Origin of the sequence: Methylococcus sp. S1M, from assembly GCF_051295855.1 — a bacterium.
In the GTDB taxonomy this organism is placed as follows: Bacteria; Pseudomonadota; Gammaproteobacteria; order Methylococcales; family Methylococcaceae; genus Methylococcus; species Methylococcus capsulatus.
Genome location: NZ_JBPDXO010000005.1, coordinates 226,940 through 269,140, shown reverse-complemented (window position 1 = coordinate 269,140; position 42,201 = coordinate 226,940). Strand labels below are relative to the sequence as shown.

The 42,201-nt window shown below is 64.6% G+C and carries 36 protein-coding genes and 1 tRNA gene (1 of these 37 running past the window's edge); 12 read left to right on the top strand and 25 right to left on the bottom strand.

Annotation, left to right across the window (positions count from 1 at the left end; all coding sequences use genetic code 11):
* The 5 genes from ACSHWJ_RS11210 to ACSHWJ_RS11190 form a co-directional block, all read left to right on the top strand.
* The coding region (locus tag ACSHWJ_RS11210; RefSeq protein ID WP_432539810.1) for a hypothetical protein at nt 1–336 on the top strand (336 nt) is incomplete at its 5' end.
* Nucleotides 333–1,034: an HK97 family phage prohead protease gene (locus ACSHWJ_RS11205; RefSeq protein WP_432539809.1), complete on the top strand. Its 702-nt coding sequence runs from the start codon at nt 333–335 to the stop codon at nt 1,032–1,034. The genes ACSHWJ_RS11210 and ACSHWJ_RS11205, both read left to right, overlap by 4 nt.
* Nucleotides 1,035–1,155: 121 nt before the next feature.
* The gene (locus ACSHWJ_RS11200) at nt 1,156–1,416 is read left to right on the top strand and encodes a hypothetical protein (RefSeq protein WP_432539808.1); all 261 of its coding nucleotides are present in this window, start codon (nt 1,156–1,158) and stop codon (nt 1,414–1,416) included.
* A gap of 160 nt (nt 1,417–1,576) precedes the next feature.
* Nucleotides 1,577–1,846, top strand: a complete 270-nt coding sequence (locus ACSHWJ_RS11195) for a hypothetical protein (RefSeq protein WP_432539807.1) — start codon at nt 1,577–1,579, stop codon at nt 1,844–1,846.
* 189 nt (nt 1,847–2,035) lie between these two features.
* Entirely contained in the window at nt 2,036–2,503 is a 468-nt protein-coding gene (locus tag ACSHWJ_RS11190; protein ID WP_432539806.1) for a hypothetical protein, read from the top strand.
* Nucleotides 2,504–3,454: 951 nt separating this feature from the next.
* On the opposite strand, the gene ACSHWJ_RS11185 is transcribed toward ACSHWJ_RS11190, so the two are convergent.
* Both ACSHWJ_RS11185 and ACSHWJ_RS11180 read right to left on the bottom strand, forming a co-directional pair.
* Nucleotides 3,455–3,530: transfer RNA gene (locus tag ACSHWJ_RS11185), tRNA-Thr, on the bottom strand.
* Nucleotides 3,531–3,618: 88 nt separating this feature from the next.
* Nucleotides 3,619–3,996 carry a cupin domain-containing protein gene (locus ACSHWJ_RS11180; RefSeq protein ID WP_010959925.1) on the bottom strand — a complete coding sequence of 126 codons (378 nt, stop codon included), beginning with the start codon at nt 3,994–3,996 and terminating at the stop codon, nt 3,619–3,621.
* A gap of 150 nt (nt 3,997–4,146) precedes the next feature.
* Between ACSHWJ_RS11180 and mutS the strand changes: the two genes are divergently transcribed.
* Nucleotides 4,147–6,711 carry a DNA mismatch repair protein MutS gene (mutS, locus tag ACSHWJ_RS11175; RefSeq protein ID WP_432539805.1) on the top strand — a complete coding sequence of 855 codons (2,565 nt, stop codon included), beginning with the start codon at nt 4,147–4,149 and terminating at the stop codon, nt 6,709–6,711.
* Nucleotides 6,712–6,757: 46 nt separating this feature from the next.
* On the opposite strand, the gene ACSHWJ_RS11170 is transcribed toward mutS, so the two are convergent.
* From ACSHWJ_RS11170 to rpsB, 9 genes are all read right to left on the bottom strand, one after another.
* Nucleotides 6,758–7,507 carry a DsbC family protein gene (locus ACSHWJ_RS11170; protein WP_432539804.1) on the bottom strand — a complete coding sequence of 250 codons (750 nt, stop codon included), beginning with the start codon at nt 7,505–7,507 and terminating at the stop codon, nt 6,758–6,760.
* A gap of 34 nt (nt 7,508–7,541) precedes the next feature.
* Nucleotides 7,542–8,900, bottom strand: coding sequence for an RIP metalloprotease RseP (rseP, locus tag ACSHWJ_RS11165; protein ID WP_432539803.1), 1,359 nt, complete (start codon nt 8,898–8,900; stop codon nt 7,542–7,544).
* Nucleotides 8,900–10,084 (bottom strand): 1-deoxy-D-xylulose-5-phosphate reductoisomerase, encoded by a 1,185-nt coding sequence (ispC, locus tag ACSHWJ_RS11160; RefSeq protein WP_017364512.1) that lies wholly within the window; start codon nt 10,082–10,084, stop codon nt 8,900–8,902. Before ispC ends, rseP begins: the two co-directional genes overlap by 1 nt.
* Before the next feature lie 32 nt (nt 10,085–10,116).
* Complete coding sequence (locus tag ACSHWJ_RS11155; RefSeq protein WP_010959920.1) at nt 10,117–11,103, bottom strand: phosphatidate cytidylyltransferase; 987 nt, start codon at nt 11,101–11,103, stop codon at nt 10,117–10,119.
* 45 nt (nt 11,104–11,148) lie between these two features.
* Complete coding sequence (locus ACSHWJ_RS11150; protein ID WP_017364513.1) at nt 11,149–11,937, bottom strand: isoprenyl transferase; 789 nt, start codon at nt 11,935–11,937, stop codon at nt 11,149–11,151.
* Between the two features lie 13 nt (nt 11,938–11,950).
* Nucleotides 11,951–12,508 (bottom strand): ribosome recycling factor, encoded by a 558-nt coding sequence (frr, locus tag ACSHWJ_RS11145; RefSeq protein WP_010959918.1) that lies wholly within the window; start codon nt 12,506–12,508, stop codon nt 11,951–11,953.
* Nucleotides 12,509–12,515: 7 nt separating this feature from the next.
* Nucleotides 12,516–13,235, bottom strand: coding sequence for a UMP kinase (gene pyrH / locus ACSHWJ_RS11140; RefSeq protein WP_010959917.1), 720 nt, complete (start codon nt 13,233–13,235; stop codon nt 12,516–12,518).
* Between the two features lie 89 nt (nt 13,236–13,324).
* Nucleotides 13,325–14,206: a translation elongation factor Ts gene (gene tsf / locus ACSHWJ_RS11135; protein ID WP_218797306.1), complete on the bottom strand. Its 882-nt coding sequence runs from the start codon at nt 14,204–14,206 to the stop codon at nt 13,325–13,327.
* A 92-nt stretch (nt 14,207–14,298) separates the two neighbouring features.
* A complete protein-coding gene (gene rpsB / locus ACSHWJ_RS11130) occupies nt 14,299–15,069 on the bottom strand; it encodes a 30S ribosomal protein S2 (protein WP_218797305.1) in 771 nt (256 codons plus the stop codon).
* A gap of 233 nt (nt 15,070–15,302) precedes the next feature.
* On the opposite strand from rpsB, the gene map reads away from it, so the two are divergent.
* From map to ACSHWJ_RS11115, 3 genes are read left to right on the top strand one after another with little or no spacing between them, the layout of a single operon-like run.
* On the top strand, nt 15,303–16,088 hold the full coding sequence (gene map / locus ACSHWJ_RS11125) for a type I methionyl aminopeptidase (protein WP_218797304.1): 786 nt from the start codon (nt 15,303–15,305) through the stop codon (nt 16,086–16,088).
* A complete protein-coding gene (glnD, locus tag ACSHWJ_RS11120; RefSeq protein ID WP_432539801.1) occupies nt 16,066–18,699 on the top strand; it encodes a [protein-PII] uridylyltransferase in 2,634 nt (877 codons plus the stop codon). The genes map and glnD overlap by 23 nt, the downstream gene beginning before the upstream one ends.
* A gap of 41 nt (nt 18,700–18,740) precedes the next feature.
* A complete protein-coding gene (locus ACSHWJ_RS11115) occupies nt 18,741–19,058 on the top strand; it encodes a DUF6763 family protein (protein ID WP_010959912.1) in 318 nt (105 codons plus the stop codon).
* Between the two features lie 8 nt (nt 19,059–19,066).
* Here ACSHWJ_RS11115 and ald read toward each other — a convergent pair whose 3' ends face one another.
* The 8 genes from ald to ACSHWJ_RS11075 form a co-directional block, all read right to left on the bottom strand.
* A complete protein-coding gene (ald, locus tag ACSHWJ_RS11110; RefSeq protein WP_432539800.1) occupies nt 19,067–20,167 on the bottom strand; it encodes an alanine dehydrogenase in 1,101 nt (366 codons plus the stop codon).
* Nucleotides 20,164–20,595, bottom strand: a complete 432-nt coding sequence (locus ACSHWJ_RS11105) for a host attachment protein (protein WP_010959910.1) — start codon at nt 20,593–20,595, stop codon at nt 20,164–20,166. Before ACSHWJ_RS11105 ends, ald begins: the two co-directional genes overlap by 4 nt.
* Before the next feature lie 125 nt (nt 20,596–20,720).
* Nucleotides 20,721–21,731: a glucokinase gene (gene glk, locus ACSHWJ_RS11100; RefSeq protein WP_017364519.1), complete on the bottom strand. Its 1,011-nt coding sequence runs from the start codon at nt 21,729–21,731 to the stop codon at nt 20,721–20,723.
* Between the two features lie 4 nt (nt 21,732–21,735).
* Nucleotides 21,736–22,188: a DUF411 domain-containing protein gene (locus ACSHWJ_RS11095; protein WP_010959908.1), complete on the bottom strand. Its 453-nt coding sequence runs from the start codon at nt 22,186–22,188 to the stop codon at nt 21,736–21,738.
* Between the two features lie 26 nt (nt 22,189–22,214).
* A complete protein-coding gene (locus tag ACSHWJ_RS11090; protein ID WP_010959907.1) occupies nt 22,215–22,634 on the bottom strand; it encodes a secondary thiamine-phosphate synthase enzyme YjbQ in 420 nt (139 codons plus the stop codon).
* A gap of 59 nt (nt 22,635–22,693) precedes the next feature.
* Nucleotides 22,694–23,320 (bottom strand): DUF1826 domain-containing protein, encoded by a 627-nt coding sequence (locus ACSHWJ_RS11085; RefSeq protein ID WP_017364521.1) that lies wholly within the window; start codon nt 23,318–23,320, stop codon nt 22,694–22,696.
* Nucleotides 23,321–23,456: 136 nt separating this feature from the next.
* Entirely contained in the window at nt 23,457–23,873 is a 417-nt protein-coding gene (locus ACSHWJ_RS11080; protein ID WP_010959906.1) for a YbaY family lipoprotein, read from the bottom strand.
* A gap of 37 nt (nt 23,874–23,910) precedes the next feature.
* Complete coding sequence (locus ACSHWJ_RS11075; protein WP_010959905.1) at nt 23,911–25,050, bottom strand: ABC transporter permease; 1,140 nt, start codon at nt 25,048–25,050, stop codon at nt 23,911–23,913.
* A gap of 171 nt (nt 25,051–25,221) precedes the next feature.
* Here ACSHWJ_RS11075 and ACSHWJ_RS11070 point away from each other — a divergent pair, with 171 nt between their 5' ends.
* Nucleotides 25,222–25,482 (top strand): hypothetical protein, encoded by a 261-nt coding sequence (locus ACSHWJ_RS11070; protein ID WP_041360727.1) that lies wholly within the window; start codon nt 25,222–25,224, stop codon nt 25,480–25,482.
* A gap of 45 nt (nt 25,483–25,527) precedes the next feature.
* Here ACSHWJ_RS11070 and rbbA read toward each other — a convergent pair whose 3' ends face one another.
* The 3 genes from rbbA to ACSHWJ_RS11055 are packed head-to-tail and all read right to left on the bottom strand — an operon-like array spanning nt 25,528 to nt 32,444.
* A complete protein-coding gene (gene rbbA / locus ACSHWJ_RS11065) occupies nt 25,528–28,251 on the bottom strand; it encodes a ribosome-associated ATPase/putative transporter RbbA (RefSeq protein ID WP_432539799.1) in 2,724 nt (907 codons plus the stop codon).
* Nucleotides 28,248–29,213: an HlyD family secretion protein gene (locus ACSHWJ_RS11060; RefSeq protein ID WP_218797301.1), complete on the bottom strand. Its 966-nt coding sequence runs from the start codon at nt 29,211–29,213 to the stop codon at nt 28,248–28,250. The genes rbbA and ACSHWJ_RS11060 overlap by 4 nt, the downstream gene beginning before the upstream one ends.
* Before the next feature lie 45 nt (nt 29,214–29,258).
* Nucleotides 29,259–32,444, bottom strand: coding sequence for a discoidin domain-containing protein (locus ACSHWJ_RS11055; RefSeq protein ID WP_218797300.1), 3,186 nt, complete (start codon nt 32,442–32,444; stop codon nt 29,259–29,261).
* Nucleotides 32,445–32,603: 159 nt separating this feature from the next.
* Between ACSHWJ_RS11055 and ACSHWJ_RS11050 the strand changes: the two genes are divergently transcribed.
* Nucleotides 32,604–33,044 carry a putative lipoprotein gene (locus ACSHWJ_RS11050; protein ID WP_026597561.1) on the top strand — a complete coding sequence of 147 codons (441 nt, stop codon included), beginning with the start codon at nt 32,604–32,606 and terminating at the stop codon, nt 33,042–33,044.
* Here ACSHWJ_RS11050 and ACSHWJ_RS11045 read toward each other — a convergent pair.
* Nucleotides 33,035–33,199 carry a hypothetical protein gene (locus tag ACSHWJ_RS11045; RefSeq protein WP_187148249.1) on the bottom strand — a complete coding sequence of 55 codons (165 nt, stop codon included), beginning with the start codon at nt 33,197–33,199 and terminating at the stop codon, nt 33,035–33,037. The genes ACSHWJ_RS11050 and ACSHWJ_RS11045 overlap by 10 nt on opposite strands.
* Before the next feature lie 9 nt (nt 33,200–33,208).
* Between ACSHWJ_RS11045 and ACSHWJ_RS11040 the strand changes: the two genes are divergently transcribed.
* Nucleotides 33,209–34,822 carry a hypothetical protein gene (locus ACSHWJ_RS11040; protein WP_432539798.1) on the top strand — a complete coding sequence of 538 codons (1,614 nt, stop codon included), beginning with the start codon at nt 33,209–33,211 and terminating at the stop codon, nt 34,820–34,822.
* A gap of 52 nt (nt 34,823–34,874) precedes the next feature.
* On the opposite strand, the gene ACSHWJ_RS11035 is transcribed toward ACSHWJ_RS11040, so the two are convergent.
* Together ACSHWJ_RS11035 and ACSHWJ_RS11030 are read right to left on the bottom strand one after the other, a co-directional pair.
* Nucleotides 34,875–37,661: a BPTD_3080 family restriction endonuclease gene (locus ACSHWJ_RS11035; RefSeq protein WP_432539797.1), complete on the bottom strand. Its 2,787-nt coding sequence runs from the start codon at nt 37,659–37,661 to the stop codon at nt 34,875–34,877.
* On the bottom strand, nt 37,661–42,201 hold the 3' portion of the coding sequence (locus tag ACSHWJ_RS11030) for a DUF559 domain-containing protein (protein ID WP_432539796.1). Its footprint extends 4 nt past the window's final position; the window shows 4,541 of its 4,545 coding nt (coding positions 5–4,545); its start codon lies off the right edge, out of view — the gene reads right to left on this strand; the stop codon is at nt 37,661–37,663. Before ACSHWJ_RS11030 ends, ACSHWJ_RS11035 begins: the two co-directional genes overlap by 1 nt.

The window sequence follows — 42,201 nt, the reverse complement described above, 5'->3', positions numbered from 1 at the left end:
GCACTGGTCGCAGCCTCAACGCCACCCGGAAACCAGGATGATCCGCTGCGAGCGGTCTGCTACGTCTCCGACCAGCCGGGCATCCTGCATGCCTGGATCGACCCCTCCGGCCTCACCAAAAAGCTGACGGCACTTGCCCGCCCACACGCGACCGGCACCGTTCCGATGGCCGAGCGACCGCAGCTCAAGGCCGATCTTGAGCGACGGCTTTTCGAGGCGGAAACCGCCGAGGAAGCGCTGGTCGTGCAGGCCGAATCCCAAGGCGTCGAAATCTTCCGCCGACCGGACATCGACCCGAGTATCGTTCTTGCCGTTGACCTGGAGGGCGCAGAATGAAGACGCAATTGCCCATGCAATTCCGCAGCGCCACCATCACTCCGGATACCACCGATTCCGCCAAACGCACCTTCAACGTAGTGTGGTCGACCGGCGCCGCCGTCAAGCGCTTCGACCCCTTGGAAAACCGGATCTTCAACGAAGTCCTGGACCTATCCGGAGCTGACCTGTCCCGGCTGAACTCGGGCGCAGCGCCCGTCCTCGACGGCCACCAGGCCGCGGGTGTGGGCAGCGTCATCGGCGTGGTGGAGCGAGCCAGCATATCCGCCGGAAAGGGCGTAGCCACCATCCGGCTTTCCGAGCGGCCCTTCGTCCAATCCATCTTGCAGGACGTGCAAGACGGCATCCTCAGGAACGTGTCCATCGGCTACTCCATCGACGAAGCCACCCTGATACCCGGCAAGAACGGCCAGCCCGACACGGTAAAGGTCGTCCGATTCACGCCGCTGGAGATTTCGCTTGTATCGATTCCCGCCGATGCCGGCGCTCAGGTTCAACGGAGCCAGGACAAGACCTTCCCTGTCCAGTTGACTCGCCAGCTTTTCGACGCGGCAGCTATTTACGCCAAACGAAACGCCACGCGGGGCGCAGGTTCGGCGCTTCCAGCAAATCCCCCTGGAGCGCCGAAGCCGACACCGCCAGCCCGTCGAGCGCTGCCTGATCCGTCAGCCGTCTATGCCTCAAGGCGCTCAAGTTAGGGGACCGCGAGGATCAGCGCGGCGCATGGTGTCACCCAGTCAAAGGCCATGCGGGCTGAGCCGGAGTTCGTCGTATCCTCCGGCAAGGCTTCTTTCCCCCATCCACCAGGACCTCACCACCATGAGCAACGACCCGATTTCATCCCTTGAGCAATCCATACTGGCCGCGGTCGGAGACAACGACCAGGTGAAACAGACGTTCGCCAACTGGCGCATCGCCCATGCTGGCAAGACCATCAAGGTCCAGCGCCCCATCACAAGGGAAGAAGCCGACCGCCTGGCACGATTAATCGAATCCGGCATGTCTCCTACATACGCTATCCGGGCACTGGGCCTACCAGGGCAAGGCGTTCAACGGAAGCGCTCGAACTTCCTAGGCTGATGGGTCCTCTTCCGCGCCCTACGCCATACGGGTAGGCAAACTCGCGAGGTTTGGCTAGTCGCAGGCCCCTATAGATTTCCTACCTACTATCCACGAAACCCGCGTCGCTACTGGGTTTCAGCTATCATGCCGAGGAAATGAGGCCAATTCCCGCTTCCTTATGCCTGACATCCTGGATCAGCTCGAAGCCGAGCTTACATCCCATCTACCGGTAGAGCGCCACCAGACCGTCTACGCTGCGATAGACCATATCCGCGACCAGTTCGGCGGATCTCCGCAGTACATCGCCACCAAATCCCGCGGCCGCAGGGACGCCCAGATTTCCAAGGCCGTCGAAAGCGGCAAGACCATGACCGAAGTCGCCAAGGAGCACGGCGTGAACAAGTCCACGGTATCCAGGATCATGCGGAAGCGCTCAGGGTTTTTGTAGGACGGCCGGAACTACCTACCGCTCGGCGCAATCTGATAGCATTGCGTTGCATACCGTGTCAAACGATTCGAGGATTAGCGTGCGCAGCCATGGGAGATTTCCAAGGGAGCAAGTTCCAAGGGGACAGATTCCACCCAAGCCACCACCGCCGCCACCTCCTCCGACGCCCAAACAGATTGGGGAATGACCATGTCCAAGACAATGTATGAGATCACCTTCGAATTGCGCTATGCCGTTCGTGTACTGGAGCGGAGCGCGTGTTACTGGCGCACCGTCGATACTATGACTCGCATGGCGGGGCTTCTTTCAGGAACTGCGGCGTTTGCGGCGATCATAGGAACCAACAAGGAGATGACGTTGGCGTTTGGTATCTGCTTCGCCATACTTCAGGCTATCGAGTACATTCTGTCACCGGCGGCAAAAGCTGCTGCGGCGCATGAGACGTCGAAAATATACGATGCCATCCTGGCGGAAAGGCTGCGCAAATCACCGGAAGAGCTGGAGCAGGCGCTTCTTGATGCACGCACGAAGGACATGGTTATAGTGTCCAACTCGCTCAAGCGGCTGGCATACAATGACGTCGCCGAGGAGATCGGCCGGAGTGATTACGGATTCAGGCTTGGCGCGTGGAATCGCATTGTTGGGCTGCTGGCGTAGATCATCCTTTCCGCATCACACCAAGCCCGCCCCGAGCGGGCTTTTTCACGCCCGCCCGCATCCATCGCCTCCGCCAGCTCCGGCACGCCTTTGTCCACGACACGCTTAGCCTGGCGGTAGGTCTCCTTGTTCCCGGACCCGGCTTGCTTGGCGGCGATTCATGATAAGGTAGATATACGCCACTCGCAGGGCGAGTACTGCGAGCAAATCGGAATCCGTCCAGCATCGAGGCGATTGGGCTTATCTGCCCGGAATAGGTCTTGCGTACTTTCGCTCAGAAATGAGCAGAACCGCGGGAACGCAGGCGGTCACTCACTTTTCGGGGAAACTCCCGAAAACCAGCACCCAGATGCACGTGGGAACCTGACCCTTTTCCCCGAAATTGGGGAGCGGGCTGAAAGGGTCGCATTTCAAACGCGACCCTTCACCAGCAGGCGCCAGCGGTCAGTTTCCCACCGCTGGTGGAGAACCAGGCCGATCACTGGGCGCGATTTCGGATCAGACCCTTCACCCCGCCAACGGGGCGCATCCAAATTTGGATCGGCGACCAGCACGCACATGCCCAGCGTCCAACCTCCATTGGCGGATGGACAGGGCGACGACCGCCAACACGCGCATGAGCACCACGACTACGTGGTTTTTTCCGAATTTGGCAAAAACCGATCACCACGGCCAATGGCTCCAGATGTGCGAGGGGCTGCCGTTCACAGAAAACACCGCCCAGCGGCTCATGGCGATAGCCCGTGACCCAAGACTTTCAAATGCTGCACATGTGCAGCATTTACCCAACTTCCTGGCGAACCCTCTACGAACTCACGAAGGTGGTGAAGGAGAGACTGCTGGCGGATGCTTTCCAACCGTTCGTTTGCGGAAATTTGCTCCCGCAGGTTGGAAATAGGTTGGAACGAATCTGACGGAAGGCTTGATGAGTGATGTAACCGCTTGATTTTATGGAGCCGGTGATAGGATTTGAACCTACGACCCGCACATTACGAATGTGCTGCTCTACCGACTGAGCTACACCGGCTTCGTCCGCTGGGAGGCGCATTATAGGCACAGAAGCCGGCCGACACAACCCGGACGGGGCCGGCTGCGTCCCGCCGCGGCTCATGGCGCTACCGGACCTCGGCATCGAGGTCTTCGTAGGCCGCCGGCGTGAATCTCGGCGTGCAGATGGCGAGAAATACCAGGTCGCCGGCGCCCGTGTTGGCGATGCGCTGGGATACCCCTGGCGGTATGAGCACCACGTCCCCCGGCCCGACGGCCGAAGGCGCCACCCCTCCGATTTCGACCCGGCCTTGCCCCTCCAGGATCAGGTAGCGCTCCGTGGTGTCGCGGAGCCGGTGCAGCCGGGTGGTGACGCCGGGTTCGACGCGGGCGCGGGCGACGGAAACATCGGCATCGGCGGCGGAATTCCACCATTCGGTGATATGGCAGCGTTCGTCGAAATAGTATTCGCGCGCCGATCGGTGATGGATACCTGCCTGAGTCATGACACGCGTTCTTCGGTTCCTGATGGTGGCCGGGCTGACCGCAGTATAACGCGATCGCGCCCCGGAACCGCCGCGGCCTGGGCGATTCGGTTAGAATTCGTGGTTTGTCCTCCGCTCCCTGACGCTTTGCCACGCCGGAAGTTCCATCCGATGCCCGATCCATCCGACCTGTCCAGACACACGCCGATGATGCAGCAGTATCTGCGCATCAAAGCGGAGCATCCGGACCGGCTGCTGTTTTACCGGATGGGCGATTTCTATGAATTGTTCTTCGAAGACGCCCGGCGGGCGGCAAGGCTGCTGGACCTGACCCTCACCAGCCGGGGCGAATCGGGCGGCGAACGCGTCGCCATGGCGGGCATTCCTTACCATGCGGTCGACGGCTATCTGGCACGCCTCATCCGGCTGGGCGAATCGGTGGCGATCTGCGAGCAGGTCGGCGATCCGGCCACCTCGAAAGGGCCGGTGGAGCGCAAGGTGGTGCGGATCGTGACGCCCGGCACGGTGACCGACGAGGCGCTGCTGGAGGAGCGCCGCGACAACCTGCTGGCGGCGGTTGCCCGCGATGGCGCCGTGTTCGGGCTGGCGGTGCTGGATCTGTCCGGCGGGCGTTTCACTCTGCAACAGCCGGGGTCCGTGGCGCAGCTCCTGAACGAGCTGGAGCGGCTGAATCCGGCCGAGATCCTGGTCAGCGAGGACGAACCGTTGACGGAGGAACTGTCCGGACGGCGGGGTCTGACCCGGCGTCCCCCCTGGCATTTCGATCCTGAGAGCGGCCGCCGCCAGTTACTGAACCAGTTCGGCACCCAAGACCTGGCGGGCTTCGGCTGTGAGTATCTGGGCCTGGCCGTAGGCGCCGCTGGCTGCCTGCTGCAATACCTGCGCGACACCCAGCGCAGCGCCCTGCCTCACATCCGCAGCATCCGCGCCGAGAGCGGAACGGAATATGTCGGCCTGGACGCCGCCAGCCGCCGCAACCTGGAGCTGGACTGGCATCCTTCCGGCCGCGCCGAGTTCACCCTGCTGGGACTCCTGGACCGCACCGGATCGGCGATGGGCGGGAGGCTGCTGCGGCGCTGGCTGCATCAGCCTTTGCGCGACCGGACGACCCTCATACTCCGCCAGCAAGCGATCGGCGAGTTGCTGGCGGACCGCCGCTTCGAAGCTCTGCACGACTTGCTACGCGGCGTAGGCGATGTCGAGCGGATCGCCGCCCGGATCGCCCTCAAATCGGCCAGACCCCGCGACCTGTCCACGTTGCGCCAGACGCTCAAGGCCCTGCCCGCCCTCCGGGAGACCCTCCACGGTACCGAAAGCGCACTGCTGGGAGAACTGACGGGGCGCCTCGTCGACCAGCCCGAGCTGAGCGAGCTGTTGCAACGGGCCATCGTCGATGACCCGCCGCAGCTGATCCGCGACGGCGGTGTGATCGCCGAGGGCTACCACGCCGAGCTCGACGAGCTGCGTCTCCTGAGTGAAAACGCCGACCGTTTCCTGGCCGAGCTGGAGGAAAAGGAGCGTGAGCACACCGGGCTGGGTGCTCTCAAGGTCGGTTACAACCGCGTGCAGGGCTTCTACATCGAACTGCCGCGGAGCCAGGCCGACCGGGCGCCGGTGCATTACATCCGGCGTCAGACGCTGAAAAACGCCGAGCGCTACGTCACACCGGAGTTGAAGGCCTTCGAGGACAAGGTGCTGAGCGCCCGCGAAAGAGCGCTGTCCTGCGAAAAAGCCCTCTATGAGGCCTTACTGGAAATACTGGGGCGCTGGCTGCCCGCGCTGCAGGACTGCGCGGCGGGGCTGGCCGAACTGGACGTACTGGCGAATCTGGCGGAGCGCGCCGACCGGCTGAACTGGGTGGCGCCGCGACTGGTGGACGCTCCGGGCATCCGCATCGTCGGCGGACGCCATCCCGTGGTCGAGCAGGTCGGCGGCACACCGTTCGTGCCCAATGACCTGGTATTCGGTCCGAACCGCCGCATGCTGGTCATCACCGGCCCGAACATGGGCGGCAAATCGACCTACATGCGGCAGGCCGCGATCATCGTGCTGATGGCTCACATCGGGAGCCACGTCCCGGCGGCGGAAGCCGAAATCGGCCCGATCGACCGCATCTACACCCGTATCGGCGCTTCCGACGACCTGGCCGGCGGCCGCTCCACCTTCATGGTGGAGATGACCGAGACCGCCAACATCCTGAACAACGCCACGGCGGAAAGCCTGGTGCTGATGGACGAAATCGGCCGTGGCACCAGCACCTTCGACGGACTTTCGCTGGCCTGGGCCTCTGCCGAGCACCTCGCGCGGGAAACCCGCGCCTATACGCTGTTCGCCACCCATTATTTCGAACTGACGGCATTGGCCGAGGAATGCGAGGACGTCGGCAACGTCCACCTGGACGCCGTGGAGCACGGCGACAAGGTGGTGTTCCTGCATGCGGTCCGGGAAGGACCGGCGAGCCAGAGCTATGGTCTACAGGTGGCGGCGCTGGCGGGGGTGCCGCAGACGGTCATCGACAACGCGCGGCGGAAACTGGAGCAGCTCGAACGGCAGGCTCGGTCGGCGCATCAGCAGGCCGCACCGGTGGCCCAGCTCGATTTGTTCCTGCCTCCGGAGCCGCACCCCGTGGTGCGGCGGCTCGAGTCCTTGGACGTCGATGGGCTGAGCCCGCGCGAGGCACTGAATCTGCTGTTCGAGTTGAAACAGTCGCTGTGAGAACGGACTGGCGACGGACGGATCCCGGTGCCGTCCGAGCGGAGGGTCAGGGCGTCCTCGCCTGCCTGCCGCCCTCATCCTTTTCATGCTTGAGCATGCGGGCGAGCTGCTCGGCCGGAACGTAGCCCGGCAACACGTTGCCGCCGCCGGTGACGATCATCGGCGTGCCCTGAGCACCGATGGCGGTTCCCAGCGCCATCTGCTCCTTGATGGGATTGTCGCAGGTCCTTTCTTCCACCTTCTCGCCCTTCTTGGCCTTGGTCAAGGCAGCGTTGCGATCCTTGGCGCACCACACGTTGACCGCTTTGTCCCAGGATTCCGAACCCTCGCCGGCACGCGGAAAGAACAGGTAACGGATCTCGATGCCTTCCTTGAGATAGCTGTCCATCTCCGAATGGAGTTTGCGGCAGTAACCGCAATCGATGTCGGTGAAGACGTAGGCCACGTACTTGCCGATCTTGGGTTTGAACACGATCATGTTCTTCTCGCCCAGCTTTTCCAGCGCCCCGAGCCGGGCCGTGGCGAGTTTGGGTTCGGTCAGGTCTTCCCGGTTCTTGAGATCGATCAGCGAGCCCTGGAACAGGTATTTGCCGTCGTCGGAGACATAGAACAGCTTCGGACCGACGATGACCTCGGAAATGCCGGCCAGCGGCGACGGCTTGATGGAATCGGGCTTCACCCCGGGCAGTGCCCGCCCGATCGCCTCCTCCACGGCTTTGGCATCCGCCAGGACGGATGCGACGGGCACGGCCAGGAGCGCGACCAGGGACAGCACGGAACGGAACGCTGGTTTCATCAGGGGATACCTCGGGATGGAAGGAATGGGGAGCTTAGGAGAACAAGCGTTCGATGTCGAGCATGAAAGCCAGCGCCATCAACGCGATCAGGATGAAAAGCCCGACCTGCTGCGCCAGCAGCTGGGTCCTTTCGGAGAGCGGACCGCCTTTCACCGCTTCGATCAGATAGAACATCAAATGACCGCCGTCCAGCACCGGGACCGGCAGCAGATTGAGTACGCCGAGGCTGACGCTGATCAAAGCCAGGAACTTGACGAACTGTGCGAGGCCCGCCTTGGCGGACTGCCCGGCGTACTGGGCGATGCTGATGGGACCGCTTAGGTTTTCCACGGTCGCCTTGCCAACGAGCATGCGCCCGATCATCTTGAGCGAGAGCCAGGCGTAATCGCCGGTGCGCTCCACCGCCGCGCCCAGAGCCGATATGACGCCCAGCCGATACTCCACTTCCATCGCGGCCCGCAACGAATCCGGTATCCGCGCCACCGCCCCGATCCTCCCGACCGTGCCGGTCGGGCCGTTCACGGCATCGGGCCTGATCTCCAGAGACACATGCACGCCATCGCGTTCCACCACCAGTCCGATCATCCGGCCGGGATGCGCGCGCACGATGTCGACCCACTGGCGCCAGCTACGCAAGGTCTCACCGTCCGCGGAAAGCAGCAGGTCGCCTGGCTTCATGCCGGCCCGCTCCGCCGGACTGCCGGGCTCGGTCCGCTCGATCACCGGCGCCAGTTCGGGCTGCCAGGGTTGCAGCCCCAGCCGGTCTCCCAGGGCTTCCGGAGCGTCGAGGACATGCGCAGGGATGCTGAGCGTGCGGAGCACCCGTCCGCCCGCACTGGTCTTCACCTCGACCTGCACGACGCCCTCGTCCATCACCCGCTCGAAGATCTTCCCCATGGCGAGACCCCAGGTCGGCGTCGGATCGCCGTCCACGGCGAGGATCTCATCCTCCGGCTCGAACCCCGCTTCGGCGGCGAAAGTACCGGCCTCCACCGGCCCCAGCACCGGCCGTATGCCGGTCTCGCCGGCCATGAATACGCCCCAGTAAAGCAGGATGGCCAGCAGGAAATTGAATACCGGTCCCGCGGCGACGATGGCGAACCGAACCGGTAGGCTCTGCCGGTTGAAGGCGTAAGGCAGATCGGCCGGAGCGACTGCCCCTTCCCGCTCGTCGACCATGCGGACATAGCCGCCGATGGGGATGGCGGACAGGGTGAATTCCGTGCCGTCCGGTTTCCTTTGCCAGCGCAGGAGGGGAGTGCCGAAACCGAGGGAGAAGCGCAGCACCTTCACCCCGAGCCTGCGCGCCACCCAATAATGGCCGAACTCGTGCGCCGCGATGAGCAGCGCCAGAGCGACGAGAAAATAGAAGATCGTGTGGATGAGAGACATCAAACCCTTAAGTCATCGATGTACTTCTGCGCTACCTTGCGGGTTTCCGCGTCCGCTTGCAAGACCGACTCGATCGCATCCGCCGCATTGGGCGCCACCCTCGCCATGCAGTGCTCGATCACCCGCGGTATGCCCGTGAACGCCAGCCGGCGGTCCAGGAACGCCGCAACCGCGGTCTCATTGGCCGCATTCAGGATCGCCGGCGCCGTGCCGCCCGCTCCCACCGCCTCGTAGGCCAGACGCAGACAAGGGAAACGGGCGAGGTCCGGACGTTCGAAATTCAATTGCCGGACAGCGAACAGATCGAGAGATTCCGCGCCGGATTCGAAGCGATCGGGCCAGGCAAGCGCATGGGCGATCGGAATGCGCATGTCGGGCGTACCCATCTGGGCCAGCACGGTGCCATCGACGTAATCCACCATGGAATGGATCACGCTCTGGCGGTGCACGACGACCTGCACGTCGTCGGGCTTCGCGTTGAACAGCAGACAGGCCTCGATCACCTCCAGCCCCTTGTTCATCATGGTCGCCGAATCGACGGAGATCTTCCGACCCATCACCCAGTTGGGATGCGCCACCGCCTGCTCCGGCGTCACCGTCTCCAGCTCGGCCAAGGGCGTGTGCAGGAATGGTCCCCCGGAGGCGGTGAGGAGAATTCGGCGCACGCCGACGGCCCGGCTACCCGCGCGGTATGCCGCCGGCATACACTGAAACACCGCGTTGTGCTCGCTGTCGATCGGCAGCAACCGGGCACCCGATCGCGCCACCTCGGCCATGAACAGCGGGCCGGACATCACCAGCGCTTCCTTGTTGGCCAGCAGCACGTCCTTGCCGGCCCGCGCCGCCGCCAGCGTGGGCAGCAGCCCCGCGGCACCGACGATCGCCGCCATCACGCTGTCCACCTCCGGCAGGGAGGCGATCTGCTCCAGCGCCTCTGGCCCGGCCAGCACCTCGATACCGCCCAGACCCGCGGCCATCAGCCGCTCCCGCAGACACGCAGCGGCCTCGGCCCGGATCACCGCTGCATAGCGCGGCCGGTAAGCGCGGCATTGCTCGAACAGGCGGTCGACGTTGCCGTTGGCGGACAAGGCCACCACACGGTAGCGGTCGGGATGGCGCGCCAGCACGTCGAGCGTGCTGACGCCGATCGAACCGGTGGAGCCGAGTATGCATATGCCTTTCACGGACTTCTCCAGATGTCTGCCGACGCCGTGGTTTACTCTTCCGGAGCCGATTCTTCGGCCCCGGCATCGCTGGCCTCTGGCTCGGCCTCTTCCTGTCCCATCGGTTCCGGAGCGGCTTCACCGCTTTCCGGCTGGATCGGCTCGACCTGAACCGGCGCGCCCTCCATGTCGGTAGGTACTTCGATCGTCACGGGCTCGGCGGTCTGCAGGAACAGGCCAAGCAGCATGGAGCCGGCATAGAATACCGCGACCGAGGCCAACAAGGCGTCGATCCGGTCGAGCACGCCGCCGTGGCCGGGCAGCAGCGAACCGCTGTCCTTCACCCCTCGCTGCCGCTTGAGCAGGCTCTCGAACAGATCGCCGCCCACCGAAATCACGACGGTGACCAGGGATAGGATGACGAAATCGGCAATGGTCAAAGGCTCCAGCTTGAACCAGAGACCCACGGCGACCGCCAGGATGGCCGACACCGCCAGGGCCCCGTACAGTCCCTCGACCGTCTTGCCGGGGCTGATTTCCGGCATCAGCTTGGTGAAACCCCATCTGCGCCCCACGAAATAGGCGGCGATGTCCGCGAAAGAAATCAGCACCAACAGGTACAGCGCCTGCGCGGCGCCGAAATTGAAGCGCAGCCAGATGAAGAGGATCCAGGAGGTGAGCAGAATGAACCAGCCCAGTCCCAACTTCAGCCCGACCGGCAACCGGATGGCGAGTGCCTTGTCTGGCCTGGCCCGGAGCAGCATGCCAACGGCGAACCACCACGCCACCACCGGCCACATCAGCCAATCGACCGTATACGGTGCCCAGAAACTGGCGGAGGCCATGGGCACGCCGAGGGCGACCAGGAATGCGATCCGTCCCGTGCGACTCTCCACACCGGAAACGTCCGCCCATTCCCAAGCGGCAAGCAGGATGACGCCTCCCCAAACCGCCGAAAACGCGGTGGGCTTGAGCAGGAGCACGGCTGCGATGACCAGGGGCGCCAGGACAAGTGCCGTAATCAAGCGATTTTTGAACATGGCGGAATCGGATTGGATGAGTGGAAAAATCTTGGCGGAATGAAGTCAGGGCATGCGGCCCGCGACCTGATCGCCGGTAAAGCCGAACCGGCGCTGCCTGCCGGCATAGTCCTCGAACGCGAGATCCAGCGCCCCCTCGTCGAATTCCGGCCACAGCACCGGCGTGAAATACAGCTCCGTGTAGGCCAGCTGCCAGAGCAGGAAGTTGCTGATCCGGCGTTCGCCGCCGGTGCGGATAAAGAGGTCGGGCTCGGGGAGGTCGGCCAGTGCAAGCTGTTGCTGCAGTCTGTCCGCCGTGATCTGCTCGGGCGACAGCTCGCCTCGTCGGACCTTCTCCGCCAGGGTCTGGGCCGCCTGGACGATGTCCCAGCGCCCGCCGTAATTCGCCGCGATGGCCAGTTGCAAGCCGGTATTGCTGCGGGTCAGTGACTCGGCGGCGTCCATCCGCTCACGCAGCGCCTCGCCAAAGGCCGCGCGGTCGCCGATGATACGCAGGCGCACGCCGTTCTGGTGCAGTTTTTCCGTTTCCCGTTCCAGCGTCGACAGGAACAATTCCATCAGCACGGAGACTTCCTGCTCGGGCCGCCGCCAGTTCTCGCTGCTGAACGCGAACAGCGTCAGCGCTTCCACGCCGCGCTTCGCGCAGTGCTCCACCACTTTGCGGACCGCCCCGACGCCGGCGCGGTGGCCGGCGGTGCGAGGCAGATAGCGCTCTTGCGCCCAGCGGCCGTTGCCGTCCATAACGATGGCGACGTGGCGGGGGATGCGTCGCATCCTGGCGCCATCTTCCGGGGCAGACGCCACCGGCTTGACATTGTCCGGCGAAAAGACCATGGATCGCAGCGTGTCAAACGGCAAGCAGGTCGGCTTCCTTCTGCTCCAGAAGCTTGTCGATTTCTTTGATGAACTGATCCGTGGTCTTCTGAATCTGTTCCTGGCTGCGACGGTCCTCGTCCTCGGAAATCAGCTTTTCCTTGAGCGCCGCCTTGAGTTCGTTGTTGGCATCCCGGCGGATGTTGCGGATCGCCACCCGTCCGTTCTCGGCCTCCTGACGCACCACCTTGATCAGATCGCGGCGGCGCTCCTCGGTCAGCGGCGGCAGCGGCACCCGGATGACGGTACCGGCAGTGGAGGGGTTGAGCCCCAGGTCCGAGGTCATGATCGCCTTTTCTATGGCCTGCACCATGTTCCGCTCCCAGGGGGTGACCGCCAGGCTGCGGGCGTCCTCCACGGCGACGTTGGCGACCTGGGTCAGCGGCACCTCATTGCCGTAATAAGACACCCGGATATGCTCCAGCAGGCTCGGGTGGGCGCGTCCGGTTCGAATCTTCGCGAATTCGTGTTTCAGAGCCTCGATGCTCTTTTGCATCCGTTCCGCGGTACGTTTCTGTATGTCGTTGATCATAGGTTCATTACCCCGTTACCAGCAAAGATCCGATGTCATCGCCCCGAATCAGACGCATCACCGCGCCCTGACGAAAAACGTTCATGACCCGCAGCGGCATCTTGTAATCGCGGCACAGCACCAGCGCCGTCGTGTCCATGACATTCAGGCGCTGATCCAGCGCCTCGTCGTAGGTCAGACGCGTATAGAATTTCGCTTCCGGGTTTTTCACGGGATCGGCCGAGTAGACGCCGTCGACCTTGGTCGCCTTGATCAGCAGGTCGGCGCCGATCTCGATGGCTCGGAGGCTGGCGGCGGAGTCGGTGGTGAAGAACGGATTGCCGGTGCCCGCGGCGAAGACCACGACCCGCCCTTTTTCCAGATGCCGGACCGCACGTCGGCGGATATAGTCCTCACACACCTGGTTGATCTTGAGGGCCGACATGACACGCACCGGCCGCCCCAGATTCTCGAGGGCGTCCTGCATGGCCAGGGCGTTGATGACCGTGGCGAGCATGCCCATGTGATCGCCGGTCACACGATCCAGCCCTTCCGATGCCTTCTCGGCGCCGCGGACGATGTTGCCGCCCCCGATGACCAGGCCGACCTCGACGCCGGCCTGGCACAGCTCATCGATCTCCGTCGCCAGCCGCTTCAGGATCTCGGCATCGATGCCCGCTCCCTGGTCTCCCATCAAGGCTTCGCCGCTGAGCTTGAGCAAGATACGTTTGTATACCGGTTCTGTCATAAACCCGTCGGAAGCTGGTTGATCCATTCTGCTCGGGCCGTCCGGCCCGGGAGGCTGCCCGGCGCGCCAGGGCGCCGGGCGAGGATGCCTCAGGAAGCGCGCACCTGCGCCATCACTTCTTCGGCGAAATTGGTTTCTTCCTTCTCGATGCCCTCGCCGACTTCAAAACGGACGAAGCGCACCACTGAAGCGCCTTTGGACTGTAGGAGCTTGCCCACCGTCTGATCGGGATCCTTGACGAAGGGCTGACCCACCAGGGTGATCTCGCCGAGGAACTTGCCGATCCGGCCTTCGACCATCTTTTCGACGATGTTCGCTGGCTTGCCGCTGGCCTGTGCCTGGGCACTGAAGATTTCCTTCTCCTTGGCGATCACTTCGGCCGGCACGCCCTTCTCGTCACAGCACAAGGGCTTGCTCGCCGCGATGTGCATGGCGATGTCCTTGCCCAGTTCGGCGTCGCCGCCGACCAGTTCGACCAGCACGCCGATCCGGGTGCCGTGCAGATAACTCGCGATCCGGCCGTCCTGGCTGCTCAAGCGCTCGAAGCGGCGTACATTGATGTTCTCGCCGATCTTGGCGATCATCTCCCTGCGCACCTGGTCCACCGTCGCGCCCGCCCTCATCTCGCCAGCCAGGAGTTCTTCGACGGTCGTCGCGGAAGAAGCCAGAGCCACAGCGGCGACGTCGTCGGCGAACTTGACGAAGTCATCGCCCTTGGCCACGAAGTCGGTTTCGCAGTTGACCTCGACGATGGCCGCGGCCTTGCCGTCCTCGCTCACCCTGGCGCAGATGCGCCCTTCGGCGGCGGTACGGCCGGACTTCTTGTCGGCTTTGGCCAGCCCCTGCTTCCTCATCAGCTCGACCGCGGCTTCCAGATCGCCGCCGGTTTCCGTCAGCGCCTTCTTGCACTCCATCATGCCGGAACCGGTACGTTCGCGCAGTTCCTTCACCATTCCCGCAGTAATGCTCATTACAGCCAACCTCTCGTATGAAAACCGTTGATCAATCCAAAAAAACGCCTCCGGGCGGAGGCGTTTTTCACGACACTGCCGGGTGTGGGCCGTCAGCCGCCCAAGGTCTCGCCCATGGCCCCCTGCTCCGTTTCCGGCTCCATTTCCACAAATTCGTCCGCCACCGCGCCAAAATCCACACCGGACGCCTTGCCGCGCAGAATCGCCGTCGCGGCGCTCTGGGCATACAACTGGACCGCCCGAATGGAATCGTCGTTGCCCGGAATCACATAGTCGATGCCGACGGGGCTGTTGTTGGTATCCACCACGCCGACGACGGGGATGCCCAGCTTACGTGCCTCACTGACGGCGTTCTTCTCGTAACCCGTATCGATGATGAACATCACGTCGGGGAGACGATCCATGTCGCCGATGCCGCCGACGTTGCAAACCAGCTTCTCCAGCTCACGCATCATGCCGAGCGCTTCCTTTTTGCTGAAGCGGTTGAGACGGCCATCGTCGCGCATGGCCTGCAAGTCCTTCATCCGGGCGATGGACGCCTTGATGGTCTTGAAATTGGTCAGCATGCCGCCCAGCCAGCGGTGATTGACGTAAGGCATGCCACAGCGCCGGGCTTCTTCTTCGATGACCTTGCGCATGGTCTTCTTGGTGCCTACGAACAGAATCTTACCGCGGTTGGCGGCGACCTGCTCCAGGTATTTCATGGCATCGTTGAACAGGGGCAGCGTCTTTTCCAGATTGATGATATGGATATTGCTGCGCGCGCCGAAGATGAAAGGAGCCATCTTCGGATTCCAGTAACGCGTCTGGTGCCCGAAGTGAACGCCCGCTTCGAGCATCTGACGCATGGTAACTGAGGTCATCGGTTTCTCCGTATAATGTCTGACCGGGCCGGCAGCGCCCGGCGGTAGGGTTGCGCCTCCACGCATCCCGGCCGGCGACCGTTCCCGACGGAACGGCACCCCACCGGCCGTGACGATGCATGTGTGGTGTGTTGCCAAATAAAGCCGTGCTTTATACCATAGCAGCGCCTTTTGGACAATCAACCCTCCCTCCTTCCACGGATCGGGAGCCCTCCCGTTTCCGCCGTAATTTCATGAGCATCAGCATCAAGAGCGCCGAGGACATCGAGGGCATGCGCGTGGCCTGCCGCCTCGCCGCTGAAGTCCTCGACATGATCGCGCCCTACATCAAAGCGGGCATCACCACCGAAGAAATCGACCGGATCTGCCACGACTTCATCGTAGACGAGCAGCACGCCATCCCTGCTCCGCTGAATTACAAAGGCTTCCCAAAGTCGATATGCACCTCGGTCAACCACGTCATCTGCCACGGCATCCCGGGCCCCAAGAAGCTGAAGAACGGCGACATCATCAACGTCGACATCACGGTCATCAAGGATGGCTTCCACGGCGACACTAGCAAGATGTTCCTGGTCGGCCAGGTCAAACCCTATGCCCGGCAACTGGTCGACGTCACCCGTGAAGCCATGTATCTGGGCATACGTGAAGTGCGGCCGGGCGCCGCGTTGAACCGGATCGGCGCCGCCATCGAGCGGCATGCCAGCAAATACAATTATTCCGTGGTACGGGAGTTCTGCGGCCACGGCATCGGCCGCGAGTTCCACGAAGAACCGCAGGTGCTCCACTATTTCGAACCGAAACTGGACATCCGCCTCGAAGCGGGAATGATCTTCACCATCGAGCCGATGATCAACCAGGGCAAGCGTCACATACAGATGCTCTCCGATGGCTGGACTGCCGTCACCAAGGACCACAAACTGTCGGCGCAATGGGAACATACCGTGCTGGTGACGCCGACGGGCTATGAGGTGCTGACACTGCGGCAAGAGGAAGATTTTGGACGGACCGAACTCGGATAGAGCACACGACCGGCACGCCTTCGACCGGATCGCGGCCTGCAAGGCCCGGATCCAGCACAACACTGCCGAGCTGGCCGAGCGGTTCCGGGCCGGCACGCCCGTCGCCGATCTGATCCGGGAGCGTACCGCTTTCATCGACCACCTGCTCAGCGAAGCCTGGGACCGGCGCATCGGCCAGGGTGCCACCGACGTGGCGCTGGTGGCCGTCGGCGGCTACGGCCGCGGCGAGCTGCTGCTGCATTCCGATGTCGACCTGCTCATACTCCTCGACGAGGCCGCACCGTCGTCACGCAAGCAGGACCTGTCCGATTTCCTGCGCCTTCTCTGGGACATCGGCCTCAAGCCAGGCCACAGCGTGAGGTCGCCTGCCGAATGCGCGGAAGCAGCCCGGACCGACCAGACCATCATCACCAACTTGCTGGAAGGCCGGCTGCTGGTCGGTTCGGCCGCGCTGTGGGAAGCGGTGAGGAGCGAAACCGCCCCGGAACGCATGTGGTCGTCGGCGGCCTTCTTCGAGGCAAAGATGGCCGAGCAAAGGATTCGCTACTCCAAGTACCACAACACCGCCTACAACCTCGAACCCAACGTCAAGGAAGGCCCCGGGGGCCTGCGCGACATCCAGCTCATCGGCTGGATCATCCGCCGCCACAGCGATGCGCGGGGACTGCAGGACCTCGTCGCCCACGGCTGGCTGACGGATGCCGAATACCGGGAACTCAAGGAGGCACAGGCATTCCTCTGGCGAATCCGCTTCGCCCTGCACGCCCTCACCGGCCGCTGCGAAGACCGGCTGCTGTTCGATTACCAACGCGAACTCGCGGGGCTCTTCGGTTACCGGGGCGAGACCAGCAACGAGGTCGTCGAAGGCTTCATGCAGGATTATTTCCGCACCGTCACGGGGGTGGAACGCCTGAACGAGCTGCTGCTGCAGCTGTTCAACGAAGCCGTGCTGCACCGCGATGACGCGTTCTCGCCCACGCCCGTCAACGATCATTTCCAGGCGGTCAACGATTACCTCGAGGCCATCCACCCCGCGGTGTTCCGCGAGCACCCCCTGGCCCTGCTGGAAGTGTTCCTGATCCTGCAGAAAAACAGCGCGCTGGAAGGCGTCCGTGCCGCCACCATCCGTCTCATCCGCCAGCATATCCATCTGATCGACGACGCTTTCCGCAACGACCCCGAAGCCTGCCGGCTGTTCATGGACATTCTGCGCCAGCCGGGCGGCGTGACCCATCAGCTACGGCGGATGAACCGCTATAGCGTACTCGCCGCCTACCTGCCCGAATTCGGCCGGGTCGTCGGCCGCATGCAATACGACCTGTTCCATGTGTACACGGTGGACGAACACACGCTGTTCGTGGTCCGGAATCTGCGGCGTTTCGCCCTGGAGGAATTCCAGCAGGAAAACCCGCTGTGCTACGAACTGTTCCAGCTCATCGAAAAACCCGAGCTGCTCTATATCGCCGCATTGATGCACGACATCGCCAAAGGCTCGGGCGGCGACCATTCGGAAGTAGGCGAAAGGATCGCAGAGGAATTCTGCCGGCGCCATCGGATCGGGCCACGGGAAACTCTGTTGGTGAAGTGGCTGGTGCGGCACCATCTGGTCATGTCGATGACAGCACAGCGCAAGGATCTGAGCGATCCGGAAGTCATCCACGAATTCGCCCAAATCGTGCGCAACCAGAACACACTGAACCATCTTTATCTGCTCACCGTCGCCGACATACGCGCCACCAATCCCTCCCTGTGGAACTCCTGGAAGGGCGCGCTGTTGCAGGAGCTCTATACCAGCACCAGCTGGACCCTGCGGCGCGGACTGGACACCCCGCCGGACTACGCCGAACAGATCTCCGCGGCCAAGGACGAGGCACGGACGCTCCTGCAGCGCTTCGGCCTGGCCGAAGATGCCATCACCGCCGTGTGGGAGAACATCGGTGACGATTATTTCCTCCGCTTCCTCCCCGAGGAAATCGCCTGGCACACCACTGCCATCGCCGCCTGCCGGCCGGAACATCTGCCGCTGGTCCTGCTGCGGCCGGAAAGCCTGCGCGGCAGTGCCGAGGTGTTCATCTACGAACGCAACCGCGACTTCCTGTTCGCCCAGACCACCGCCGTGCTCGACCAGCTCGGTCTCACCGTGCTGGACGCCAAGATCATCGCCTCGCGCCAGGGATTCGCGCTGCTCAGTTTCAATGTGCTGGAACGGTCCGGCACGGCACCGGAAGGATTGTTCCGCCTGGTCCAGATCTGCGACCGGCTGAAAGAAGCGCTGAGTGGCGGCGGCGCTCCGCCGCCTGCAGTCAGCCGTCTGGCCACCCGCCAGATCCGACACTTCACCGTGCCCACCAAAGTGTTCTTTCACGACGACCCGCAGAACCGTTTCAGCATCCTCGAGCTGATCGCCACCGACCGTCCCGGCCTGCTGTCCAAGGTGGGACAGGCATTCATGCGGACGGGCATACGCCTGCACAATGCTAAAATCTCCACCGTCGGCAGCCGCGCCGAAGACATCTTCTTCATCACCGACCGGGAGGACCGGCCGCTGGACGGGGAAGCGGACCGCGCGGCATTGCGACGGGTGCTGATAGAATTCGTCGGCGATCAGTGACAGCGGCAGCTCGCTGCTGGCGCGACAACCAGGAGGAATCTATGGCAATCGCAATACCGGTGGTGGACAACTGGTACGAAGAGCGGGACAGCGGCCGACAATTCAGGATCGTGGCCCTGGACGACACCGGTGACACCATCGAAATCCAGTATCTGGAGGGAGATCTGAGCGAGTTGGACCGGGCTTCCTGGGACCAGGCCGCGATCATCGAGATCGAAGCCCCGGAAGACTGGAGTGCGCCTTTCGACGATGTGGAAACCGACGATCTGGGCTACAGTGACCCCGATCTCCACCTCCCCGACACGGACGACCTGACGCTGGACGACGTGCTGGAGGACGAAGACAAGGAACCGTACTGAGGAAACGGCTAGCCGGGAAAGGGACGGTAGCGATCCAGCAGGCCGAGGTCTTCTGCCGCCGCCCGGCAGGTGATATGGCCGTCGTAGGTGTTCACGGCCTTGGCCAGACCTGGGTCGGCCCGCAGACATGCCTCGCCTTCATCGGCCAGACGCAGCAGGTAAGGCAGTGTCGCCTCGGTCAGCGCCAGGGTCGAAGTCCGCGGGTAGGCTCCCGGCATGTTGGTCACGCAGTAGTGGATCACGCCGTGCTCCACGTAGACCGGATGGGAATGCGTGGTCGGTCTGGAAGTCTCCACGCAGCCGCCCTGATCGATACTGACGTCGACGATCACCGACCCCATCGGCATCGACCTTACCATGGCATCGGTCACGATGTATTCGGCACGGGCCCCCGGCTGCAGCACCGCCCCCACCACCAGATCGGCATCGCGCAGAGTCTCCGCCAGGCGAGCGCCGTCCGAGAGGAAGAACTCCAGCCCCGGCGCCCGCCGGCACAGGGCATCGCCCTTCGCAGGCACCAGCCCCATGACCTGGACGTTGGCGCCCATGCCCCAGGCAGTGAGGGCGGCATGCGAGCCGACCACGCCGTCGCCGATCACCACGACCCTGCCATGGCGCACACCCATGACCTCGCCGAGCTGGACTCCCCGGCCGCCGTTGAAGCGCGCCAGATAATAAGCGCCGACCTGGGCGGCCATGTTGCCCGCCACCGCACTCATCGGCGCGAGCAGCGGCAGACGCCCTTGCGCATCTTCCAGCGTCTCGTAAGCCACCGCCGTGGTGCCGCCATCCAGCAGCGCCCGGGTCAGACCGGGGTCGACACCGGCCAGATGGAAGAAGGTGAATACCGTCTGCCGCTTGAGGTAAGGATATTCCGAGGGCACCGGCTCTTTCACCTTGACCACGAGGTCGGCCGCCCAGGCGTCGGCCGCGTTCACCAGCCGTGCTCCCGCCGCCAGATATTCCTCGTCGGCAAACCCCGAGCCGAGGCCGGCCGCGACCTCCACCAGCACTTCGTGCCCGGCATTGACCAGGGCCGCGACCCCTTGCGGGGTGACGGCCACACGGTTTTCCAGGTCCTTGATTTCCTTGGGTACGCCGATTTTCATGAGAAAATGTAACTGCGGATTTCCTGTTCGGTTTTCTGCACCAGATTCTTGTCCAGGGTCTTGCTGACCAGCTTGGCGGTCGGACCGCTCAAAGCTTGCCGCAATAGTCCGAGAAACTCGGGGGCCGCGATCAGGATGAGCGAGAGGCAATCGCCATTGACCCGCGCCTGTTCGAGGCGGTCGGCCACCCGTTTGGCGAACACCTGCGCCTCATGCTGCTTGGCATCCTGCGGCTTTTCGTAGTCGTGGCGCCCTTCGGTCGAACTGTTCAGCATCCGCCCCGGCCGGTCGGAGGTCAGATCCTGCTCTTTGGCTCGCCCCTCCGCATGTACCAGATCATCGATTTCCTTGAGCGGATTCAGTCGATTGTCGATGGCAAAGATTCGCGCACGGCTGCTCTCTGCGGCAACCACCCATGTCTTGAACATAGTTTCCTCCATGTTCCAATGGTGAATAAAGGGTGCAATCGCAAACGGATTATTTCCGGCTTCTGCCGGGTCCGTCCGCCTGCATTCTGCCACAATCGATCCGGCTTGGAGCGCCCTGCGCCCCGTCAAAGCATGGCCGAGGCGGCATGCGCCGCCCCCAGCAGGGCCGGCTGGGGATGGATGGCGACCCGCACGGGAAGCCGCCCCAGGAGGGGGGACAGCCTCCCCTTTGCCGTGAAAGCGGCCATGAACCTCCCCGCCTGCAGGACCGGAAGGATTTTCGGCGCGATACCCCCGCCCAGGATCACGCCACCGAGCGCGAGCGACTTGAGGGCCAGATTCCCGGCTTCCGCCCCGTAGATTGCCGCGAAGAGATCGAGCACCGCGGTGCAAAGGGCGTCACGCCGTTCCAGTGCCCACTCGGCGATGATCGGGGCACGGTCGGGAGCGCTGGCCAGGGCGGCGTGCAGTGCCTCGCTTTCCGGCGCCACGCCGGCGTGACGCAGATAGTCGTAGAGATTGGCCAGCCCCGAACCAGACAGTATCCGCTCGTAGCTGACATGCCCGCAGAAGCGATCCCGCAGGAAGGCGAGCAACCCCTCTTCCAGCGGTCCGTTGGGGGCGAAATCGCTGTGTCCGCCTTCGGTCGGCAGCGCATGGTAGCGCTCGCCATCCCAATACAGGATGGCCTCGCCCAATCCCGTCCCCGCGGCGATCACCGCGACGTTTCCGGATCGCGGACGGCCGGCGCCGGGGTTCAGCTCCACCCAATCGTCCTCGCCCAACCGGTAAGCCATGCCCAGGGCCATGGCCTGGACGTCGTTCAGCAGGCGCACTGCACTCACCCCCGTCGCCGCCGCAAGTTCCCGCTCGGACAGAACCCACGGCAGGTTGGTGATTTCGCAGCGGCCTTCGCTCACCGGTCCCGGCACCCCGAAACAGGCGACTTCGGGCCTCCGTTCCTCCTGCCCATCCAGGAACGCCGCCACCACCGTCTCCAGCGAGGCATAGTCCGTGCTGGCGAAAATCGCCTCGCTCAGACTGACCAGCCTGTCGCCCCAGCAGTCGAACAGCCCGAGGACCGTCTTGGTAGCGCCGACGTCCCCCGCCAGCAGCACGTTCGTCGGCCGGCCCAAAGGATCACTCTCCCGTGTAGTCGTGCACGGCGTGGACGCTGCCGTCCGGCCCGAAACCGACGACTCGGTAGGCATCCCTGCGGCCACCGGCTTCCATCCCCGGTGTACCGGCCGGCATGCCGGGCACGCTCAGCCCCAGGAGGGGCGCCTTGGCTTCCAGCAGCTTGCGGACATCCGCCGCCGGCACATGTCCCTCGATGCGATAGCCGCCGATCACCGCGGTATGGCAGGAGGCCAGGTTCTCCGGCACGCCCAGTTCGCGCTTCACCGCGGCCATGTCATCCTTGACGATGTCCTTGACCGCAAAACCGTTGGCCTGGAGGTGTTCCACCCATTTCTTGCAGCAGCCACAGGCCGGACTGCGGTAGACCATCGCCTCGACGGGAGCGGGCCGTTCATTGGCGGACAAAGGAAGGGCGGCGCACAGTGCCAGACCCCAAAATATCATTCTGCGCATATCGGCCTCGGTGTCAGATTCATGAGTCAGTCGCCGTGCAGGGTGGCCACCAGGGAACGGCTGCCGCCGTGGTTCCGGTGCTCGCCCAGATAGATTCCCTGCCAGGTTCCCAGGGCCAGCCGGCCCTGCCGTAGGGGAACGGTCACGCTGTTGCCGACCAGAACGGCTTTGATGTGGGCCGGCATATCGTCGTCCCCTTCCAGGGTATGGCGGTAATAGGGCGCGCGCTCCGGCACCTGGGCCAGGAGATACGCCTCGAGATCGCTACGCACGTCGGCGTCGGCGTTTTCGTTGATGGTCAGGGAAGCGGAAGTGTGTTGGATGAAGAAATGGGCGATACCCTGACGGAACCGCGCGAGTTCGGGCAGGTTCGCCGTGATTTCCGCGGTGACCAGATGGAAGCCCCGCGAGCGGGGCTTGAGAACGATCGTCTTCTGAAACCACATGGATGCGCCGCTGCCGCCCTACACCGGGAGTAATCTACCACAGTGCAGGCCGGAGCGGGTCAGGCGCCGTGCGGCACGTCGACGGTCAGCAACAGACGTCGGGGCATTTGACCCAGTCCGCGGGGGAAATCCAGCACCTGTCTCGCTTTCGGCGTGGTGATGGCAATGCCATAGGGCGGCACCAGGTCGGGGGAGGCGGCGACGGGGTACATGCCATCGACCACCTCCGCCTCCCCATCCGCCCGCACCGGCTCGAAGCGCCGCGGTTTGGGAGCGCCTCCATAGAGACAGGCCAGCTGCAACCCGCCGGTTTCCTCGTCGAGGGTACCGGCGTCCAGGATGCGGAGCCGCAACACCGCGTACTCGGTCCGGTGCCAGTCGCACCAGCGGCAGGTCAACTGGGTGACATCCCACACCCATGCCCGGTAGCCAGGAATGTCCTGGGCCCAGGCGAGCAGCGAACGGAAGTCGAAGTTTTCGAAGTCGATGCTGCGCCGCACGTCGAGCCGTACCATCTGCCGCAGCACGGTATCGATGAAACCGCCCATGACCGCATCGGGCTCACGGTGACAGACCCGCAGGTCCACACCGGGCTTGATCTCGCGGAACAAATCGTCCGTATCCTCGGCTATCGCAGCCACCAGCTCCGCATCACCCTGTGCGATGACTTTCGCCAATGCCGCCATGTCTTGCCTCCTTCGAACTGGAACCGATCGAGCGTGCACCGATTTCCAAGCAAGGTTCACTCCAACATGAAAACAAGCATAGTCGAGGAATATGACAACTCATATCTCGGCGCGGCGAAACGGCCTGTTTCTCTCCCTAAGGACCGCCGACCCGGTGCAGCTCCAGATCGGCGCGGTCGGAGTGGCCGAACGTCAGCACCGGCACCCCGTGCCGGGACGCGAGGACCGTCTCGCCATCCTGTTTGACCACGGCTCTCACCCGGTAATGGCGGTCCTCCGCCACCACCCGCCGGTCGAACGACACTTCGAAAGACACCGGCGACGAACCGGGCCAGGTGTCCTCGGCCATGCCGACCAGCACCGGCCGGCCATCTTGGCGTGTCACGTCTTCCAGACTGACGATCAGTTCCGCGTTCGGATTCAGTTCCACGCGGTCGCGCCAGCTCACCGTGCCGGTGACTTTGCCGAAATGAGGATTGGTTTCATCGCTATGGAACAGGCTGCATGCAGGCAGGAACAGCGAGGCGGCCAGAGCGAAAGCCGGGAATTTCATCGGGACTCCTTGGGAAATGTGAGAAAAGAAACACGGTTCAGCCCACCTGCCGTGCGACGGTATGCCTGAAGCGGGCCAGAGCCAGCAGAAAAAACAGCGCGCCGATGCCGATCATGATCAGGAACTGCGGCCATACGGCAGAGAAACCCGCGCCGCGGTAAAGCACGGCCTGCGCGATCTTGACGTAATGCGTCGAGGCGAAAAACGCCATCACCCGCTGAATCGGTTCCGGCATGCTGTCCAGCGGAACGGTATTGCCGGACAGCGTGGTGATCGGAAACACCACCAGGATGCACAAGAGGCCTAGCTGGGGCATCGAACGGGCCACCGTGGCGAGGAAGATGCCGATCGCCGTACAGGTGAACAGATACAGCGCCGTCGCGGCCAGGAACAAGGGCAGCGATCCCGCCAGCGGCACGTCGAGCACGCCGCCCACGACCAGGGTCAATGAAACACCGACCGCCACGACCACGACCAGACCGTTGGCCCATATCTTCGCGCACACGATTTCGAACGGACCGAGCGGCAGCGTCAGCAGATGCTCGACCGTGCCGCGCTCCCGTTCCCGCATCAGCGCGGCACCAGAGGTGATGATGGATAGCAGGTTGACCACGTTGATGAGCACCATCACCGAGACGAACCAGCTTTCCTGGGCATTGGGATTGTACAGGGTGCGTATCGCCAGATTGACGCCGGCAGCCGGGGGAGCCACCCCGTTCCGGCCGAAACCGGCGGCTTCCTCGCGGATGATCCGCTCGATGTAGCCGGCGCCGATACCGGCCTGGCTCATGGCCGTCGCATCGACGTCGACCTGGATTTCCGGCTGTCTTCCTGCCAGGAAGTCGGCCTGAAAGCGGGGCGGAATGTCGATCACGAAGGCGTAGCGCCCGGCATCGAGCATGCCGTCCACCTGGTCCATCGGCAGCGGATCGGGCCGCAGGAAATAGGGCTGCGGCAGAGCGGTGACGATCTGCCGGGACAGCGCGGAACGGTCCTCGTCCACCACCGCCACCGCGCCGTTCCGGAGCTCCAGCATGCCGCGGCTGGCGGGGATGTAGATCATCACGGTGAATCCATAGACGATCAGAGCCAGCATGGCCAGGTCGCGGCGGAGGCTGGCCAGTTCCTTCAGCCCCAACCTGAAAATCGTGCGCAGACGCCCCCCGTTTCTTGTCACGGCATTCCAGCCGGAAACCTGGCTGGGCGCAGGGAGGACTCAATCACATAAAGATGGTGTGGTTTTTCCGTCTGGTCCATAATTGCCGCACGATTGATGCCGTGTTTCCCCAACAAGACACGATACGGCGCATCGTTCACACGTCGATACACAACTATATCAGGAGGACCGATGGACCTTTCAGTCATCGCGATCGCCGTAGGTCTGCTGGCCTATGTGCTCTATGCCGTCTATTCATCGCCCGCCGCCGGGAGAAAGGCACCGGCAGGCGCGGCGGAAACCGTCACGCCGGACGAACCGCCGATCCTGGCCCAAACCGTCGAACAACCGGCGGAAACCACCGCCGAGGAACCAGAACCGGCCGCCGCCGATGCCGGCGACGCCATACTGTCGCTGGAGACGGAAACGGCCGCGGAGACCCCCGCGGGCTGACCGGGCATACCGCCGCCGGGCGGAACCGCCGTCCGCCCGGCGGGCTCAACGTCCCCGGCTGGGGAGCAGCGCGAGGCTGAGCCCCAGATAGCCCAGCACGAAGGCCAGCAGCACGACGTGGTTGGGGTAGAGTTCGGGGAAGCCCAAGGCCTTGGTGAACACTCCGACGCTGATGGACAAGAACCAGGAAGTCGGAAACCCGTAGCCCATCACGGCCGCCGCGCCGGTCTGGGAGGCCACCGGCGCCAGGAATCCTGAAAAATTGATGGCGGGCACGATGGACAGCAGGAACGCGGCGAACAGGGCGGCGATCTGCGAGCGCGTGAACGCCGAAATCAGCAGTCCCCAGCCGGTGGTTCCGGCGACGGCCAGCATGGCCCCCAGCAACAGAGCCGACAGGTCCCCCTTCACCGGTACGCCGAACAACCACAGAGCCAGCGCAATCAAGGACAAGGCGTTGACGAGGCCCACCACGACGTAGGGAAGCTGCTTGCCCAGCAGGAACTCCAGACGGGTCGAGGGCGTGGCATACAGATTCGTGATCGAACCGATCTCTTTTTCCCGCACCACGCTGACCGCCGTGAGAATCGGCGGAATCACCGCCAGCATCACCGCGATCACGCCCGGTACCAGGGCGTAGACGCTCTTCAGATCCGGATTGTAGCGGAAACGGGTTTCCACCCGCAGCGGCGGGGCCGCTGCGCGAGCCGGGCTTTCATCCATCATGTCGCTGCGGAAACGGGCGTGCACGGCCTCCACATAGCCTTGCACCGTGTTGGCGCGGAACGGGATGCTGCCGTCGATGCGGACGCCCACCTCGACCGGACGCCCGGCCTTGAGGTCGCGCCCGAAACCCGGCGGAATCTCCACGGCGAAGTTGAGCTGGCCCCTCGCCATCCGTCTCGAGATATCGTCGTCGTCTTGCAGCGGGGCCTGCTCCTCGAAATAGCGCGAATGGGCGAAGTGCTCCAGATATCGGCGGCTTTCCGGCGTCCGGTCGTAGTCGAGGACCGCGTAGGGCAGATGCTCGACGTCCAGCGAAATCCCGTAGCCCATGACCACCATCAGCAGCATCGGCCCGAGCAGCGCGAAGGCGAGGCGGATCGGATCGCGCGCCAGTTCCATGGTTTCGCGCCAGACGTATGCGTTGAAGCGGCGGGGACTGAACCAGGGGCTGGCGGCGGGCGCCGGTCCGGCAACTTCCGGAGCGAGGGAAGGAACCACCGCGGCGACACCGGCCGTGGGAGCGCTCTCCCGCTCCAGGCAAGCGATGAAGGCGTCCTCCAGCGAGGGCGCCCCCGCCTCCCGCACCAGCTCGGCGGGCGCGCCCTGGGCGAGCACCCGTCCCGCGTGCATCAGCGAGATGCGGTCGCAGCGCGCCGCCTCGTTCATGAAATGGGTCGAGATGAAGATCGTCACGCCTTTCTCGCGCGACAGCTCCACCAGTAGCTCCCAGAAACGATCGCGGGCGACCGGATCGACGCCCGAAGTCGGCTCGTCCAGGATCAGCAGCTCGGGATCGTGGACCAGCGCCACTGCCAGTGACAGACGCTGGCGGATACCCAGCGGCAGCGATTCGGCCAGAGCATCGAGGTGCCCGGCCAGATGCATGCGGGCCGCCAGCTCTGCGATCCGGGCTTCGAGCGCGGAAGGCGCCAGTCCGAAGATATGGGCATGCAGTTCCAGGTTCTGCCTGACCGTCAGCTCGGTGTAGAGCGAAAATCCCTGCGACATGAAGCCGATGCGGCGGCGCATCGCCGCATTCCCCGACGCCACCGGCTGGCCGAACAGCGAGGCCGAGCCGGCGCTGGCCGGCAGGAGTCCGGCGAGCATCTTCATGGTCGTGGTCTTGCCGCAGCCGTTGGAGCCGAGGAAACCGAAGATTTCGCCGCGCTCGATCCGGAAGCTCACGCCGTCCACGGCCAGGAAATCGCCAAAGCGGCGGGTGAGCCCGACGGCCTCGATCGCCGCCTCGCCCCGGCCGTTCCGGCGCGGCGGGATCACGAGCGCCTCATGCCCCCGCCTTTTTTCCGGCGGCAGCAGGGCCACGTAGGCCGACTCCATATCGGCAGTGCCGGTGCGATCCAGCAGTTCCGCCGCGGTCCCGCTCGCCAGAACGCGGCCGGCGTCCATGGCAACCAGACGGTCGAAGCGCGCGGCCTCCTCCATGTAGGCGGTGGCGACCAGGACGGTCATGCCGGGCCGCTCCTGCCTCAGCGTATCGATCAGCTCCCAGAACTGCCGACGCGACAGCGGATCGACACCGGTGGTCGGCTCATCGAGGATCAACAGCTCCGGCTCATGCAGCAAGGCGCAGCAGAGGCCGAGCTTCTGCCTCATCCCGCCGGAAAGCTTGCCTGCCGGGCGATCCCGGAACGGCGCCAGTCCAACGGCCGCCAGCAGGCGCTCGATCCGCCGGCGCCGCTCCTTTCCGCCAAACCCGAACAGCCGGCCGAAAAACTCGGCGTTCTCCCACACCGAGAGCGTCGCATACAGGTTGTGCCCCAGACCCTGCGGCATGTAGGCGATACGGTGGCGCAAGCGCCGATGCGCCTTGGGATCGGCGATGTCCGCTCCGAACACTTCGATACGCCCGGCCTGCAGCGCCCGGACGCCGGCGATCAAACCCAGCAGGGTCGATTTCCCCACCCCGTCCGGACCGACGAAGCCGGTCAGTCCGCCGGCGGACAATTCCAGCGAGATACCCGCGAGCGCTTCGACCTTGCCATAACGGTGGCGGCACTCCTCGACCCGGATGATGGCGCTCATCGGTGCAAGGGCGGCCAGGACGCCTCCGGCGAAAGCTTGACGTACGCCACGCCGGGCATGCCGGGCTTGACGAGGCCGCGGTGGGCGCGCAGGAATTCCGGATCGACCTGGGCCTTCAGGCGGAACATCAGCTTCTGCCGCTCACTCGAAGTCTCCACCTGCTTGGGCGTGAACTGGGCCTTGGGCGAGACGAACACCAGGCGCGCCGGCAGCGGCAGATCCGGCAGGGCGTCCAGCACGATGCGCGCCTCGCCGCCGATCGCCGCTTGCCCGGCTTCGGCTTCGCCGAGGTAGAGAACCATATAGACATCGTTCAGATCGATGAGGGTCAGCGCCTTGCCGCCCCGGGGGAGCACCTCGCCCGGCTCCGACAGTTTGTACAAGACCCTGGCCTCCCTGGGGGCCAGGAGCACGCTCTCTTTGATCACCGATTCGATCCGTCGCTTTTCGGCGGCGACGGCGTCGATCCCGGCTTCCGCCTCGCCGATCCGCGACTGGGCCGCATCGAGCCGGGCCACGGCGTTGCTCAGCTCGGTGCGGTCGCGATCCAGCTTCTCGGCCGAAACCGCCGCCTGCTCGACCAGTCGGGACGAGCGCCTGAAGATGTTCCGCGCCAGTTCCAGATCGTGCCGGGCTACCCGCAGCATCTGCCCGGCATAATCGAGCGATTCCCGCGCCCGCTTGAGCTCCGCGTCGATGTTCTGCAGTTGCGCTTGTTCCTCGCTGGTATCGATGCGAAGCAGCGGCTGCCCCGGAACGACGTCGTCGCCCTCGTACACCAGCACCTCGGTGATACGGCCGCCGTATTTGGCGCCCACGTCGATCTCCGTGGCCTCCAGTCGGCCATTGCCACGGGCGATGCCGGGCGGCAATTCACGGGCGTGGCGGTCGCGCCAAACGCCAAGACCCACGGCGCCAACGACCACGAACACTGCAGCCAGGGCGATTACGGCTTTGCTCACGCGGAACTGTCCGATGTCAATGATCAGTGACCGACTGACGCTGGTTCAATACCGGATCTCGACCTCCGCCGGCACGCCTTCGATCCTCAGCTCGGCGCCCGTGAAACCGGAAACCGCGGTGCCGTTCACCTTCGCCGCCTGGATCGGCCTGGCCACCGGCGGCCGTATCCGGATGCCGCCGGGCGGCACGGCCAGGCGTCCGTCGATGTGCAGCTTCAAAGTCTCGGCGCCTTCAGTCCGCAGACCGTAATCGAGCAGGCCATGGACGGTAGGCAGGCGGCGGACCCCGACTTCGGCGCTGGCCGCATTGTATAGCCATTCCGCGGGAATTCCCGCGGCGAGCACCAGCGAATCTTCGGCATCGTCCTCATAGGCGAAACAGCTCCGCAGCGAGCGGATGAATTCCGCGCCGATCCAGGAATGCGGCATGTCGCCGATGAACCGCGGCGCCTCGGGGTTGCGCCACACCACTTCGGCCCACTGGCGCCAGGCCTGGGGCCGCTGGTCGCGCAGCAGGGAACGCAGGACCTCCCATGCGTCGTCACGCCGCCCCAGCCGCACCAGAGCCTCGACGAGGCGCACCTCGTACGGCGTATAGCCGTCGTCGCCGTTGCCGTCGCGGCGCTTGCGGAAGTGCGCGAGATAATCGTCGAAGGTCTTGGCCAGCGCGGCCTGCGGCAACCTTCCGGCCTCGCCCGCGATCGACACCATGATGGCGACGGCGTTGGGGTCGATGTCACCCAGGTCGGCCGAGGCCGGGATGTAGTCGATGTGCTTACGCGCCATGGTGGCTTGCAGCGCGGCATGAAGGTGGCCGCCGAACTCCGCCGCCATGTGGCTCCAGCTTCCCGCGTGGGCGTGATCGCCCAGGACCTTCGCGAGCATCACCGCATCGCGGATGCCGCGCAGAGTCCAAAAGTCGTCCCAGAACGCATGTACCGGCTGCGAGGCATAGCCTTCGTGGCTGATCGAGGCCGGCATCAGACCGTAGAAGGCCCGGCCCTCGCCGCTCCGGTAGGCCTCGGTCATCCGCTGGTGCCGCAGCGCGTCGACGTGGCCCATGGCTGCGACGATGTGGGGCCACAGCGCCCGCACGAACTCGAGGTCGCGGGTATGACGGTAGTACTCGGCCACGGTGTAGACGAACTCGCCGTGGCTGTCGTTCTCCGGCACACTGTCCGGGCCGCGGCTGTCGATACAGCAGGGAATGGCGCCGTCCGCGCTCTGGAACCGCGCGTACCATTCGAGGAAGCGCTTCACTTCCTCGCCGCGTCCCAGCATGAGCAGGGCCAAGGACATCGATGCGCCGTCGCGGATCCAGCTGCGGGCATAGGTGCGGGAACCCGGCTGCAAGGCCGGACCGTCGCGGTTCACCAGGATGTAGGCCAGATTGGCCCGGAGGCTCTGCACCAGGTCCCGTTCGGATTCCGGCAGCAGAAAATCGGGCCCGGCCAGCGCCTGCCGCCAGTAGCCGACCGCCTCCCGCCACAATCGGGCTCCCAGGGTCTCGCCTTCGGCCTTCAGCGCCGTTTCGACGGCCAAGGACGAACCCTTCTTGCGCTCGGGAACGGCGATGAAGATCTCCCGTGCCGCACCCGGCGCCAGCTCCAGATCGAACCTCCAGGCTCCCGATGCATACCCGGCGGAATCGGAAGCCACGGTGCGCGGCGGCAGCCGGGATTCACTCAGAAAATCGGTGATGTCGCCCTGGTCGAAACCGGCGGCGCCGAAGCCGTCGGGCGGATTCATCGCTACCAGCGCGTCGGCGCCGTCCACTTCGAGTACGCGGCCGGAAGCCTCGATCCGATGGATCGGACTCACCCCGCCCTTCATGTTGAGCGACTGCCAGGGCGGATTGACCTGGAACGGACGTACGGCCAGGAACAACCTGAGCCGGCGCGCCGTCACGGCGCGGTTTGCCACCCGGTAGCGGGCGAGCGACAGCGGAGCGTCGCCGAGCTTACCGGCGAACCCCGTCACCTCCAGGCTCAGGTCCCCATAATCGCGTTCCACGGTCGGCAGAGGCAGATCCCCCTGTTCCAGCGATTGCGAGAGCCGCCCCTCGTTCCAGCCCAGCAAGCGGCCGTCCGCATACAGGAACGGCTCCACCGTGAAGCCGCCGCGTTCCGTCTCCAGCGCCCCATCCATCCCCAAGAGCCCCTTGCGGTGGCCGCCGTTGGCGCCAACCAGCGTCCAGTACGTCTGCTCGCCTCGGAAATAGCGCGGATAAGCGCCGCGCGCCTCATTGCGGGCGATGTGCTCGAACAAGCGGTTGGGGGAAGCGGCGAAATCGGGCGGCTTCACCGTCAGCTCGCGGAGCGCGTAGCCCTTGCCGCAGGCGCTCTTGCGCAGTTCCAACCGGAGGTAGCGGGATTCGATCTCCGGCAGCGGCAGGTAGTCGCGCCGGCCGTTGCCATCCGCCACCCGGTAGACGCCGCGCCAACGCCGGCCGTCGTCCGAAACCTCCACGGCATAGTCCCGCGCGTGGCACTCCCCCTCCCAGTCGAGGACAAGCCCGCCGTATTCGCGGCGCTGGCCGAAATCGAGCCGTAGCCACTGGCGCGCAGGTCTGGATGCGCTACGCCAGACGGTCTGCGTCTGCCCATCCAGCGCATTCTCCGCGCCGTCCTCGCCGCTGGCGGAGGATGCCGACACCTTGGGTTGCCCCCGGTAGTCCACCACCGCATCGCGCCGCTCGAAGCGGAGATCGTCCAGCCACAGCGTACCCTTGCCGCCGGCCGCCGCGGTCAGCGCGAACTCGATGCCGCCCAGAGCCAGCAACGGTGCACCGCCCGAAGGCCCCCAGGCGAAGTCGATGGCGGACTTGCGGATCGCCTGGAGCTGCCAGCCTGCGGGCAACCCCTTGGCCTCGCGCCGGTGCCACCAGACGTTCTGCGCGCCGGGATCCAGCAGCTTGAACTCCAGGGTGTTGGCCGGCCCCGCGCCCTTGGCGCGGAAACTGAACGCGTAGTTTTCCGGCAAGGGAAGCTCGAAATGCTTGCGCAGGATGACGTAACCGGCACCGCCGGCGAACTCGAAGTCCAGCCTGAGGCCCCTGCCCTCGAACCCACCGTCCTGCTTCAGTTCGAAGCGCGTGCCGGGCGAACCTTCCGCCGTCCAGCCGGACAGGGTCTCGAAATCGTCCAGCACCTCGGTCCCGCCACCCGCGGCCAACCCCCACCACAACACCAGTCCCCAGGACCAGGCGGGACTGCGAAATGCTTCAATCATCCGATCTCCAAGACTGCAATGAATTCCTCGAGTGCGACCCCACGCTCCATGCGGTCGATTGGGCATGAGCGAGGCCATGGAATATGATTGAATCACATCACGCGAGCACAAAGCTCCTCGTCTCCCCCAATCGACCAACTCACCCAACCCGGTCAGTCCATGTCTCTCAAAACCAAAGCATTGCTCTTACCCGCAGTCGGCCTGGCCCTGCAAGGCTGCTCGTTCTCGTACAGCTCGGAAAGCTCGGTCAAGACTTCCGCCAGTCCCTTCACCTCGTCGGCTTCGATGTCCGAATCCAGCTCGTCGAGTTCGAAGTCGTCGCAGAACAGGAAGGCGCATTACGAGAAAAGCGTCACCGAATACACCACCGAATTCGCCCGATCCGGCAGCAACGACACCGTGGCGTTCTATGCCCGGATCAGCCAGCTGGCACAGGAATATGGCATCACCGGCTGGGACGGCGACAAGGGCACCTATGTCGCCATCGGCAAGGGACTGGCCGGCGCCAGACTGGGCCAGCCACAGTACGAGGCGCTGCGCCGGCTACTCGCGAATGCCGATCCGACCCGTATGCAGTACATCGACGAGGGTTACCACTGATCCGGCTCGCCGTTTTCGCGCTGCTGGTCCTGCCGGCGACGCTGCGCGCCGCGGAGGCCCATTCCGCCCGGATCGACTATCTTTATCTCGACGCCAACGAGGGCCAGGCGGCGGGAGGCCATGCGGCGCTGCGGTTCGGCGACGATGTCTACCATTTCGAATACGTGGAGGGCGGCCTGATCCGGGCCGCCCTCCAGGCGTTCGAACCGTTCCGCCGGCTTTACACCGAAACCGAGAACCGCACTCTCCACATCAGCCGGATCGCGGTGACGCCGGTCGTCTACACGGCCCTGCGTGAGCGCTTCGAGAGCCTTCTGCGCCGGCAGAACGCCCAGTTCGAAGTGCCAGCGGCGCTCCACCGTGACGCCGAACTCCTGGCGCTGCTGGCACGCCCCGCCCCACAGCCGGGTCTGCCGGTGAAAGGACTCGGCCTGTTCGAGCCGGCCGGGACGGACCGTCCCGAAGACCCGGCGCTGGCCGGTCTGCGTACCCGCGCCCTCGCCCGATACGGGGCCGACGGCCTTCGGACGCGCATGGCGTCGGTCCGTCAGGCCATCTCGGCGCTACGCCCGGGCCCGCCGGACGACCCGCTGCCTAGCGACGCCAACCACTCCCCGCCCTGGCGCTACCGTTTCGCCGACCGCTACCACGACTTCCACGCGTTGCTGGAAGCCTATCGGCTGCTGGAACGCGCCGCCCCGCTCCGGCGCGACGCCTGCCACGCGCCGGCCGGCCGCGAATTCGCGCTCAGAGCGGACGAGACAGAGACGCTGCGGAACTTCGCCGGCAAACTGGAAGATTGGGTGCTGGCGGCGCTGGACCGACCCCGTCCCGACCAGGGCCCCGGCCTCCTCGTCGCCTTCGCCCGCCTGGAGGCCCTGGGCAAGACCCTGCGCTATGGCCGGCTGGTGTTCCTGGACACGCTGAGCGAACCGGAACCGGCCGTGCTCCCCTGGAGCAGCGCCCCGCCGGTCTTTACCACGGCGGATGCCGACTTCCGCCTGGCCAGGCGGGAGCTGACCGGTGGCCGAGAGCTCGACGAAGTCGGCTACAGTCTGCTGGAAAACGCGGCGAACCGCCGGCTCGAGGCCCGCCGGGCGCTGGCGGGCAAGGCGCCGTTCCGCCTGCGCATCCCTCCCGGACTCATGCCCGCGCGTCCCGGAACCCCCACGGAAATCGTCCGCCCCGCCTTGGCCGCGGAGGCCATGCAGGATGCCGCGGCGGCCTTCCTGGCGGCCGAGAGCGCCCAGCGGGAACGGCTGGCCCAGATCTACCGCTATCACCTGGTCGAGCGGAACTGTGTCACCGAGCTGTTCCGAACCCTGAACGACGGCCTGGCCGGACTGAACGAGAGCGACACCCGGGCACTGGGCGGACACATCGAGCCGACGGCGGCCGACGCCATTCCCTTCGTCTCGGCACAAAGCGTCGAACGCCGCTACCGCATCACGGAATCCCTCGAACTCGCCTCGCGCCGCAAGCTTTTCCTCGAAAGCCTCGACGCCGAAGCCTACCTCGCCGAACTCAGCCCCCTGAGCTCCGCGATCTACCGTCACAACGACGAGGACTCGCTGTTCCTGTTCTTCACCGACGACGCAACGTGGCCGCGTCCCCTGTTCGGCGCCGCCAATCTGGCCGTCGGCGCCGCCGAAGCCCTGGCCGGTATCCCGACCCTCCCCTTCGACGCCGGCCGCACCCTCCACCGCGGCCTCCGCGGCATGCTGGTCAGCCTGCCGGAGCTGGCGTTCTTCAATATCCGTAAGGGCACGTTCCGCTGAGTCCGGGGCCGAACCCGGCCCGCCGACTGCCGTTTCGTTCGACGCGCCGCCCTCATCCCGCATGCAAGAGGAGCGTGTCCCGCATCCGCGCCGGCTCGAATACGACGGAGAAGCACCACCGGCCGAAACCACCCTGTTCGTTCACTGCTTTCACCCAGATCTCCATCGCGGCCCGTTTGGCGCGGTTCCGTTCGCTGTCCCGGCCTTTCACTTCCAGCACCAGGGTCTTGCCGTTGCTCAGGCGTATCAGGTAGTCCGGCACGAAGTTGCGTGAAGAGCCGCGGTAGAGATAGCGCACCTTGAAATCCAGGTGGTCGTTCTTGGCCCAGGCCAGCACGGCCGGTTCCGTCTCGCACAAATCCGCCACGGCTTTTTCCCACACGCTGTCATACGCCACGTGGCTGATCTGCGATTTCCTGGTGGGAGCGCAAGGCCTGGTGGTGTACCAGGTACGCATGAAGGCGGTGGAGCCGATCGGATTTTCCTGGTCGAAGCAGGCCGCCAATTTTTCCGTGTTCTGTACCTGCACGAACCGGCTCACGTGGCCGACGACGGTGTCCATGTTCATGGCCAGCAACAGGCGGCGCCACAAGGGGTCTCGATGCCACAGACTGGGAATACGCAGCCTGTCGCCGACCAGGAATTGCTCGACCAGCCGGATCAACTGCACGGCCAGGTATTGCTTGTCCGCCGCGAAGACGTCCGCGCTTTGCAGATAGAGCTTTCGGGCGGCTCGGAAGACGAGATTCTGCAGGCGGAACTCCGCCGCGGCCTTTTCCAAATCGATCTCGCTCACCTTGGAAAGATCGGCCTGCCCCGCCAGCGCCGGGGCGATTTCCGCGTGGATGGGCGTCTGCATCGGGTCCAGCGTGAGGGGTGTCACGGCCTCCCAGTCCATGACCAGTGTGGGCCGCAGCACCGTATCCACCCGCAGCACGTTGGGCCAGCGGATTTCCAGCGGCTGACGGCCGGGCACCACTTCCACCTGTATGCTGGGCTTGGGCGGTGGCGGCGGTTCGCCGCCTTCGCCCACGTCCTGGAAAATGGAAAGCGGCACGCCGAACACGTTCACATATTCCGGCAGGAACAGCCCGTCCTCGTCCCGCTCGTAGGCGACGCGCCGCAGACCCCGGCCGATCACCTGCTCGCACAGCAACTGGCTGGTGAAGGCACGGAGCCCCATGATGTGGGTGACGTTGGCGGCATCCCAGCCCTCGGAAAGCATCGCCACGGAAATGACGTTCTGCAGCCGCTGCCCGGGCTTGCCGCGTTTACCGACGGTATCGACGAGGGCGCGCAACTGCTCTTCCTGTTTGGCGTTGAGCAAATCGTCGCGTTCGTCGTCCGGCAGTCCCGCCGCCCGAATGATCGCCTCCAGCCGCTCGGCATAGTCCTTGTCGCGGGTGACGGATTCGCCCCGTTCGGCTTTCTCCAGCACTTTGGAATCCACCCGCAAGGTCCGGTCCGGCGCCCGGGTTTCGCCGATCGGACAGTCGCCCCCGTTGAAAAAGCGTTCGATGCGCGCGGCGGTCTCGGTGCGATTGCATACCGTCAGCAGGACCGGCGGCGTGTCATGCCCGGCCTCCCGCCATCGCCGGGCCGTTTCCCGCCAGTCGTGGGCCAGCAGGGCATAGGCCTTCTGCACCAGGTCCGGCAGCGGCTCGTGCGGCCCGGCCTTGCGGTTCAGGTCTTCCTTCACCTCGGCTTCGTCATAAAGGTGATAGAGCTTGGACTTATAGCTCTGGGCATTGGCCAGCGCGTCGTCGCGCACCACCACGCGCGGCGTCTTCACCAGCCCGGCTTCGATGGCGTCGTTCAGGCCGAAGTCGGAAACGATCCAGTCGAACAGGCCTTTTTCCGTGGATTTCTTGCCGGTGGGCGCGAAGGGCGTGGCGGAAAGGTCGAAGCAGCGGCGGATGCGGCGGGTCCCGTGGATGCGGTCCAGCCCTTCGATCCAGCGGGTGGCCTCGTCCAGGTCGATGCCCAGCTCCTCCGCCTCCTTCTTGCTCACCTTGAGCTCGGCGCGCTGCCGATAGGCGTGGTGGGCTTCGTCGTTGATGACCACGATGTCCCTGTAACCGGCCAGTTTGCCCAGCACCCGCCGGGTGAAGGCTTCGTCGCTCTCCGCGCCCTTTTTCACCACCGAGCGGTCCGGCTCCTTGAGCGGCATCAGCGTGTGCCAGTTCTCCACCCGCAGCGCGGCCTGGTTGATCTTCTGGCGCATGGCCTCGTTGGGGCACAGGCGGAATTCGTCGTACACGTTCTTCCCGTGCCCCGGATGGAGCACCTGCAGGCGCTCCTTCACCGTCAGGCCCGGGGCCACCACGAAGATCGCCGCCGAAAACTCCTTCCGCTTGGGGTAGGTGAGCGCATTCGACACCTGCCAGGTGATGATCAACCCCATCAGCGGGGTCTTGCCGGTACCCGTCGCCATCTTGTTGCAGACGCGCTCCCACGGCCCGCCGTCGCCGGGCAAGTAAATGCCCTGCTTGAATTCCTGCGGCCCCTCGACCCACCAGATCAGCGTTTCGATGGCTTCCAGTTGACAGAAATAGAACGGCAATGGCCGCGCCTCGCGGTCATGCCAATGCTCCAGCAAGCGACGGGTGACGCTGGTGATGCCGGGAAAGCCCGCATCCCGCCAGTCGTCCACGCGCTCGCGGATGCGGTTGACCAGCTCCAGCTCCTCCACCCGGCGGGTGTGGGTGCGCGTGTCGAACATCTCGTACCCGGCCTTGCGGCGGCCTTCGACGATCTGGAGCACGCGGCCGTGGGCGTCTTGCTCCCAGTGCCGGGTGGGCCGGGCGTAGGGGGAATTGATGATGAGTGACTTGGGCATCAATCCAGGGCCATGACTTTCAATGACTCGATCCCCCGGTCATCCACGATCTTGACCGCTATGCAACGGTTCTCGCCCGCCTCGAACGGCAGCGACACCGTGCCATGGAACTGCTCCAGCAGGTCTTCGTCCAGTTCGGCGCGGATGTCCTTTTTCAGCTTGTACCAGCCATCCTTGGCGCCGGCCATGGGGAAGAACACCTGCCTGGGGAACAGGGAGCGGTTGTCGTAGTCGGTGTCCAACAGCCATAGGGCGATCTGTTTCTTGCCGCCGGATTTCAGCTCACCGGTGACCGTGTCGAAGTAGTCGAAGCCGTGGACTTCGACCTGATACCAGTCGCTTCCTCTCCCTCCGGGAGAGGGCTGGGGTGAGGGAATCCTGCGCACCTCCACGTCCGGCTGGCCCATCAGCCAGAAGGATTCGTTGCTGGCGCGGGCCTTCTTCAAATCCTCCGTGAGCAGGTCGGTGTTCATCTGCACCTTGAGGGCGGTGATGCCCTTGATGTTGTCGATGTCCTTGGCCGCTTCCGGATCGAAGGTGAAGGCGCAGAACACCAGCATCTTGGGCAGGGGGAACAGTTCGCCCGCCTCGCGCATGGCGATTTCCACCTGGCGCTGCTCCAGCGCTGCGTGTTCCGGGCCGAAGCTCACGGCGACGCGATCAAAGCCCCTCTCCCGCAAGCGGGAGAGGGGTTGGGGTGAGGGAAAGGATTCCTCCGCCACCGTGCCCACCGCATGGATGTAGCGCGCCCCCGGCAGCGGTTCCAGGTCGGCCAGCTTGAGGATTTGCCCGCCCTTGCCGCGGATGCCGGTTTTCAGCAGCTCGTCGCGCCAGCGGGCCTGCCGGGAGGTTTCGCCGGAGCGGGCCACCGCCGTGTCGGCCACAAATCCGACGTCCCTCTCTCCCTGGAAGAGGGGTTGGGGTGAGGGCTCCAGTGCCAGCACCGTGGGAAAGGGCACCGCCTCCACGGTGAAGGGGCCGGTGATCCGCAGCTTGGTTTTGGACACCAGCGGCTGGTCGTAGAGGGTTTCCTGGTCGGCGTGAGCGGCGATGGACGCGTCCATCTGCCGCTGCATGGCCTGGCGCGCGGCGTGGAAAGCGTCGAAAGGCGCGCGGGCGGATGCCGGCCAACCGGGGGGAAAGTCGAAAGGAACCTCCCACTCCTTGAGCCCCTCTCCCGTAGGCGGGAGAGGGGTTGGGGCGAGGGAATCGCCTGTGGCGGGTGGATTGGAAACACCCTCATCCCAGACCCTTCTCCCGCCCGCGGGAGAAGGGCTTTCATTTTCCCCTCTGCCGCCCCCGGGAGAGGGGCTTTCGTTTTCCCCTCCGCCGCCCGCGGGAGAGGGGCTTTCGTTTTCCCCTCCGCCGCCCGCGGGAGAAGGGTTTTCGTTTTCCCCTCCGCCGCCCGCGGGAGAAGGGTTTTCGTTTTCCCCTCCGCTGCCCGCGGGAGAAGGGTTTTCGTTTTCCCCTCCGCTGCCCGCGGGAGAAGGGTTTTCGTTTTCCCCTCTCCCGCTGGCGGGAGAGGGGCTAGGGGTGAGGGTATCGTTCCTGGCGACATGCTCCCAAATCACCTGCAACACCGCTTCCGTCTCGTCCAACACCTGATGGTTCCAGAACCGCAGAACCGTCAGCCCTTGGCTTTGCAAAAACGCGGTGCGCCGTTCGTCGTAAGTTTTCTGCTCCGCGTGCTGGCCACCGTCGAGTTCGACCACCAACCCATGCTCGTCGCAATAAAAGTCCGCGATGTACTCGCCGATGGGGTGTTGCCGCCGGAATTTGGCGTTGGCCAGCCGGCGGTTGCGCAGCAACCGCCACATGAGGTTTTCCGCGTCCGTGGCGGTCCTGCGCATGGCGCGGGCGTGGCGCTTCAGGTCTTCGGGCAGCCTGGCGGGCGGGTGGGGGATGTAGTCCCATTCGGCGCCCTCACCCCCGGCCCCTCTCCCGCCCGCGGGAGAGGGGAGCGAGGTGCTCTCATTCCAGACCTTCCTTCCTGCCGTTTCGGTTACGGCGCTCGCTACGGCTCGCCCACCCGCGGGAGAAGGGCTCTCACTCCCCTCTCCCCGAGACGCGAGCGATGCCTTCGCCGTTCTCCCCTCCCCCGCAGACGGGGGTGTTGTTCTCCACTCTCCCGCAGACGGGGGTGTTGTTCTCCACTCTCCCGTAGGCGGGGGTGTTGTTCTCCACTCTCCCGTAGGCGGGAGTGCTGTCTCCCCCTCTCCCGTAGACGGGGGCGCTGTTCCCCCCTCTGCCGCGGACGGGAGAGAGTCCTTTGCTGTTTTCCCCTCTCCCGCGGGCGGGAGAGGGGCCGGGGGTGAGGGTGACTGGAGCGCCGCATTCAGCTCCGCCAGCGCCCGTTCGATGGCCGGGTGCATGCGCTCGTAGATTTCGTCGATCTCCGGGTTGTTGGCGATGGACTTCAGCGTCACATGGGGCACGGTCTTGTAGATGAAGCCGCCCTTCAGGCCCTCGTGGGGGTATTTCAGCTCGTAGTAGTCGTAGCTGGCGGTCAGCAGGCGCTGCTTGGCCAGGGTGACGGCGACGCGGGAAGTGTCGCAGGTGATCCAGCGCCGGCCCCATTTCTCGGCGACGAAGGCGGTGGTGCCGGAACCGCAGGTGGGGTCCAGCACGAGGTCGCCGGGGTCGGTGGTCATCAGGAGACAGCGTTCGATGACTTTGGTGTTTGTCTCAACGACATATCGTTTGTCGGATGAAAAGCCAGCAACCCCTGTGTCTGACCAGCTATTTGTAATTGGGAATACAGGAAAATCATGGAAGTACCGAACATACCTCAGGGTATTTCCCGCAGCAGATAATCGTCGGGCGCGACTTAAACGCCGCATTCCATCTTCATTGGTTTTCCATCGACCTTTGACGCTAGGAAGAAATTTGTAGCCGTCAAGCAAGACAGGGAACCAGCACGCAGCTCCTTCGCCCTTTTGCCGGCCTTCGCTTTGGCTGGTGAGATTATCAATGGCATACACACGCGCATCGGCTGGAATAGATGAAGGGTTACTCTGCTCGTTAACCGTAAAACCTCGTCTTGCCAAATTCGATGTCTCCACCTTATTGTAAGCTTGAGCGCCAAGGCCGCCCAATTCTTTCTCGATATAAAGTGCGTTGTATTTGGTTTTCTCAGAGTTCTTACCATACCAAACCAAGTAATCTGTGGTGCCGGGCAAGAACGTATTTGTTGCTCCAGTAGTCTTGGCGAACGTAATCAAAGATATGAAGTGGTTCTCCCCAAATATCTCATCCATCACCTCCCGCACATGGTGCAGATTCTCATCCGAAATCTGCACGAACACGCTGCCCGATTCGCTCAACAATTCCCTCGCCAGCAGCAGCCGGTCGCGCAGATAGGTCAGATAGGAATGGATGCCCAGCTCCCAGGTGTCGCGGAAGGCCTTGATCATTTCCGGTTCCTGGGTCAGATCCTCGTCCCTGCGGTCCTTCACGTCGCGCTTGTTGACGAAGGGCTGGAAGTTGGAGCCGTATTTGATGCCGTAGGGCGGGTCGATGTAGATCATCTGCACCTGGCCGGCCATGCTCTCCTTCTGGATGAGCGAGTTCATCACCAGCAGGGAGTCGCCGGCGATGAGGCGGTTGGCCCAGTCGCGCTCGTGCTTGTAGAAGGCGATGGCTTCGCGCAGCGGCAGGTTTTCGAAGGGGGCGGAGAAGAGGTCGGGTTGGAAGGCGGCCCTCACCCCTGCCCCTCTCCCGCCCGCGGGAGAGGGGTGGGATATGGTCCCTGTCGCCGCGGGAGAGGGGGTGTGAAGCCCTTCTCCCGCAGGCGGGAGAAGGGTTTGGGATGAGGGCGCCCTGCCGCCGCTAGAGGCGTTCTTTGGCTGCTTTTGCACGGCGGCAATTATGGTCGCCGGGTCGATGCGTTCGTGCACGTGGAGGGACACGGTGTCCACCTCGAAACTGGTGCGCTCGGCCTTGCCGGTCCAGTTGAGATAGGGCGCCTGCATGCGCTTGAGCTGCTGCAAGGCTTGGCGCATGTGGTCCGGGTCGCCGGAGGCGAGGGCGTCGTCGATGAGGTTTTCCACCCGGGCGCGGGCGCTGTCGAACTGGAGCGCAGGGTCGATGTGCGGGTCGTAGGCCCAGCAGGTCTCCTCCTCCACGCCGTCGCTGGCGGCGTCCACCATGCCGACGTGGGGGTTGTTCCTGCGCTTGTCGCCATGGCGGTAGCTGAGAACCTGGATCGCGTCGCCGGGTCTGGCGCGCGGAACCGGGCCGGCTTGCGGCGCGCCGCGGGGCGCGGCCTTCGGCGGCGCGACCTGCACTTGAACGTTCAGCAACGGCTCGTCGCCCTCGTGATCCGCCGGCACGGCACGCATGACCGAGCCGCCCCGGCCGCGTCCGCTCGCCAACAAGCCTTCCGCGATCAGGGCATCGCGCACCCGGCGGAAGTCCTCCTCGGACACCTCGCCGTCCAGCGATTGCGCCAGCCGCTCCAGCAGGGCCTGGTCGCCGATGCTGGCGCCGTTCGCGGGAACGTGGCGAAGAATCAGTTCGCGCAGAGTGGAGTCGATTTCTG

Excerpts from the sequence above, each read along its gene's own strand:
- ACSHWJ_RS11205 (WP_432539809.1), top strand. The coding sequence starts at position 333 with ATGAAGACGCAATTGCCCATGCAATTCCGCAGCGCCACCATCACTCCG.
- ACSHWJ_RS11200 (WP_432539808.1), top strand. The coding sequence starts at position 1,156 with ATGAGCAACGACCCGATTTCATCCCTTGAGCAATCCATACTGGCCGCG.
- ACSHWJ_RS11195 (WP_432539807.1), top strand. The coding sequence starts at position 1,577 with ATGCCTGACATCCTGGATCAGCTCGAAGCCGAGCTTACATCCCATCTA.
- ACSHWJ_RS11190 (WP_432539806.1), top strand. The coding sequence starts at position 2,036 with ATGTCCAAGACAATGTATGAGATCACCTTCGAATTGCGCTATGCCGTT.
- ACSHWJ_RS11180 (WP_010959925.1), bottom strand. The coding sequence starts at position 3,996 with ATGACTCAGGCAGGTATCCATCACCGATCGGCGCGCGAATACTATTTC.
- mutS (WP_432539805.1), top strand. The coding sequence starts at position 4,147 with ATGCCCGATCCATCCGACCTGTCCAGACACACGCCGATGATGCAGCAG.
- ACSHWJ_RS11170 (WP_432539804.1), bottom strand. The coding sequence starts at position 7,507 with ATGAAACCAGCGTTCCGTTCCGTGCTGTCCCTGGTCGCGCTCCTGGCC.
- rseP (WP_432539803.1), bottom strand. The coding sequence starts at position 8,900 with ATGTCTCTCATCCACACGATCTTCTATTTTCTCGTCGCTCTGGCGCTG.
- ACSHWJ_RS11155 (WP_010959920.1), bottom strand. The coding sequence starts at position 11,103 with ATGTTCAAAAATCGCTTGATTACGGCACTTGTCCTGGCGCCCCTGGTC.
- ACSHWJ_RS11150 (WP_017364513.1), bottom strand. The coding sequence starts at position 11,937 with ATGGTCTTTTCGCCGGACAATGTCAAGCCGGTGGCGTCTGCCCCGGAA.
- frr (WP_010959918.1), bottom strand. The coding sequence starts at position 12,508 with ATGATCAACGACATACAGAAACGTACCGCGGAACGGATGCAAAAGAGC.
- pyrH (WP_010959917.1), bottom strand. The coding sequence starts at position 13,235 with ATGACAGAACCGGTATACAAACGTATCTTGCTCAAGCTCAGCGGCGAA.
- tsf (WP_218797306.1), bottom strand. The coding sequence starts at position 14,206 with ATGAGCATTACTGCGGGAATGGTGAAGGAACTGCGCGAACGTACCGGT.
- rpsB (WP_218797305.1), bottom strand. The coding sequence starts at position 15,069 with ATGACCTCAGTTACCATGCGTCAGATGCTCGAAGCGGGCGTTCACTTC.
- map (WP_218797304.1), top strand. The coding sequence starts at position 15,303 with ATGAGCATCAGCATCAAGAGCGCCGAGGACATCGAGGGCATGCGCGTG.
- ACSHWJ_RS11115 (WP_010959912.1), top strand. The coding sequence starts at position 18,741 with ATGGCAATCGCAATACCGGTGGTGGACAACTGGTACGAAGAGCGGGAC.
- ald (WP_432539800.1), bottom strand. The coding sequence starts at position 20,167 with ATGAAAATCGGCGTACCCAAGGAAATCAAGGACCTGGAAAACCGTGTG.
- ACSHWJ_RS11105 (WP_010959910.1), bottom strand. The coding sequence starts at position 20,595 with ATGTTCAAGACATGGGTGGTTGCCGCAGAGAGCAGCCGTGCGCGAATC.
- ACSHWJ_RS11095 (WP_010959908.1), bottom strand. The coding sequence starts at position 22,188 with ATGCGCAGAATGATATTTTGGGGTCTGGCACTGTGCGCCGCCCTTCCT.
- ACSHWJ_RS11090 (WP_010959907.1), bottom strand. The coding sequence starts at position 22,634 with ATGTGGTTTCAGAAGACGATCGTTCTCAAGCCCCGCTCGCGGGGCTTC.
- ACSHWJ_RS11085 (WP_017364521.1), bottom strand. The coding sequence starts at position 23,320 with ATGGCGGCATTGGCGAAAGTCATCGCACAGGGTGATGCGGAGCTGGTG.
- ACSHWJ_RS11080 (WP_010959906.1), bottom strand. The coding sequence starts at position 23,873 with ATGAAATTCCCGGCTTTCGCTCTGGCCGCCTCGCTGTTCCTGCCTGCA.
- ACSHWJ_RS11070 (WP_041360727.1), top strand. The coding sequence starts at position 25,222 with ATGGACCTTTCAGTCATCGCGATCGCCGTAGGTCTGCTGGCCTATGTG.
- rbbA (WP_432539799.1), bottom strand. The coding sequence starts at position 28,251 with ATGAGCGCCATCATCCGGGTCGAGGAGTGCCGCCACCGTTATGGCAAG.
- ACSHWJ_RS11055 (WP_218797300.1), bottom strand. The coding sequence starts at position 32,444 with ATGATTGAAGCATTTCGCAGTCCCGCCTGGTCCTGGGGACTGGTGTTG.
- ACSHWJ_RS11050 (WP_026597561.1), top strand. The coding sequence starts at position 32,604 with ATGTCTCTCAAAACCAAAGCATTGCTCTTACCCGCAGTCGGCCTGGCC.
- ACSHWJ_RS11045 (WP_187148249.1), bottom strand. The coding sequence starts at position 33,199 with ATGGTAGACATCGTCGCCGAACCGCAGCGCCGCATGGCCTCCCGCCGC.
- ACSHWJ_RS11035 (WP_432539797.1), bottom strand. The coding sequence starts at position 37,661 with ATGCCCAAGTCACTCATCATCAATTCCCCCTACGCCCGGCCCACCCGG.